The 57671-nt window shown below is 42.0% G+C and carries 64 protein-coding genes and 1 riboswitch; of the genes, 14 read left to right on the top strand and 50 right to left on the bottom strand.

The window, feature by feature from the left end:
- Positions 1–136: 136 nt before the first annotated feature.
- A complete protein-coding gene (locus AR334_RS14545) occupies positions 137–973 on the bottom strand; it encodes a biotin/lipoate A/B protein ligase family protein (protein ID WP_066312315.1) in 837 nt (278 codons plus the stop codon).
- Positions 974–1156: 183 nt separating this feature from the next.
- Between AR334_RS14545 and AR334_RS14540 the strand changes: the two genes are divergently transcribed.
- Positions 1157–1540 (top strand): rhodanese-like domain-containing protein, encoded by a 384-nt coding sequence (locus tag AR334_RS14540; RefSeq protein ID WP_066312309.1) that lies wholly within the window; start codon positions 1157–1159, stop codon positions 1538–1540.
- A gap of 49 nt (positions 1541–1589) precedes the next feature.
- On the opposite strand, the gene gcvPB is transcribed toward AR334_RS14540, so the two are convergent.
- Genes gcvPB through gcvT form a run of 3 tightly spaced genes read right to left on the bottom strand, consistent with a single transcriptional unit; the run spans position 1590 to position 5511 of the window.
- Positions 1590–3050: an aminomethyl-transferring glycine dehydrogenase subunit GcvPB gene (gcvPB, locus tag AR334_RS14535; RefSeq protein WP_066312303.1), complete on the bottom strand. Its 1461-nt coding sequence runs from the start codon at positions 3048–3050 to the stop codon at positions 1590–1592.
- Positions 3043–4389, bottom strand: a complete 1347-nt coding sequence (gene gcvPA, locus AR334_RS14530) for an aminomethyl-transferring glycine dehydrogenase subunit GcvPA (RefSeq protein ID WP_066312295.1) — start codon at positions 4387–4389, stop codon at positions 3043–3045. The genes gcvPB and gcvPA overlap by 8 nt, the downstream gene beginning before the upstream one ends.
- A gap of 18 nt (positions 4390–4407) precedes the next feature.
- On the bottom strand, positions 4408–5511 hold the full coding sequence (gcvT, locus tag AR334_RS14525) for a glycine cleavage system aminomethyltransferase GcvT (protein WP_066313857.1): 1104 nt from the start codon (positions 5509–5511) through the stop codon (positions 4408–4410).
- A 193-nt stretch (positions 5512–5704) separates the two neighbouring features.
- Positions 5705–5792: riboswitch (glycine riboswitch) on the bottom strand.
- A 189-nt stretch (positions 5793–5981) separates the two neighbouring features.
- Between gcvT and AR334_RS14520 the strand changes: the two genes are divergently transcribed.
- A complete protein-coding gene (locus AR334_RS14520; protein ID WP_066312291.1) occupies positions 5982–7670 on the top strand; it encodes a DEAD/DEAH box helicase in 1689 nt (562 codons plus the stop codon).
- A complete protein-coding gene (locus tag AR334_RS14515) occupies positions 7648–8442 on the top strand; it encodes a YqhG family protein (RefSeq protein ID WP_066312285.1) in 795 nt (264 codons plus the stop codon). Before AR334_RS14520 ends, AR334_RS14515 begins: the two co-directional genes overlap by 23 nt.
- Before the next feature lie 50 nt (positions 8443–8492).
- Here the strand turns inward: AR334_RS14515 and AR334_RS14510 are convergent, their stop codons facing one another.
- The 8 genes from AR334_RS14510 to comGA all read right to left on the bottom strand — a co-directional run bounded on the left by AR334_RS14510 (position 8493) and on the right by comGA (position 12737).
- On the bottom strand, positions 8493–8687 hold the full coding sequence (locus tag AR334_RS14510) for a YqzE family protein (RefSeq protein WP_066312276.1): 195 nt from the start codon (positions 8685–8687) through the stop codon (positions 8493–8495).
- A gap of 61 nt (positions 8688–8748) precedes the next feature.
- Positions 8749–9123, bottom strand: coding sequence for a competence type IV pilus minor pilin ComGG (comGG, locus tag AR334_RS14505; RefSeq protein WP_066312273.1), 375 nt, complete (start codon positions 9121–9123; stop codon positions 8749–8751).
- On the bottom strand, positions 9120–9596 hold the full coding sequence (gene comGF, locus AR334_RS14500; RefSeq protein ID WP_082692949.1) for a competence type IV pilus minor pilin ComGF: 477 nt from the start codon (positions 9594–9596) through the stop codon (positions 9120–9122). Before comGF ends, comGG begins: the two co-directional genes overlap by 4 nt.
- Positions 9544–9876: a hypothetical protein gene (locus AR334_RS14495; protein WP_066312270.1), complete on the bottom strand. Its 333-nt coding sequence runs from the start codon at positions 9874–9876 to the stop codon at positions 9544–9546. Before AR334_RS14495 ends, comGF begins: the two co-directional genes overlap by 53 nt.
- On the bottom strand, positions 9860–10300 hold the full coding sequence (gene comGD, locus AR334_RS14490) for a competence type IV pilus minor pilin ComGD (protein ID WP_066312268.1): 441 nt from the start codon (positions 10298–10300) through the stop codon (positions 9860–9862). The genes AR334_RS14495 and comGD overlap by 17 nt, the downstream gene beginning before the upstream one ends.
- Positions 10297–10644 carry a competence type IV pilus major pilin ComGC gene (gene comGC / locus AR334_RS14485; RefSeq protein WP_066312263.1) on the bottom strand — a complete coding sequence of 116 codons (348 nt, stop codon included), beginning with the start codon at positions 10642–10644 and terminating at the stop codon, positions 10297–10299. Before comGC ends, comGD begins: the two co-directional genes overlap by 4 nt.
- 19 nt (positions 10645–10663) lie before the next feature.
- Positions 10664–11695 carry a competence type IV pilus assembly protein ComGB gene (comGB, locus tag AR334_RS14480; RefSeq protein WP_066312260.1) on the bottom strand — a complete coding sequence of 344 codons (1032 nt, stop codon included), beginning with the start codon at positions 11693–11695 and terminating at the stop codon, positions 10664–10666.
- Positions 11682–12737, bottom strand: coding sequence for a competence type IV pilus ATPase ComGA (gene comGA / locus AR334_RS14475; protein WP_066312257.1), 1056 nt, complete (start codon positions 12735–12737; stop codon positions 11682–11684). The genes comGB and comGA overlap by 14 nt, the downstream gene beginning before the upstream one ends.
- A 295-nt stretch (positions 12738–13032) precedes the next feature.
- Here comGA and AR334_RS14470 point away from each other — a divergent pair, with 295 nt between their 5' ends.
- Complete coding sequence (locus tag AR334_RS14470) at positions 13033–13731, top strand: metalloregulator ArsR/SmtB family transcription factor (protein WP_066312252.1); 699 nt, start codon at positions 13033–13035, stop codon at positions 13729–13731.
- A gap of 83 nt (positions 13732–13814) precedes the next feature.
- Entirely contained in the window at positions 13815–14057 is a 243-nt protein-coding gene (locus tag AR334_RS14465; protein ID WP_066312245.1) for a DUF2626 domain-containing protein, read from the top strand.
- A 43-nt stretch (positions 14058–14100) separates the two neighbouring features.
- Here the strand turns inward: AR334_RS14465 and AR334_RS14460 are convergent, their stop codons facing one another.
- Both AR334_RS14460 and AR334_RS14455 read right to left on the bottom strand, forming a co-directional pair.
- The gene (locus AR334_RS14460) at positions 14101–15201 is read right to left on the bottom strand and encodes a class I SAM-dependent methyltransferase (protein ID WP_066312243.1); all 1101 of its coding nucleotides are present in this window, start codon (positions 15199–15201) and stop codon (positions 14101–14103) included.
- Between the two features lie 169 nt (positions 15202–15370).
- Complete coding sequence (locus AR334_RS14455; RefSeq protein WP_066312240.1) at positions 15371–16006, bottom strand: MBL fold metallo-hydrolase; 636 nt, start codon at positions 16004–16006, stop codon at positions 15371–15373.
- A 230-nt stretch (positions 16007–16236) separates the two neighbouring features.
- Here AR334_RS14455 and AR334_RS28940 point away from each other — a divergent pair, with 230 nt between their 5' ends.
- A complete protein-coding gene (locus tag AR334_RS28940) occupies positions 16237–16413 on the top strand; it encodes a DUF2759 domain-containing protein (protein ID WP_082692948.1) in 177 nt (58 codons plus the stop codon).
- Between the two features lie 56 nt (positions 16414–16469).
- On the opposite strand, the gene AR334_RS14450 is transcribed toward AR334_RS28940, so the two are convergent.
- The 21 genes from AR334_RS14450 to AR334_RS14355 all read right to left on the bottom strand — a co-directional run bounded on the left by AR334_RS14450 (position 16470) and on the right by AR334_RS14355 (position 35846).
- Positions 16470–17603, bottom strand: a complete 1134-nt coding sequence (locus tag AR334_RS14450; protein ID WP_066312237.1) for a hypothetical protein — start codon at positions 17601–17603, stop codon at positions 16470–16472.
- A 131-nt stretch (positions 17604–17734) separates the two neighbouring features.
- Positions 17735–18706, bottom strand: coding sequence for an ROK family glucokinase (locus AR334_RS14445; protein WP_066312225.1), 972 nt, complete (start codon positions 18704–18706; stop codon positions 17735–17737).
- Positions 18707–18715: 9 nt separating this feature from the next.
- Complete coding sequence (locus tag AR334_RS14440) at positions 18716–18928, bottom strand: YqgQ family protein (RefSeq protein ID WP_066312220.1); 213 nt, start codon at positions 18926–18928, stop codon at positions 18716–18718.
- A gap of 82 nt (positions 18929–19010) precedes the next feature.
- A complete protein-coding gene (locus AR334_RS14435; protein ID WP_066312217.1) occupies positions 19011–20570 on the bottom strand; it encodes a rhomboid family intramembrane serine protease in 1560 nt (519 codons plus the stop codon).
- Between the two features lie 133 nt (positions 20571–20703).
- Positions 20704–20898 carry a sodium:proton antiporter gene (locus tag AR334_RS14430; protein ID WP_066312212.1) on the bottom strand — a complete coding sequence of 65 codons (195 nt, stop codon included), beginning with the start codon at positions 20896–20898 and terminating at the stop codon, positions 20704–20706.
- A 101-nt stretch (positions 20899–20999) separates the two neighbouring features.
- Entirely contained in the window at positions 21000–21953 is a 954-nt protein-coding gene (locus AR334_RS14425; RefSeq protein WP_066312211.1) for an L-lactate dehydrogenase, read from the bottom strand.
- A 23-nt stretch (positions 21954–21976) separates the two neighbouring features.
- Positions 21977–22765 (bottom strand): DUF92 domain-containing protein, encoded by a 789-nt coding sequence (locus AR334_RS14420; RefSeq protein ID WP_066312210.1) that lies wholly within the window; start codon positions 22763–22765, stop codon positions 21977–21979.
- On the bottom strand, positions 22758–23327 hold the full coding sequence (locus AR334_RS14415; RefSeq protein ID WP_066312209.1) for a 5-formyltetrahydrofolate cyclo-ligase: 570 nt from the start codon (positions 23325–23327) through the stop codon (positions 22758–22760). Before AR334_RS14415 ends, AR334_RS14420 begins: the two co-directional genes overlap by 8 nt.
- Before the next feature lie 56 nt (positions 23328–23383).
- Positions 23384–23533, bottom strand: a complete 150-nt coding sequence (gene rpmG, locus AR334_RS28935) for a 50S ribosomal protein L33 (RefSeq protein ID WP_082692947.1) — start codon at positions 23531–23533, stop codon at positions 23384–23386.
- Between the two features lie 54 nt (positions 23534–23587).
- Positions 23588–24211 (bottom strand): hypothetical protein, encoded by a 624-nt coding sequence (locus AR334_RS14410; RefSeq protein ID WP_066312206.1) that lies wholly within the window; start codon positions 24209–24211, stop codon positions 23588–23590.
- A gap of 29 nt (positions 24212–24240) precedes the next feature.
- Positions 24241–25476 carry a glycosyltransferase family 4 protein gene (locus AR334_RS14405; protein ID WP_066312197.1) on the bottom strand — a complete coding sequence of 412 codons (1236 nt, stop codon included), beginning with the start codon at positions 25474–25476 and terminating at the stop codon, positions 24241–24243.
- On the bottom strand, positions 25469–25972 hold the full coding sequence (locus tag AR334_RS14400) for a DUF4912 domain-containing protein (RefSeq protein WP_066312188.1): 504 nt from the start codon (positions 25970–25972) through the stop codon (positions 25469–25471). The genes AR334_RS14405 and AR334_RS14400 overlap by 8 nt, the downstream gene beginning before the upstream one ends.
- A gap of 286 nt (positions 25973–26258) precedes the next feature.
- Positions 26259–26918, bottom strand: a complete 660-nt coding sequence (phoU, locus tag AR334_RS14395) for a phosphate signaling complex protein PhoU (protein WP_066312179.1) — start codon at positions 26916–26918, stop codon at positions 26259–26261.
- A 13-nt stretch (positions 26919–26931) separates the two neighbouring features.
- A complete protein-coding gene (gene pstB, locus AR334_RS14390) occupies positions 26932–27708 on the bottom strand; it encodes a phosphate ABC transporter ATP-binding protein PstB (protein WP_066312164.1) in 777 nt (258 codons plus the stop codon).
- 9 nt (positions 27709–27717) lie between these two features.
- Positions 27718–28542, bottom strand: coding sequence for a phosphate ABC transporter ATP-binding protein PstB (gene pstB, locus AR334_RS14385; protein WP_066312156.1), 825 nt, complete (start codon positions 28540–28542; stop codon positions 27718–27720).
- Between the two features lie 14 nt (positions 28543–28556).
- The gene (gene pstA / locus AR334_RS14380) at positions 28557–29444 is read right to left on the bottom strand and encodes a phosphate ABC transporter permease PstA (protein ID WP_066312154.1); all 888 of its coding nucleotides are present in this window, start codon (positions 29442–29444) and stop codon (positions 28557–28559) included.
- Positions 29441–30364: a phosphate ABC transporter permease subunit PstC gene (pstC, locus tag AR334_RS14375; RefSeq protein WP_066312144.1), complete on the bottom strand. Its 924-nt coding sequence runs from the start codon at positions 30362–30364 to the stop codon at positions 29441–29443. The genes pstA and pstC overlap by 4 nt, the downstream gene beginning before the upstream one ends.
- Before the next feature lie 84 nt (positions 30365–30448).
- The gene (locus tag AR334_RS14370) at positions 30449–31354 is read right to left on the bottom strand and encodes a phosphate ABC transporter substrate-binding protein (protein WP_066312142.1); all 906 of its coding nucleotides are present in this window, start codon (positions 31352–31354) and stop codon (positions 30449–30451) included.
- A gap of 177 nt (positions 31355–31531) precedes the next feature.
- Positions 31532–33661, bottom strand: coding sequence for a penicillin-binding protein 2 (locus AR334_RS14365; protein ID WP_066313851.1), 2130 nt, complete (start codon positions 33659–33661; stop codon positions 31532–31534).
- Positions 33662–33795: 134 nt separating this feature from the next.
- Positions 33796–35013, bottom strand: coding sequence for an MFS transporter (locus tag AR334_RS14360; protein WP_066312140.1), 1218 nt, complete (start codon positions 35011–35013; stop codon positions 33796–33798).
- 224 nt (positions 35014–35237) lie between these two features.
- Positions 35238–35846, bottom strand: a complete 609-nt coding sequence (locus tag AR334_RS14355) for a superoxide dismutase (RefSeq protein ID WP_066312139.1) — start codon at positions 35844–35846, stop codon at positions 35238–35240.
- A gap of 338 nt (positions 35847–36184) precedes the next feature.
- Here AR334_RS14355 and AR334_RS14350 point away from each other — a divergent pair, with 338 nt between their 5' ends.
- The 4 genes from AR334_RS14350 to ispG all read left to right on the top strand — a co-directional run bounded on the left by AR334_RS14350 (position 36185) and on the right by ispG (position 39448).
- A complete protein-coding gene (locus tag AR334_RS14350; protein WP_066312134.1) occupies positions 36185–36880 on the top strand; it encodes a Crp/Fnr family transcriptional regulator in 696 nt (231 codons plus the stop codon).
- Positions 36881–37020: 140 nt separating this feature from the next.
- Positions 37021–37794, top strand: coding sequence for a DUF1189 domain-containing protein (locus tag AR334_RS14345; RefSeq protein ID WP_066312131.1), 774 nt, complete (start codon positions 37021–37023; stop codon positions 37792–37794).
- Positions 37795–37890: 96 nt separating this feature from the next.
- Positions 37891–38226: a LysM domain-containing protein gene (locus tag AR334_RS14340; protein WP_066312128.1), complete on the top strand. Its 336-nt coding sequence runs from the start codon at positions 37891–37893 to the stop codon at positions 38224–38226.
- Between the two features lie 121 nt (positions 38227–38347).
- The gene (ispG, locus tag AR334_RS14335) at positions 38348–39448 is read left to right on the top strand and encodes a flavodoxin-dependent (E)-4-hydroxy-3-methylbut-2-enyl-diphosphate synthase (protein WP_172799238.1); all 1101 of its coding nucleotides are present in this window, start codon (positions 38348–38350) and stop codon (positions 39446–39448) included.
- 41 nt (positions 39449–39489) lie between these two features.
- On the opposite strand, the gene AR334_RS30380 is transcribed toward ispG, so the two are convergent.
- On the bottom strand, positions 39490–39819 hold the full coding sequence (locus AR334_RS30380; protein ID WP_253701308.1) for a DUF4190 domain-containing protein: 330 nt from the start codon (positions 39817–39819) through the stop codon (positions 39490–39492).
- Between the two features lie 411 nt (positions 39820–40230).
- Here AR334_RS30380 and AR334_RS14325 point away from each other — a divergent pair, with 411 nt between their 5' ends.
- Positions 40231–40836, top strand: coding sequence for a hypothetical protein (locus AR334_RS14325; protein WP_066312120.1), 606 nt, complete (start codon positions 40231–40233; stop codon positions 40834–40836).
- A 26-nt stretch (positions 40837–40862) separates the two neighbouring features.
- Here the strand turns inward: AR334_RS14325 and AR334_RS14320 are convergent, their stop codons facing one another.
- From AR334_RS14320 to AR334_RS14310, 3 genes are read right to left on the bottom strand one after another with little or no spacing between them, the layout of a single operon-like run.
- Positions 40863–41276, bottom strand: a complete 414-nt coding sequence (locus AR334_RS14320) for a Fur family transcriptional regulator (RefSeq protein WP_066312118.1) — start codon at positions 41274–41276, stop codon at positions 40863–40865.
- Complete coding sequence (locus AR334_RS14315) at positions 41266–42132, bottom strand: metal ABC transporter permease (RefSeq protein ID WP_066312115.1); 867 nt, start codon at positions 42130–42132, stop codon at positions 41266–41268. The genes AR334_RS14320 and AR334_RS14315 overlap by 11 nt, the downstream gene beginning before the upstream one ends.
- Complete coding sequence (locus AR334_RS14310; RefSeq protein WP_066313847.1) at positions 42129–42902, bottom strand: metal ABC transporter ATP-binding protein; 774 nt, start codon at positions 42900–42902, stop codon at positions 42129–42131. The genes AR334_RS14315 and AR334_RS14310 overlap by 4 nt, the downstream gene beginning before the upstream one ends.
- Positions 42903–43057: 155 nt before the next feature.
- Between AR334_RS14310 and AR334_RS14305 the strand changes: the two genes are divergently transcribed.
- On the top strand, positions 43058–43315 hold the full coding sequence (locus tag AR334_RS14305; RefSeq protein WP_066312112.1) for a DUF2624 domain-containing protein: 258 nt from the start codon (positions 43058–43060) through the stop codon (positions 43313–43315).
- A 37-nt stretch (positions 43316–43352) separates the two neighbouring features.
- Here AR334_RS14305 and AR334_RS14300 read toward each other — a convergent pair whose 3' ends face one another.
- The gene (locus AR334_RS14300; protein ID WP_066312109.1) at positions 43353–44246 is read right to left on the bottom strand and encodes a deoxyribonuclease IV; all 894 of its coding nucleotides are present in this window, start codon (positions 44244–44246) and stop codon (positions 43353–43355) included.
- Between the two features lie 16 nt (positions 44247–44262).
- Positions 44263–45576: a DEAD/DEAH box helicase gene (locus AR334_RS14295; protein WP_066312100.1), complete on the bottom strand. Its 1314-nt coding sequence runs from the start codon at positions 45574–45576 to the stop codon at positions 44263–44265.
- A 313-nt stretch (positions 45577–45889) separates the two neighbouring features.
- Between AR334_RS14295 and vrrA the strand changes: the two genes are divergently transcribed.
- On the top strand, positions 45890–46627 hold the full coding sequence (vrrA, locus tag AR334_RS14290; RefSeq protein WP_066312097.1) for a VrrA/YqfQ family protein: 738 nt from the start codon (positions 45890–45892) through the stop codon (positions 46625–46627).
- Between the two features lie 155 nt (positions 46628–46782).
- Complete coding sequence (locus tag AR334_RS14285; protein WP_066312090.1) at positions 46783–47727, top strand: 4-hydroxy-3-methylbut-2-enyl diphosphate reductase; 945 nt, start codon at positions 46783–46785, stop codon at positions 47725–47727.
- 25 nt (positions 47728–47752) lie between these two features.
- Here the strand turns inward: AR334_RS14285 and AR334_RS14280 are convergent, their stop codons facing one another.
- The 9 genes from AR334_RS14280 to AR334_RS14240 form a co-directional block, all read right to left on the bottom strand.
- Positions 47753–48868: a Nif3-like dinuclear metal center hexameric protein gene (locus AR334_RS14280; protein ID WP_066312088.1), complete on the bottom strand. Its 1116-nt coding sequence runs from the start codon at positions 48866–48868 to the stop codon at positions 47753–47755.
- Positions 48855–49574: a tRNA (adenine(22)-N(1))-methyltransferase TrmK gene (locus AR334_RS14275; protein WP_066312086.1), complete on the bottom strand. Its 720-nt coding sequence runs from the start codon at positions 49572–49574 to the stop codon at positions 48855–48857. The genes AR334_RS14280 and AR334_RS14275 overlap by 14 nt, the downstream gene beginning before the upstream one ends.
- Before the next feature lie 91 nt (positions 49575–49665).
- Positions 49666–50028, bottom strand: coding sequence for a cytochrome c550 (gene cccA / locus AR334_RS14270; RefSeq protein ID WP_066312080.1), 363 nt, complete (start codon positions 50026–50028; stop codon positions 49666–49668).
- A gap of 197 nt (positions 50029–50225) precedes the next feature.
- Positions 50226–51365 (bottom strand): acyl-CoA dehydrogenase family protein, encoded by a 1140-nt coding sequence (locus AR334_RS14265; RefSeq protein ID WP_066312077.1) that lies wholly within the window; start codon positions 51363–51365, stop codon positions 50226–50228.
- Between the two features lie 371 nt (positions 51366–51736).
- On the bottom strand, positions 51737–52870 hold the full coding sequence (gene rpoD, locus AR334_RS14260) for an RNA polymerase sigma factor RpoD (RefSeq protein ID WP_066312072.1): 1134 nt from the start codon (positions 52868–52870) through the stop codon (positions 51737–51739).
- A gap of 30 nt (positions 52871–52900) precedes the next feature.
- Positions 52901–54721: a DNA primase gene (dnaG, locus tag AR334_RS14255; protein WP_066312070.1), complete on the bottom strand. Its 1821-nt coding sequence runs from the start codon at positions 54719–54721 to the stop codon at positions 52901–52903.
- An 81-nt stretch (positions 54722–54802) separates the two neighbouring features.
- Entirely contained in the window at positions 54803–55165 is a 363-nt protein-coding gene (locus tag AR334_RS14250; protein ID WP_253701297.1) for a DUF188 domain-containing protein, read from the bottom strand.
- A gap of 362 nt (positions 55166–55527) precedes the next feature.
- Positions 55528–56337, bottom strand: a complete 810-nt coding sequence (locus AR334_RS14245) for a pyruvate, water dikinase regulatory protein (protein WP_066312068.1) — start codon at positions 56335–56337, stop codon at positions 55528–55530.
- A gap of 34 nt (positions 56338–56371) precedes the next feature.
- The gene (locus AR334_RS14240; protein ID WP_172799219.1) at positions 56372–57001 is read right to left on the bottom strand and encodes a helix-turn-helix transcriptional regulator; all 630 of its coding nucleotides are present in this window, start codon (positions 56999–57001) and stop codon (positions 56372–56374) included.
- Positions 57002–57671 lie beyond the last annotated feature (670 nt).

Raw genomic sequence — 57671 nt, 5'->3', positions numbered from 1 at the left:
CATAAAAAAAACTAGATTTTAAAGAAAATAAAAGCAATACGCCAATTTCCTATAAAAAACGAGAAATTTTAACAAATTTTGCGGTTTGCATTCAAAAAATCCCCAAAATTAAGAAGCGGCCTAACCGCTTCTTAATTTACCGTTTAAAGTTCCATTCATCATTTTCATATCGCTGTTTTGCAAGGTTCTCAACGTAAGCAAGCTCGTCCTCAGATAGTTGATATGGCTCTAGGTTAATATTTAGCCCCTCGGCAAAGCCTTTATAGAATGCCTCTTTTGCTTCCTCAAGGGTAATTTTCCTCGGACTGATGGCATTAATCGCCACCGCTTTATCCTTAAACGCCTTCTTCATCCGTTCCTTGACCCGTTCGTTTGAGTACTTAAATAAACTAAATAGCTTATCTTCGTCTAAGTCCAAAAGAATCGACCCATGCTGCAGAATGACTCCCTTCTGCCGCGTTTGCGCACTGCCTGCCACCTTCCGGCCTTCGACGACCAGCTCATACCAGCTTGGGGCATCAAAACAGACGGCTGAGCGCGGATTTTTCAACGCATCACGCTCTTCAGCTGTCTTAGGCACTGCAAAGTAAGCTTCAAGCCCCAAATGGTGAAATCCTTTTAATATTCCTTCTGAAATCACCCGATAGGCCTCAGTAACGGATTTCGGCATTTCGGGATGTTCTTCCGACACGATTACACTATAAGTTAGCTCATGTTCATGGAGGACACCTCTGCCGCCAGTCGGCCGCCTCACAAACCCCAGTCCGTGGGCCTTTACTGCATCCATATTTATTTCTTTTTCTACCTTTTGAAAATAGCCGACCGATAACGTTGGCGGATTCCAGCCATAGAATCGGATTACGGGCGGAATTTTCCCTTCGCTATGCCAATCAAGCAATGCTTCATCAAGCGCCATGTTAAATGATGGTGAGCTGTTGCCCGAATCAATAAAACGCCATGTTTCCTTTTCCATCCCAAAAACCTCTTTAAATAAAATTTATACCTTGTTAAGTCTATCAAAACAGAAGGGTATTTCAAAATAAGATGATTTTGGCATAATTTTTTAAGAAGATTTTTACGCGTTCAGCTTTATCTTTAGGTAAATGACTTATATAATAAATACTAGTGCAACGAAGTTTGAAAGGAGAAAAAGAAGTTGGATTCACTTTATGTATTGTTAATCATTATTGGAGCGGTGCTAATCTACTCCCTTGGTACCTACTTTTATCAAAAGAAAATTGTAAAAACAGTTACAGAAGAGGAGTTCCGTGCCGGCTACCGCAAGGCACAGCTTATAGATGTTCGTGAACCAAACGAGTTTGAGGCTGGGCATATTTTAGGCGCCCGCAACATCCCGATGTCCCAAATCAGAATGCGAATGAAGGAAATTCGCCCCGATTTGCCGGTTTATTTGTATTGCCAAAGCGGAATGCGCTCAGCACGAGCAGCACAGTTCCTGTATCGCAAAGGTTATAAGAATTTAACCCAGCTTCAAGGCGGGTTTAAAAAGTGGACAGGCAAAGTTAAAACAAAAAAATAATTAATTGTAACAGGCTCCGGAAATCTTTTCCGGAGCCTGTTTTTATTTATTATGCTTTTTGATAGCGCAAAATCGGTTTGCGGGCAGCGGTTGTTTCATCCAGACGGCCGACAACAGTTGTGTGTGGAGCCTCTTGAACGATTTCCGGATTTTCTTCCGCTTCCTTGGCAATTTGGATCATGATATCGATGAAACTATCAAGTGTTTCTTTCGATTCCGTTTCAGTCGGTTCAATCATGATACACTCTTCCACGTTTAACGGGAAGTAAATGGTTGGCGGATGGTAGCCGAAATCAAGCAGGCGCTTGGCGATATCGAGCGTGCGCACGCCTAACTTCTTTTGGCGTCTTCCGCTTAATACAAACTCATGCTTACAGTGACGGTCAAATGGCAAATCATAATACTCAGCCAGCCTTCTCATCATGTAGTTGGCATTTAATACTGCATATTCGGTTACAGCCTTCAAGCCGTCAGGGCCCATGGAGCGAATATACGTATACGCACGGACGTTGATGCCGAAGTTTCCGTAATACGGCTTCACGCGGCCAATCGACTGCGGGCGGTCATAATCAAACACATATTCATCGCCGCGTTTCGTAATTATCGGTCTTGGTAAGAACGGGATCAGGTCAGCCTTCACTCCGACAGGGCCAGAACCAGGGCCGCCACCGCCATGCGGGCCGGTAAACGTTTTATGAAGATTCAAGTGCACGACATCAAAGCCCATATCCCCAGGTCTAGCCTTAGAAAGGACTGCGTTTAGGTTTGCACCGTCATAATAAACCTTTCCGCCAGCCTCGTGGACAATTTCGGCAATCTCGACAATATGCTCTTCAAACAAACCGAGTGTATTTGGATTGGTCAGCATCAAGGCTGCCGTATCGTCCCCAACCACTCTTCTTAAATCCTCTAGGTCAACAAGTCCATTTTCATTTGATTTTACAGTAATGGTTTCAAGACCCGCGACTGTTGCGGAGGCAGGGTTTGTCCCGTGAGCAGAATCAGGGACAATAACCTTTGTCCGCTTTAAGTCGCCGTTTGCTTCATGATAGGCACGGATCATCATTAATCCAGTCCATTCCCCATGGGCGCCTGCCGCCGGCTGAAGTGTAACCTCATCCATACCGGTTATCTCAATCAGATGCTGCTGCAAATCGTATAACAGCTCGAGCGCACCTTGTACGGAGCTTTCGTCCTGGAGCGGGTGGATATGGGCAAATCCGTTATACCGGGCAACATTTTCATTGATTTTTGGATTGTATTTCATCGTACAAGAGCCTAAAGGATAAAATCCTGAATCTACTCCGTGATTTCTTCTTGAGAGAGCCGTATAGTGGCGCATGATATCCAACTCGGAAACCTCTGGGAGCAATGGCTCTTCTTCACGTAAATACCCCTCAGGAAGAAGCCCGTTTACATCCAGCTCCGGAATATCCATTTCCGGAAGGCTGTATCCGACGCGACCTGGTGTACTAACTTCGAAAATCAGCTTCTGGTCTTGATTATGCATGCAGATCCCCCAATTCTATCACTAAAGTATCAATCTCTTCCTTCGTTCTTTGCTCGGTAACAGCCAATAGCATATGGTTCGCAAGTTCAGGGTAGTCACGGCCCAAATCATAGCCGCCGATCATTCCTTTTTGCAACAGCTGTTGATTAATCTCTTTAACCGGTTTATTTAATTTCACAACAAATTCATTAAAGGAATAGCCGTCATACGCCACCTCAAAGCCTGCAGCTTTTAAGGCTGATTTGGCATAATGTGCTTTTTGCAGGTTGGCAGTTGCGATTTCCCGAACACCTTTTTTGCCAAGGGCTGTCATCGCAACAGAAGCAGCAAGTGCATTCAACGCCTGATTTGAGCAAATATTGGACGTAGCCTTATCACGGCGAATATGTTGTTCACGAGCCTGCAGGGTTAACACGAAACCACGGCGTCCTTGGTCATCGGTTGTCTGGCCGACAAGACGTCCCGGGACCTTGCGCATTAGCTTAGTTGTTACTGCAAAATAGCCGCAGTGCGGACCGCCAAACGCAGTCGGAATCCCAAACGGCTGAGCATCACCTACAACAATATCAGCACCAAATTTACCAGGTGGGGTTAAAATGCCGAGTGAAAGCGGATTGCTCGATACGACAAACAATGATTTATGTTCATGAATAATTTCTTCCAGTTCCTTTAAGGGCTCAATTCTGCCGAAGAAGTTTGGATATTGTACTACGACAGCAGCGATATCATCATTAATCAATCCTTTTAACGCCGCCACATCTGTAATACCATCTTTTACAGGAACCTCAATCACTTCAAGGTATTGACCCTTTGCATAGGTTTTTAGCACTTCGCGTGATTCAGGGTGAACCGCACCCGAAACCAGGATCGTTTTGCGTTTTGTATGCCCGGCACTTAGCATCGCTGCCTCGGCTAGGGCTGTTCCGCCATCATACATCGAAGAATTGGCAACATCCATTCCTGTCAATTCACAAATCATTGTTTGGAATTCAAAAATGGCCTGCAGCTCGCCTTGGGAAATTTCAGGCTGATAAGGCGTATAGGCTGTATAGAACTCGGACCTTGAAATCACGTGATCGACAATTACCGGCATATAGTGGTCATAAACTCCGGCACCCAAAAATGACACATTGGTTCTTAAATCAGCGTTTTTTCCAGCCATTTGAAAAAGTTCTTTCATGAGGGCTGTTTCCGATTTGGCCGGTTTTATGTTGTAATCACCCTTAAAACGAACCTTTTCAGGAATGTCGTTGAAAAGCTCATCAACGGAGGAAACACCAATTGCCTCAAGCATTGCGTTCTTGTCTTGTTCAGTCATTGGTAAATAGCGATGTTTCATGTACCTTACTCCCTTCAGCTATTTCTTTTCTCTTTTATAAAAAGGCGTTGGAACCACTTTCGCTTTTAAACGTTTGCCGCGAACTTCAACTTCGACTTCGGAATCTACGGCTGTGTATTCTGAAGAAATCAGGGCAAGACCAATATTTTTCTTTAGGGTAGGCGATTGTGTACCTGTTGTCACCTCGCCAATTTTCTCCTCACCTTTGAATACCGGATATCCATGACGTGGAATGCCGCGGTCTAGCATTTCAATTCCGACAATTTTACGGGCAAGACCGGTTTCCTTTTGCTTGACTAATGCTTCTTTTCCGATAAAATCTGCCTCTTTATTTAATTTCACCGCAAAGCCAATTCCGGCTTCGAGCGGAGAAATCTCTGGTGACAGTTCTTGTCCGTAAAGGGCTAATGTCGCTTCGAAACGAAGTGTGTCCCTGGCACCTAAGCCGCATGGAATAACGCCGTCTTCCTTCCCTGCATCAAGAATGACTTTCCACAGGTCGCCGACATCATCGGCAGCGCAGTAAACCTCGAAGCCGTCTTCTCCGGTATAGCCTGTTCTTGATACCAATGCTTTTTTTCCATCTATACTGACTTCCTGCTGGAATTTGAAGAAGCCGATTTGGCTTAAGTCAGTTTCTGTCAGCGTTTGTAAAACCTTCTCGGCAAGAGGCCCTTGAATGGCGATTTGCGCCGTTTTTTCCGACAGATTTTCGATGATGACATCCCCTTCGAGATGCTTTTCAAGCCAGTTATAATCTTTTTCAATATTGGAGGCATTGACCACTAGCAGGTAATGATTGTCCTCGATTTTGTAAACAAGCAGGTCATCAATCGTACCGCCGTTTTCATAGCACATCGCCGTATACTGGGCAGCGCCGTTTTTGACCTTTGAAATGTCATTGGTCATCATTTTTTGCAGATAATTCAGGCTGTCGGCACCTTTTACCTCAATTTCCCCCATGTGGGAGACATCAAACAATCCTGCCTTCGTGCGGACTGCTTCATGCTCATCCTTGATGCCGGAAAATTGCACTGGAAGCTCCCAGCCGCCAAAATCAATTGTTTTTCCCCCATATTCCTTATAGACGTTAAACAGTGGAGTGCGTTTTAATTCCGTCATTTTCAATCCCCCTTCTTCAGCTACATGTTCATTAGTTCTTAAAAAGATAAAACTCATAAAATCAATTGGTACAATAAAAAAGGACAGAAAACCCCCTTTATCAAAAAAGAAGGTCTCTGTCCTTGCACCTGAAAGTTTACCAAAAATGGCTGTCCCCTTTGGTGGCCGGATTCAACGGCACTCTCCAGAGCTGCGTCCAACAAGAGTTCTTTTGCCTGAGAGATTCACATCTTCTGCTTGCTCCTTCGGCGCTACATAGTAGTCTCTCCCCTTGTTATCATTCGCACATAATAAAATTTTCCATTATGGTCATACTAATTATACTTAAAAAATAGATACTCTTATTTAAAATATTTTAAACTTTCAAAGCTATTATCATCCTACCATTAAACTAACATTCTGGGCAATAACAAAATACCAAAATGAAAACGCATTCGCATAAGCTATTGCAGAATAAGGAGTTGAAACATATGAATGTTGAAATAGAATTCGATTCTTCGTGGCAGGATGATTTTTTGCAAAAAATTGACCACGACGGCCCGTGGGGAAATTGGGAGCTCTTCAAGCTGGCGATCGATATCGAAAAGCATCTGATCATTCCTGAATTTGAGGGACTCCAGGCACCGAAACATCTGCCAAACCTAACACCGCTTCCGCATCAACTAGAAACCGCCAAGCAGGTGATTGAAAATATGAATGGGAAAGCGATATTGGCTGATGAAGTCGGACTGGGAAAAACAATTGAGGCAGGGTTAATTTTAAAAGAATATATGATTCGCGGATTGGTCAAAAAGGTATTAATTCTTGTTCCTGCTTCACTGGTAACCCAATGGGCTCAAGAGCTAAATAATAAATTTTATATTCCGGCGATCACCCAGCGGAAAAGCTATGTATGGGATCAGTGTGACGTTGTCGTTTCATCGATAGATACAGCGAAGCGGAACCCACACCGCGACATTATCTACCAGCAGAATTACGATTTGATCATTATCGATGAAGCCCATAAATTGAAAAACAATAAAACGAAAAACTATGAATTTGTCCAAAACTTAAAAAAGAAATTTTGTTTATTGCTGACAGCGACACCCATTCAAAATCGAATTGAAGAGATTTTCAATCTTGTGTCCCTGTTAAAGCCAGGTCATTTAGGCAGTGAAACAGTGTTTTATGAAAAATATAAACGCGATTCGCGCTCGTTAAATGACGATGAGCACCTAAAGGAACTTGTAAACAAAGTGATGATCCGCAACCGCAGGGCCGATACGGGAATTGAATGGACGAAACGCTACGTTGAAACCATCCCGATTGAATTTAGCCCATCTGAGCGGGAGTTATACGACTCAGTTACAGAATTAAAAAATGAAGGCGACTGGATTCAGACCAGCAGTTTCTCGGTGATGACCCTGCAGCGGGAAGCCTGTTCAAGTCGCGAGGCCGTTTTCTATACGTTAAAAAACATGCTCCTGAAAAAGGAAAATCCAACTCAGGACTATCAACAGCAAATCGAATCTTTAATAAAAAAGGTAGAAGCGGTCCAGAAAAATTCAAAAGCGGAAAAGGCGCTTGAATTGATTCAAAAAATTAATGATAAGGTGATTATTTTTACTGAATATCGAGCAACCCAATTGTACCTGCAATGGTACCTGAAACAACACGGCATTTCATCTGTTCCGTTCCGCGGCGGGTTTAAGCGCGGGAAAAAGGACTGGATGCGTGAATTGTTCCAAAAGCATGCCCAGGTATTGATTGCGACAGAAGCTGGCGGTGAAGGGATCAACCTCCAATTCTGTAACCATATTATTAACTTTGATTTGCCATGGAACCCGATGCGTCTGGAGCAGCGAATCGGCCGGATTCACCGTCTCGGCCAGGAAAAAGATGTAATGATCTATAATTTCGCCATTAAAAATACCGTGGAGGAGCATATCTTAAAGCTTTTATATGAAAAAATTGATTTATTCGAGAGGGTAATCGGCGAACTAGACGATATCTTGACCAAACTGGAATTCGGAAATATCGAAGATCACTTAATCGATATTTTCAGCGGTTCCAGCTCGGAAGGGGAAATGCGGATCAAGATGGAGAATTTATCATCGATGATCGAGTTTGCCGAATCCATGAAGAAAGGAGAAACCCATGCAGCAGCAGGAAATTCGTAACTTTCTGGTAAACTATTTTCAGGCAAATGATTGCCCCATTGTTGAAAATCATCCGGCCTACCTAACAGTTCAGTTAACGATTGAAATGGATAAGGAATTGATGAACCGCCCGTTTTACTGGCACTATCTGGAAAAAACCGGCGGCATTCCCAACCCTATGCAGTTGACTCTGATTACCGATAAGGAACGCGCACCTGAAAAGTTAAGGGGGGAAACGATTCATTTTGGGTCGCCAAGACTCCATCAAATTTTTGAATCAACCAAGAATCTATCACGCTACATCAGGCTTTATGAAAACCATCCCAATGCCAACCGGCAGACGCCACTCCTGCCTTGGCTGTGCATGAACGTAAAAATATCATACCAATGTGACCGCAAGCGCGATATTTTTAAATCAATCGGCCTCCAGTTAATTAATGGCCAAATGGTCGAGGATTTCCATGATCGGCTAATGAGAGTCCCGTTGACACCTAAAATTCCCGACTATTCCTTTACATTGTCACCTTTAATAAAACCAAAAAGCGGGATGCTCAGGATTGAAAGTTATTTAAAGTCGGCAATCGAAATGGACGACCATTCATGGGCAGATGAAGCCAGGGAGCGCTGGGAAAAGGATTTAAAACTGCTAAATCATTTTTATGAGGATGTCAACGAAGAAACAAAGGAAAGCTACGAAACTGAGCAGCAAGCGTTAAAGGAGCAATATGAGCCAAAAATCAATATTTCCTTTATTAATGGCGGCTTATTTTATCTAACCGATAGAGCAGTTTAATCAGATAAAAACCCCCAAAATCATAGCTTTCTGATTTTGGGGGTTTTATATTATGCACCATTTTTTCTGCGGATTCTTTTTAATTCCGAATAAACAATATAGGGCAGAATGCCAAACCAGCGATACCAGAAAGAAGCTTTTGCCTCTTTTCTCTCCTGGCGCAGCCGTTTACGCTCATCTCTTGGCTGATCGGCATATTTAACAATTGTCTGGGTCATGTATTTAACATAGTCATTTGTTTTCATGCTGCACACCCGCCTCCTGAATTACATTACAAGTATGCCCAATTTCACAAAAAACAAACGACTAAAAAACAGTCCATTTCATCAACTTCTTCGTTCTTGTATCAAAAAGGCCCCTGCCGGTTACCTTTTCACCCGTGTTCAAGCTTAACGTAAACGTCACCCTTTGGCTGTAACCGGATGGTGCTTCTGTTTGAAAATCCATCCATCCCTTTTTATAGGTGTAGGTCCCCTTGACAGGGAGGCTCCCATTTGTTTGGAACGTTCCTTCAAGTTTTTTTACAGAAGCCAAAAAGTAATACTCTTCCTGCATGACTATTGTGGTTTCATGTGCAAGCTTCCTTTCCGATAGCAACCTTTCCGTTTGGATCGAAAAAAATAACAGAAATAATAAAAGCAAACACAATGTTAAGGGATAGGTGAAACCATGTTCACTCATGGTCCATCCCCCCAATCAACCAATGAGTATGCAGTGACAGAATAATTCTTTCCCTTTAGGTCGGTTACCGTAACCAGGATTCTGTTGGGCATTTTCGTAAACGAGTAATTGGAGACGTTCTGAAGGAGTATTTCATGCCCTAGTGAGTTAACCCGCCTTCTTAAATACGAACCGTATTTTTCATAATATACGGTTTCGCCGTCCTTGGTCAAAATCAAACGGCCGGAAACGACCTCCGCCTTGGAGGACAGGCGGATTTCTTTTTTCATTTGCATACAAAATACTTCCCACTCCATCGATTGCAACGCTTTTTGGGAAGCTTGATTTTGAAGGATGGTTTGAAAAATGGGTCCCATAAAGAAAACAATTATTGACAACATTGAAAGGGCCAACAGGACTTCAATCAATGTAAAGCCCGTTTCATTCGACTTGACCGCATACTTCTGTTTTTGCTTGCAGCGGAGTGTCCCCAACCTTCACGCACACCTCCATCAAACTGGAATATTCCCGCCAATAAATTTGATACTCGACGCCATTTTTCGTGATTCCATAATTGACTGGATTATTAATATTGAGCAATTTTGCCTGCAATTCATCAAACATGATCTGACGTGCCGCTTTTTCAATTTCAATACGGACCGACTGCTCCCTCAGGTCTATCATTAGCGGAGTCAAATACAGAAAAATAAGAAACAAAGCTGTTAGCGACAGCATTAAGTCCAGCAAAAAGTACCCCTTATTTTTCTGTAACATAAAAACGCCCTTTTCCAATCAGGATTGTCATCACGTATGTTTTATCCCGGGAAATAATCAGAAAGGTTCCAAATTTGTTGACCGTTCCGTCATGAAGATATTTAAAATATAAAGTAATGGTCCCTTCAATCAATTCAATATCAGTCGAATAAGTTCTGTCGAGCAAATGCTCCTGCCCAGACCGTAACAGCAGAGAGTATGAATGATTTGCAGGAGAAAAGACTACCGAAACCTCCTGCTGATGGGCAATCGCATAGGCTTGGGCATAATATAAATCTGCCTTTAATTGCGTCAGAAACGCCTCATTATTAAGCACTGATTGCTGCGGCTTTAAGGAAATCACCGTGACAGAAGACAGAATCATGAATATGGAGAGCACTACTAGGGATTCAATTAAAGTAAATCCCTTTTGAGCGTTACTCATTTCGAAGTTTCGTTGGCCGCGGTTTGTTTTGGAACGGAAGTAACATTACCCTTTTCATCAATTTCAACCGTATCGCCGTTTGGACAACCCTTCGCATTCTCGCCCAAATAATCTTTAGTTTTTAAATCGTCCATAGTTGGTATTTTATTGTTCTCCATTTGATAAGCTTGCACCTGCGCTTGAACCATTTTCACATAAGCATTGCACCCCTTGTTGTTAATATTGGAATTATGCTTGGCCACATTCGGTATCGTTATGATTAATAAAACCGAAATAACTAACATAACAATCATCATTTCTATGAGAGTAAAACCGGCTTCTTTATTGATTTTCTTATTATTCATCTTCTTAACCTCCGCTTTTCTAAATGCCATTTAACAGATGGAACATTGGTAATAAAATCGCCAAATACATGGAAACAACTAAAATACCTATAAACAAATACAGGATAGGCTGGATGGCCTTTAATCTGTTTTCGACCAAGTCCTCCATGGTCGACACACAATGCCTACTGAAAAACAATAATTCCTGTTCCAATTTCCCATTTTCTTGACCGTGTTTAACAATCATTGGAAATTCCTTTTCAAAAAAAGCATAGGCGGCCAGGATTGTTTCCAATTTTTCACCGGAAATGAGCTTTAATTTAATCTCCTGCCCAAGTTGGCTGAAAAATGGTTGACGTTCATTTTTTTCAAAAAGCTTTAATGCTTCGGAAACGGATATTCCCCCGGATAATAGGAAACTGAGTTGAATGGAAAAATAGTGGGTAAACAGCAATTTGAGGATTCTGCCGATAATAGGGAGTCGAATGAGCAATGTCCGCTGCTTGATAGCGGAGAAGTTTTTAAAGAAGAAAAGATAGTAAATTGCTGTTATTACTAGCAGAACTAGCATAATCTCAAGGAAAACAGGAACATAACGATCAAAGGCATAAATCACCTTTGTAAAAAAATTCGCCTCCAGACCAAGTGTTGAAAATAAAGTGGTAAACCTCGGCAACAGTGTGTTCTCGACAAATACAAACAATAGACCGGTAATGAATATAAGCAGCATCGGATACTGAAGCAATTTGATTAGCTTTCGCACATCTTTTTCCTTTAATAATGCAAGGCTGCTGCCCTCGAGCAATGCCTCTGCAAAGCTGCCGTGCTGTTCGGCAAAATAGACATAACCGATTAAATCTTTGTTAAATCCCAAACCTTCTAGTGCGTCATGAAACGGCGACCCTTTCTTTAATTCAGTTAAACATCCATACAACTCCTCCTTTCGATTTGCAGGCAAATGTAATGCTATGGATTCAATTGCAGCCGCAATTGGGTATCCCCTGGCCAAAAGTTCGCCAATTCTTCGCAAGAAACTGGCTTGTTCACTGACAGTCCATTTACGTCGTTTCATCAGCATACACCAGCCGGTCATACTCTGATTCCAGAATATAGCCGAGCGCAATTCCCTTATTGATTACCTGTCCCAACGTCCGATAATTCGTTTCGACCTTCTCACCCTTTGCTGCCTTCATGGCCATGTTTAGATTTCTCCCTGATAATAGCTCAAACACACTCGCCCGTTTCCAGTGGCCGTAGGAATAACATAGCGGCGGGCATTCTTCCTTGCAAAACGGACAGGTCAATTCCACCAGTCTTTGCGCCGTAACGGCAATCAGTGTCTGTTCAACCTCCAGCCAATTTACGCCAAACTCATGAAGCCGGAACACCGCGCCTTTTGCATCACGTGTGTGCATGGTGCTTAGCACCAAGTGCCCTGTGAGCGCTGCGCGTACCGCAATTCTCGCTGTTTCTGCGTCCCGGATTTCCCCCACCATGATGATATCAGGGTCATGCCGCAAAATCGCCTTTAAACCGGCAGCATAAGATACACCGGCTTTCTCATTCACTTGAACCTGAAGCACGGAATCGTAATTTTTTTCAATCGGGTCTTCTAAGGTAATGACATTTCGGTGGAATAAGTGTGCGGTTTCATTGATGAGAGAATACAAAGTGGTCGTTTTACCTGATCCAGTCGGCCCGGTAAATATTATTAAACCGTGTGCATGCTTGAGAAGCGCTAAAAGTTTGCGTGTCATGGAAGGAAATAGTGAGAGCTGGTGAAACGGTATTTGTTCCTGCTGAGGCAAAAGCCGGATGACGAGGCTTTCGTGATTGTTCGATGGGAGCGTCGAGAGCCTTAGGCCCATCCATTGTCCATTGACTTCACAAAAAATGGCACCACTTTGCGGGCGTCGTCGTTCACCGATATCCATATTGGCTGTAAATTTAAAGTGTGAAATAAGTCTGTCGCATTCGTCTTTTGGAAGAGATAATCGTGGAATCAGTTTGTTTGTTAATCGGATTTGAACGAGCGTGTCATTTTTTCGCGGGATAATGTGGATGTCAGTTGCCTGGTTTCTGGCCGCATCGGAAATAATCCGGTTTGCTAACATCTCTATAGAACTAACAATCGGAACCACCACCTTTTTTATTTGTCTTTGCTAACGATTCGACACCATTCAACTTTTTCCTTCTTTATTTTAAAAAAAATATCATTTTTTACAAAAAAAATAAGTTTTTGAAAGAAAATGGCGAATAATGGTTCATTTTTCTAATATTGTTACAAACTAGCGTCGGTAATTGTGAACATTTTCTAAACATATAGTGTAAACGTTAGAAACCTCATTCCAACTTTAATATTGCTGTATTATAATGGGAATAAATTATGGGGGTCCGAGGTGAACAGAGATGGAACAAACACTAAAGATAACAAATGTTTTGTCAGATCCAACCAGATACTACATCTATCAATACATCACAAAACGTCACAAAGAAGTAACGGTACAAGAGGTGGCGGAGAATTTCGATATTCATCCTAACGTTGCCAGATTGCATTTATCCAAGCTTGAAGATGTCAACATGCTCATTTCTGAAACAAAGAAAACAGGTAAAGGCGGACGGCCAAGCAGATTATATCGTCTATCTGACGATGTCATTCAACTTCATTTCCCATTCCGCGATTATATGCTCTTATCAAAAGTGGCAATGCAAACGATGATTTCCTTGGGTGAAGTAGGTAGGGAAGCACTGTATTTAACAGGCAAGCGGTTTGGCTCCGAAGTGATTGAGCAAGAAATTGCTAAGAGATCAATAGGGGAAGAATTGAATTTCAATGAAAAGGTAAGTATTTTAAAAAATGCTGCCACACTTGCAGGTTTTTATCCAGAATTTGAAGCAAATGGCGACCAGACCAAAATCTTTTTCCAAATCTTCAACTGTCCATTTAAGGAAGTGGCGGAGGATCATATGGAGACAGTATGCAACATGCACCATGAATTCCTTAAAGGAATGTTTGAAGCATTATTCGATTCTGTTGAATTAATTGAAAAAGATAACATCATTTCTGGTTGTGAAACTTGCTCCTACCAGGCACTTGTTACAAACTAAATCGAAACCATTATTTACATTCAACCTCCTTTTCCTATATAATATTGTAATGATGGTATTAGAGGGGTAAAGGAGGGATACATATGGATCGCATGTTTAGAGTATGTGGTTTCTGGACGGGTATTTTTACTGTTATGTTCTATCTTGGCGATATGGATAAAACAGCAATGCTTTTCTTGGCCCAAACTGGATTCTTCGTCCTGCTTAGCTATCTAAAATTATCTGAACGTATGTATTTATGGGTATTCGGGGCATATTTAACTATATTCTTCGCAGGCTTTACATACTGGACTACGTTCATGATGCCGCTTGGCGGAGGACACTGACGAAATAAAAACGCCGAAATAATTCGGCGTTTTTATTTTTGCACTAATATTTTCCCTCTGTGAATAAATCAGTTGTTGATAATGTCAGCCCTTTTTGTTGGATGACAATATGAAAATACGAACTCAATCCGCCAGGCATAATCAGGCTACGAATCGCCCTATTTCGTTTGCTTACCTCAGAAAATGGATTAGGATCATAATGATTCTCCAATTCCTGCAGAATCCCCGCCTTTATCAGAAACTCATCCTGCCTGAACATTGTGACCAACTCCAGATTGGCATCCCTGCCTTTTTGAATAAGGTAGTCCAAATGAATATGCGTGGTTATATCCATCTCTCCCGGATTAACTAACACATTGTCAAACATCTTATGTTGATAATAACCCCTTAGGCTGCCATTTCTCCTTCTAGGGTCCATCCATTCTTCATTCGTATAGCCATAATCGGCGGTCACGATCAGCCCGCTGGTAACATGGCCAGCTATTCCTTCAATCATTTTCTTCATGGCGATTGGTACCTCAATTCGCTGTTTATCCCGCAGTTCAAGATTACTCTCCTGTAAAAAATGGAGTATTTCACTATTAGCGACCGGTACCTTCTGCTCAATCAATTGGTCATTTTTCATCCCAATCATCACTTCAAACAACTGGCCATGCTCCTTCTCTACGACATGGACCGGCAAGGCATCAAACAGTTCATTCGAGAAAACCATACCCGCTATGCTTCCAAGCTCTTCAAGGCTGTCCACCTGAACGACTGATGGATAGGACAGTAACAATTCTCTTTGCAGCTTCCGATGGTAGGGACTTGTCTCAACAATAATATAATCTAAAGGGTTATTTATGGAATCGTTCCATTCTTGTAAAAACGCATGCGCAAACCGACCATTTCCGGCTCCGATTTCATAAAATTTAGCGGGCATTTTCAATTTTTGACAGATGGAAGAAAACCACTTTGCCATCAGTCTTCCATAAACATCTGAAATATTGCTAGTCGTAATAAAATCCCCCTGACGGCCAATTTTTGGCGATTCTTTCATATAATAGCCAAAATCGGGATGATAAAGGGCAGCGCTGATGAAATCGGCATAAGTGATCAGGTGATCCGGCGAATTCGAAATGAGACTTTTTAAATAATTAATCATATGAACTCCTTTTCAGGTTAACACTATTGACACAGTGGAAACTTTACTATATTGTTAAGTTAGTAGCTTAAACTTTTATCCCTCCCATTAATGAATAAAACATCCCCCAGAAAGGCCCTTCTCGTAAATCGAGAAGGGCCTTTCTATTTTAGAGTTACACTTCTCAGTATTAAAACCCATTCAAAAACGGATTGCTGTCCATTTCATCCCCGATCGTCGTTACCGGGCCGTGTCCAGATAAAACGTACGTATCCTCCGGCAGCGTCAAAAGCTTATCATGGATGCTTTTTAACAGCTGCGACTGATTGCCTCCGGGAAGGTCTGTCCTGCCGATACTGCCTTGAAATAAGGCGTCACCCGAGATGACAAACCCTTCACTCTCAAAATAAAACGAAACACTTCCAGGTGAATGACCCGGAGTATGAAAAACAGTGAATGCAAAATTGCCTACTTTCAGCGGACCTTCTGCAGTAAGAAGGTGATTGGCAGGGTTAATTCTTATCGGTTCGATGACCGGAAAGAACTCTGAGCCATTTAGCATTGGGTCACCGAGCCATTTTTCTTCCTGCTTGTGGAGATAAACAGGAACCTTGTATGCATCGCGTACCTCATCAACAGCACCGATATGGTCAAAATGAGCATGTGTCAATAACACGGCCAACGGCTTTATGCCTCTTGAGTTTAGAAGGTTAATTAGCTTTTTAGCCTCCCCGCCAGGGTCCACTATTAAGCAGTTTTTTTCTTTGTCTTCAACAATATAACAGTTTGTTTGGATGCTTCCCAAAGGGATCTGCTGCCATTTCATTATATTAATACCTCCAACATTATCGTATGCAATACCACTATTTTACACTAAAATATATGTCATTAGAAAGATTTCTCGAGCTTGGCAAAGGGAAATGCAATAGTCTTTTTTTTGCCCTCGACAAACGCTTGAAAAAAATATAAAATAGGAAACGAATGTATATAATATTGTTACATAACTATCTATTGCAGGTTAGTGCCTGCTTATCACGGAAAAAGGGGGAGCTTTTCATGGGATTGGTTATCATTTTTGCTTTAGTTGCCATTCTGGCAGCATATGGCGCTTTTTCGGCGTTCAAGAATAAAAACCTTTTAGGCGCATTTTGGGGATTAGCCTCATTGGTCGTATTTGGATTATTCGCACTCGCAACCGTTATCAATTCAGGTTACCCAACCGGAACTCACTAAAAAGACTGTCCTAGGCAGTCTTTTTTATTTTGCATAAAAAAATGACCCATTTAGAGTCATTCTTTAATTAAATCAAGTATTTTCCTTTTAGACACATCAATGATTTTTTCAAAGCGATTGCCATAAAGCAAAGCATCTCCTGATGGCGAAAATTGAATCGGTTCATTTTCCAAACCGGACATGATCACCTTGCTGCCATGTTTTTTAAGGTCATAAATTTCAAGGTCAAAGTCGTCCATATAGGTATCAGCCTCTCCGCTTATCTTTGGCTTTAATGCCGCAAATTGGTTTCCCGAGGCATAATAATCATAAAACGGGATCAGCCAGTCGGAGAACCTCGATAGCAGCGGACTCGTAAACGAGAAAACTTCCTTCATTTCCCCATCAAAAAAAGCATAGGTTGCCTGGGGATTTTCTATTGCATTTGCTGAGATGGTCAATAGTTTGTCTTGATAGGGTGAAAATTGAATTATCGCCGGAAATAACGTTTTTCCTTCATCTTGCCCAATTTCCATTTCAATAAGAGGTGCATACAAGCTGGGATTGTTGTCATCCCAATTCAAGAACCCATATTTATGGTTCCCTGTCCATTGGACAAATGGCTGTGGTAGAGACAATTTACTGATGGCGGCTTTTTGGGTGTCGAGCAGCAGAACTTCAAAACTCCAATCCTCATTAAACTTCGAAATGAGAACCTCCGAATCATTATAGGGATTCCATTCAAACAATAACTCATAGGAAGCAATCGATTGGCTTGCCAGTACCGATCCCGTTGTATCAATGATTGTAACGATACCCTCATAGGAAGACGGGGAGGAATGAACTAAGATGTATTCTTTTGATGGACTTATTTGTGCATTTACGATTGGTGCATTACTTTTATAGATCAATTCACTTTTTCCGGTGAATAGTTGATATCGATATAAACTCGAGGTTTGCTCCAGATTTGTGATATAAAGAATATCGTTGTCTGCCAGCCATCCTGCAGATTTATAAAATTCGCCTTCCGCAACAGCGATGGGCAGCTTCCATTCTTTTTCTGAAACATTGGATTTCGGCGGCCGGTTTTTCTCTGTTTTTACTGGAGCTTTCGGCTTTTCCTGTACCGGCTCAGTACAAGCGCTTAAAAGAAGGGGTAAAACAATGATAATCATCAGCCAAAAAAGATTATTTGCAGATTTTACATTCAATCGTACCTTCTCCCCCCTCCCGCTTTTGTTCCCTATCATTTAGTACGTACAAATGATGAGAATGTTTCAATATTTACAATATTATAACAAAAATTGAAAAAAAGCCGTATAAAAACGGCTTCCAGAAAAATTTAACTTATTTTATTTTTAATCAGCCAAGCGGCCCCCAGCACCCCTGCATCATTACCCAGCGTAGCAAGAGCCAGTTTAGTAGAATTTTTTACGGCAGAGAAGGCAAATTTATCAAAGTTTTCTTGGACCGCATCCAGCAGTATGCTTCCCGCCCTTGATACACCGCCGCCGAGAACGATTTTTTCCGGGTTAAGCGTATTACCGGCATTGGCTAATACAAGGCCAAGATGGAAGGCTACTTCCTGCAATACCTTGTTTGCGAGGGTATCACCGTTTCTAGCAGTATCAAAGACATCCTTTGCCGTTATTTTATGATCTCGTGCATACAAATCGGCCAATTGACCTTCTGCATCGCCCTTGGCAAGCTCTTCAAGTGCTAAACGGACGATCCCCGTAGCAGACGCTACTGTTTCAAGGCAGCCCGTTTTCCCGCAATTACATGGTGCTCCGCCAATAGGAATCGCGGTAGCATGGCCAATCTCCCCGGCAGCGCCGTTTACTCCTTGAACAATGTTTCCGTTAGCGACGACCCCGCCGCCGACCCCTGTTCCCAAAGTGACAAAAACCAGGTCATTGGCACCGTTTCCGGCCCCTTGCCACATTTCGCCCAATGCCGCACAGTTTGCATCATTTTCGACAGCTGCTTGAAGCTTTGTTGCATCCTCAAGACTTGACTGTAAAGGAAAGTTATCCTTCCAGCCGAGGTTAACCGCATTTAGGATGACGCCCGTTTCATAGTCTACGGGACCGGGAGCACCCATCCCAACCCCGACAAGGACTTCTTTCGATTGACCAAGCTCATTTAGTTTTTCATCAATTGATTTGCCGATATTAACCGTAATATTTTCCCCTGCATTAGAGTTGTCCGTTGGTATCTCCCATTTATGCAGGATTTCCCCATCCATTGAAATAAACGCAATTTTCGTTGTAGTCCCGCCTAAATCGACTGCAGCAATCCATTGATTCGCCATTCTTCTCACCTATCTCATATGGTCTGTTTTTTCTTTTTCAAGTTGAATTTCATGTCTTAGCAATAATAGTGCTGTTTGGTATTCCCTTGGTTCAATCAGCTGTGCTTGAAACAGTTCCTTTACCTCCGCCTCCATCAGTTCCAAATCGGCTACACGGTCACCGATATAAATAATCGTTCCAAACCTTTTTAAAAATTGTTGAATGTCGTAAATTGTTTTCATTTCTGGTGCCCCTTTTCCCTAAAAGTATACCCCATGCCATATTTGTCCTCAAGAGAATATTATTAGACATTTTTATCAATGGTCATTCCTCAACCTGGGACCCCAGATATTGATTAATTTCCTGGACCAAATTGGAATACTTGGATTCCCCTGGCATTAATTCTACTGCCCGTTCCGCATTCTCCTTCGCCTTTTGCAAATCATTTTCTTCCAAATAAATTAATGCCAGATTATAGTAGGCTTCATGAAAATCAGGATTAAGCTCAATCGCTTTAAGCAGATGGGGTTTTGCATCCGAAAGCAAACCCTTTTTGATCTCTACATAGGATAATAGGAAGTAGGTACGTTCGGATATTTCCGAGCCCTGCTGCTCATAATGCTTCAACGTATCATAAGCGGCATCATAATTATTTTGCTGGATATAATCCTGAGCCAGCACTATAGTTGAACTCTCATCTAGCGTCTTATCAGAATTGCTGAACCCGTAGGTCAACGACCCCCAGACAAGTACTGCCGATGCTGCCAGGAAAAGTACTTGAATGAACGGTTTGGCTTTCTTCGGAAAATGGACAAGACCTGCTGCGAGAAACCCTCCAGCTAGTCCGCCTAAATGGCCGGCATTATCAATTCCTGACACGGAGAACCCAAACACCAGATTTAATGCCAAGACCGCAAAAAGATTCATTCCCATTGTCCTCATAAACAATTTAGGATAGGTAACCCCAAAATAAAGCAATGCGCCAAAACAGCCGAAAATAGCTCCGCTCGCTCCTGCAGATAAAGTGGAGCTAAATAGGAAGCTTGCGACCACGCCAGCAAACCCTGCAAATAAATAAATAATCAGGAAGCGGAAGCGGCCATAAATTCGCTCTACCTCTACACCAAGATAATACAAAGATAGTGTATTCATGGCTAGGTGCAAAAATCCGATATGAATAAAGACCGGCGTGAAAAAACGCCACCATTCCCCTTGATATATTAATTGATTTACCTTTGCGCCATATTTAATCAGGTTGGATGTGTTCGTACTGCCGCCATTAACCTCCATCCAGAAAAAAACAGCACATTGGATCAAGATAAAAACATAGGTAAAAAAGGGTTTGCCGCCGCGAAGAATTTCTCTTTCTGCCTTAGCTTTTTTTACCGAATGTTCTATCGACGATTTTTTAACAAGTTCGACTTCCTGGTCCGAATATTGCTCATTAATTTGAAATTGAAGATCAACGAGCAGCTGTTGGGAAATGGCTCGTAGACCACTCTCCGCTTTATCATTTGTCAAAAGAAGTGTTTTAACAACGGTCTTATTTCCTTCAGGATGGACAAATGGTTGAGTTATTCGGGATTCATAGTCGTCCACGGGTGGAAATTCGCTGACATAAATGTTTGTCAGATGCAGCTCGCTTTTGCCCAATTGTTTGCGAATTCTTTCGCCATTTACGGCCGAAAATTCTATATCTCGCTGCATCGTATTGCTCCAATCAAAATTTTCAAGCATTAGCCTGACAATCGGAGCGTGCTTATTTTCCAGTTTCTCAAGCCACAATTCCTTTTGGTTATCAAATAACTGTATTAGCCTGTAACCATGCTCAGATATTAGTGAATAGGCTATCTGCCAGAAGATAAAATTTTCTCTATTATTCATTTCTCCCCTGCTTTCCAAAAAGATGTCTTGTTTTTATTATTATAAACGATAATTTAAAATGAACATGAATGAAAACCTGCGAAGAGGTCAAGATTTAACCATTTTGACAAAATAAAAAAACCATCTGTGGTTTTCACCTAGCAGATGGTCCGCCAAATACAGTTTGCATTAATTTTTGTTTTACACCAGGCATGCTCATAACTGAGCTGACAGCAATTCGCCGAAGCCAGCCCGATGAAAACAAGAGATTCATCAATCGATACCGATAGCGAAAAACAAAATAGCCAATAGAGCCAATCATGAAAATAGATGTTAACATGCGTGACATCTTCATCCCTCCTGACCCTATTTTGTGATAGTTGATCAGGTTTTATCCCAGCACAAACGCCAAAAAAAGTTGAATTCAAGTGAATCCAACTCTTTTCATGGTTAATATTTCTTTAGAACAGTTTCCATTGTGTTCTTCAGTACTTGAACAGAACCGGCAAATTTTTCTTTCTCCTGATCATTTAAATCCAGTTCGACAATTTGCTTGATCCCATTGCGGTTCACAATGGCCGGTACCCCAATATAAATATCATCATGGCCATATTCACCATTTAGATAGGCTGACACGGTCAACACAGAGTTTTCATTTTCAAGCAAAGCCTTGGTCAACCTTACAAGCCCCATTGCAATTCCATAATAAGTGGCGCCTTTTCGCTCAATGATATGATAGGCGGCATCACGGACATTCAAGAAAATTTGGTTCAGGTCACCCCGGCTGTATCCCTCGCGATTTTTTGTCCATTCCGTAATTGGCGTACCGGCTATATTGGCATTGCTCCATACCGGAAGTTCGGTATCTCCATGCTCGCCAATTATGTAGGCATGGACATTTCGCGTATCGACATTGAAGTAATCTCCAAGTAAAAATCGAAACCGCGCCGTATCCAAAATAGTGCCTGAACCGATAACCCTCTCTTTCGGAAACCCGGAAAACTTCCAAACAGCATATGTGAGGATGTCAACTGGATTGGTCGCCACCAAAAATATGCCATCAAAACCGCTGGCCAATATCTGCTCCACTATTCCCTTGAAGATTTTTGTATTTTTTTCGACTAGGTCAAGCCTTGTTTCAGCTGGCTTTTGATTCGCGCCGGCTGTAATGACAACAATATCCGCTTTTCCACATTCGGAATAGTCACCATACCAAATTTTCGTATAGGAAGGAGCAAATGGAAGCCCATGATTAAGATCCATTGCATCCCCTTCTGCCTTATGTGCGTTTAAATCGATTAAGACAAGCTCTTCTGCAATTCCTTGGTTTAACAGAGCAAAAGCATAGCTTGAACCAACAAAGCCTGTTCCAATAACAGCAACCCGATTTACCCGATTTAACAAGTCAATTCCTCCCTACCCTTAAGTTATAATAAGATTAAATAAAGTGCTATCGCGAGCATTGCCGCCAAGAGACCTGACAAGAAATTTACCATGTCGTTGTCCATTAACAAAATGCCTTTAATTTGGCTTGTTGGTTGACCACAGTGGAACCTTTTCTCCGTTTCGATGCCGCATTGGCGGCAAGCATAAACCTGTTGATAAAAGGCGCCAAATAAGGTATCAATAACATTCCCGAGATAACCAAAAATAAATACCAGGGCCAAAACAAGAGGGGCCGGTTTAAATAACAAGAAACCAACTACAGCAATGGTTAGTGCCCCCAAAAGTGCCGCAGTACTCCCAAGCATGCTGATCGCACCGGAGGTTCCCTTATCTACCCGCTTGAAAGTTCGAATATAAATAGGAGCCCTCTTGCTCAAGCTGCCTATTTCAGAGGCCCATGTGTCCGAATTGGCACTGGCAAGTGACACCATAAATCCAAGCAGCAAGATGTTGTCCTGATTGAAGATATATAGAATACTGAACACTGCCGCCATTCCGCCATTAGCAAACACTTGACGCCAGTCCCGCGTTGCTCCTTTGGCCAATTTCTCCTCCAAAGTCCTTTTCGCCGCACTTTTATAGTTTGACCAGAAACTTGAAGTCGCAAAGAAAATCCCTAAAAGAAATAGCCCTTTTGCACCAAAGCCTGAATAGACGGCAACGCCGACTAAAAAAGCCGCTGCGGCGCCCGAGGTTGTCAGCGATTTCACCCGATATCCGGTTATCCCTGTCATGATGATGACAGCAACAATGAGAACTGCCTCAATCATATGAGTGAATAATCTCGTTAGTAGTAATTATTTTTGAAACCGGGATATCAAATTTTTCTATCGGAAACCTTGGAATCATTTGTTCAGGAAAAGCAAGTGAGATTGTTTTACCAGTGAAATCCAGCAAAAAGCGATCATAGTAGCCGCCGCCAAAGCCCAACCGATACCCTTCCCGAGTGAAGGCCAAGCCTGGTACGATAAGAAGGTCAATCTCCTTAGGATCCATTTCCGTTGTCTCTTCTATAATTGGCTCCAGCAATCCAAAATAAACGGATTCCAGCTGAGAAAAATCAGTCAGCGTCCTAAAAGACAGCACTTTCTCTTTTGGGTCGCATTTTGGCACGACTACCCGCTTACCTGATTCCCACGCCTTCCTTATAATTGGGTATGTATCTACTTCAGGCACCCTGGAAATGGTGATCCCGATGGTGGCAGACTTTTTCCACTCGTCTTGTTGATAAAGAGTTTGGGCAATTTTATTTGAATAATCTTCATATATCTGTTCTGAAAGATTGGAAAGTATAGCTTTCATTCTCTTGCGAATTGAAGTTTTATCCTCCATCTCAAAGCCCTCCCATTTTTTACTGCAACAAAAAAAGCAACAGGAAGCCCTGCTGCTTATTTTGTTTCGCGGTGTACAGTTGTACGCTTTTCTCTTGGGCAATATTTCTTAAGCTCAAGACGATCTGGGTTGTTGCGTTTATTTTTGTTTGAAATATAGTTACGGTCTCCACACTCAGTGCAAGCTAACGTAATATTCACACGCATGTTTATTTCCCTCCAAACAATTAAGCTGTTCGTTCATACGACTTTTCTATAATATCATTTTTCGTTCGGAAATGCTAGTGGGTTTTTTAAAAGTGCCTTTTCTATTGAAATTAATTCTTTTTTACCGGTTCCTGCTATTGCCCATACTTTCATTTTTATCGTTTCTTTCGGTGGAATTGTTATGTTGACAGCAAAAATACTGGCTGCAGGCCCTTTGACCATGGGTTGATATTTTAATGTCCCTTTTTGGAGGGAACTCCAAATCTGATCTGTGTAAGCGTTCCACAATGGAATTGTTGTATATTCCTTTAATCCTGTACCTTTATATGCAGCATTAACCAGAAATGTCTGTTTGCCGGCAATATGCAAAATCATATTATCTGACGGCGAAATAAATGTTAAGCCATCTTGGTCAAAACTGGAAAAATGGTGCATGGCCAATAGTTTAATTTCTTTCTGGTAATCACTATGATTGCCTGCAAAAATACTAGAAAAGCGGATTTTGGAGTGTACTTGTTCACGCTTCACATTTAAGGTCAAAGCTTCATCGTAAATCACTTTTTCGCTGCCGTTTTGAAGCCAGAAATATCTTCCATTAACCCATATGCCTGGAATAAATTGAAGCTGGTCAATCGTGCTTTGCTTCATTCTCTCATTGTAACTTTCGATTACATTCATGATCATTACACCTTTTTAGGAAAATTTATTTATAGCAAATCCTTAACCTGTGAATTAATAACTGTATCTTCCATTATTCTGGCCGTTTCTGAAGCAATTCGTTTCCACCCGTACAAGCTTTTTACAATCTCCCTGCCTTTAAGGCCAATTTCTTTCGCTATTATCGGATTCTCTTTAAGAAACTGAATTTGCTGAAGCATACTTTCCGGATCGCCCGGATTCATCAGGAGCCCGGTTTGCAGATGCTTAACAATCCCTTTCATGCCTCCGGTGTTGGAAACAATGGTTGGTTTCCCTAATATCATTGATTCAAGGGCAGCAATGCCGAACGGTTCGTACAGGCTTGGGATAACAATCAATTGACTATCGGCGACATAGGCGTTTCTTTGTTCATCTGTAATGTAGCCAATAAACATTATGTGATTTGTTAATTGTCTGTCGTTTATTTGGCTTCGATACGTGTCCAGCATCGGGCCTTTTCCAGCAATAACAAAAAAGTAATCCAAATTATTTTCCTTGGCAATCGAGGCAGCCTCAATCATTGTTTGAAAGCCCTTTTCTTTGACAATCCTGCCTATGGAAAAAATGTACTCCTTTTTATTACGCTCCGGAAATAACATTGCGCGATCCTCTGTGGTCGCTGGTGCCTCAACGCCGTTGGGAATAATCGCAATTGCGTCGGAAACCCCTTTAAAAACGGAAGTAAGATGTTCTTTCATATATTCGCTGCAAACAATTATTTGGTTGGATGCAGTAATTAGCTGCTGTTCCTTTTCATGGATAAACTTCTGAGTTTCCGTATGAATACCGTTATTTCTTCCAAGTTCAGTAGCATGAATCGTGGTTAACAACGGGATGGACCATAGCTCCTTTAGAGCGATAGCAGCAGCCCCCACCAGCCAATCATGGGCGTGTATCAAATGGAAGCGGATTTCTTGTGCCAGCCTTTCCGCATTGAAAGCCATCGCCAGATTAAGACCGCCAATCCAGGACAAGAAATTCCGGTCCATTTCATTGATTGGTTTGACCCGATGCACCCTGACCCCATCCATCAGCTCAAAGGCAGGAAGCATGTCGTTTCCGGCGGTTATAACATGAACTTCATAGCCCATTTTTGCCATATGTACGGATAAGCTGAATACATGCCTTGAAAGTCCGCCAACGACATTCGGGGGATACTCCCAGCAAAGCATCAAAATTTTTAAGCCAGGCCCTTGTTCCGAATTTGGGGTTAAACATTCCACCGGGACAAATGTTTTAGGCATTTTTCTCCTCCATGTTTTCAGGTACTTCATAATAACTATAAGTGCTTACATAGTTCCTCCATTTTGGCGGACTTTCTTCATGCCGTTTCAATTGCAAGTAGTCTCCGTAAAAACTAGTTCCATCCGGTATCGCCATTGCAGGTGTTTGGATGCAGTTTGATCTGAATATAGGGAAAAATCCTGTTTCTGGCAAATATACGCCCAGTTCTGCTAGATAGCTTCGGTTTGCCGTTAATCCTTTCACCACCCAATGGCTATTGGGATAAGGAATAGATATCTCGTAATAATGATGGGCATTTTTCCCGTTAAAAAGGATATCTGTCACATCGAACACTCTGATCACAGAAACCAATTCCTCAATGGGTTGATTAAAATATAATTGAATGATCATTTTTGGCAATTGGGATGGATCCCAGAAGAGAAACATTTTTTGAGGGGCAACAAGCTTTGCGATAAGCTCACCCTTTATAGGAGTAAATAAATCTTGCTTAATCATAGCTTCCTCCAATCTGCAACGTATCAATATATGCTAAAAGAAAATAAACTATTCTTTTGACTCTTAGTTAATCGTAACATCAGAAAGTGAGGCAGACAATAAACGCAATTTGTCGTATTTTGCCTATCCTAAGTAGGGGCTGTTCAACCGGCTGCAAATTTTTAAAAGAGTGGAAAATGAGGGTGTATTTTTTAAGTATTTTAATCTAAAAAAAGATTTTTCGACATTAATTTAATCGTACACCAAAAAGGATGAAGCCAAACTGCCTCACCCTTTTTGAATATAATTAATGATTTAAATTCAGCCTTTTTCCAGTTTCAAGAAAAACAACATTTTCGGCAATATTGGTGGAGTGATCGGCAATCCGTTCAATAAACCGGCAGACAAAAGACAATTGGATGATTTGGTTCGTCGACTCTGGATTGTTCGGAATATATCCCATGAGTTCATGAATTAATTTTCCAAACATATCGTCCACGGCGTCATCCTTTTCGGCGCATTGCCTTGCGATAGAAATATCTTCTGTATAAAAGGCAGTAAGGGCGTCTGCAACCATTTCCAAGGCCATTTCCATCATGCGAGGAATATCAGCCAATTCTTTAATATATTTATCTTTCCCTATTTGGAGAACAGATTTGGCTATATTTACAGCCATATCGCCCATCCGCTCAACCTCGGATGATACCTTTAAGGCAACATTAAGTCTCCGTAAATCCCTTGCAACCGGCGATTCGGTAGCGATTAGCATCAAAGCTTTTTCATGTATCTCATGCTCAAGCTCATCAATCTCATTGTCGCCTGAAATCACTCGTTTTGCCAGGTCAATATCCTGATTAAGCAGGGCGAGCATGGAGTCTTTAATTCTCTTCTCTGCTTTGCCGGCCATATCCAGCTGCATCTTTTTTAATTGATTTAAATTTTGATCGAAATTTGACCGTGTGTTCATCCTTATTCACCCCTTATCCAAATCTCCCAGTAATATAGTCTTCGGTGCGAGTATCTTTAGGCATCGAAAAAATGTTTGGCGTTAGATCCACTTCGATTAACTCGCCCATAAGAAAGAAGGCCGTTTTATCCGATACCCGGGCCGCTTGCTGCATGTTATGGGTCACAATGACAATGGTGTACTTTTCTTTTAATTCAAGGATTAATTCCTCGATTTTTAATGTTGAAATCGGGTCGAGTGCGGAGGTCGGTTCATCCATTAGCAGTACCTCCGGTTTGGTAGCAAGAGCCCTAGCAATGCACAGGCGCTGCTGCTGTCCGCCTGAAAGTCCCAATGCTGGTGCGTGCAGACGGTCCTTCACTTCATCCCATAATGCGACATCGATTAACGCTTTCGTGACAATTTCGTCCAGATGCGTTTTTTTCTTTACACCATGAATTCTCGGCCCATAGGCAACATTATCGTAGATAGACTGAGGGAACGGATTTCCCTTTTGGAAAACCATGCCAACACGTTTCCGTAATTCTACTAGGTCTGTTTTTGGGTTTAAAATATTGTCACCGTCAAAATTCACTTCTCCGGTTATTTTGACATTCGGTATCATTTTATTCATTAGATTTAAAGTCTTTAAAAACGTGGACTTTCCGCATCCTGAAGGCCCAATCATTGCCGTTACTTCTTTTTTCTGGATTGGGAAATCAATATTTTTTAAGGCATGGTGATCACCATACCATAGGTTCAGATCTTTCACATCAAAGATGTCTCTCGTTAGTGTTTGTATCGCCACAATGCTTCCCCCTTATCCGAAGCGTCCGGAAATGTATTCCTCTGTTTTTTTGACTGATGGATTCGTAAAGAGTTTTTTAGTATTGTCATATTCTATTAAGTCACCGTTTAAAAAGAAGGCTGTTTTATCTGAAATCCGCGCTGCTTGCTGCATATTATGGGTGACAATAATAATCGAATAATCCTTTTTCAATCCGATAATCAATTCCTCAACTTTGGCATTTGAGATCGGGTCCAGTGCCGAAGATGGTTCATCAAGAAGAATGACAGTCGGCTTCATAGCAATTGATCGGGCAATGCAAAGGCGCTGCTGCTGCCCCCCTGATAGCGATAAGGCAGATTTGTGCAACCTGTCCTTCACTTCATCCCACAAAGCCGCTTTTTGTAAACTTTCTTCGACGATTTCATCAAGCTCAGATTTTTTTCGAATCCCTGCAAATTTTAAGCCATGGGCAATATTTTCATAAATTGATTTTGGAAACGGGTTTGGCTTTTGAAACACCATGCCAATTTCCTTCCTTAAAGCAACTACATTGATATCTTGTGATAAAATATTTAAATCTTCATAGATGATTTCACCGGCAGCGCGTGCTCCGGGAATCAAATCATTCATACGGTTGATACTGCGTAAGAACGTTGACTTTCCACATCCGGAGGGACCGATTAAGGCAGTTACGGAATTTTTCTCAATGTCCAGAGAAATTCCATTTACTGCACGCTTATCCCCATAAAAAATTTCTAAATTCCTTACCGTAATAATATTTTCAGACTTAACTTCAATTGGCGTTGGTTGAACAGTTAAATCCACTTGTGTTCTCTCCTTAACGGCTGTCAACATATGACCCCCACCTTTTATTTAGTCGCTGTTACCCGCTTATGAATCAAGCTCCCAATCCAGCGGGCCAATAAATTGAAAATCAATACTGAAAGGACGAGAACGGCAGATGAGCCGCTGGCAACTTCATTTACATCAGGAATTAACCCCTGCGTATTTACAGACCATATATGAACCGCCAATGTTTCTGCAGGACGGAAAATATTCAATGGTGATTGTTCTGAAAAAGGATTCAAGTTCATGTAATCGAGTCTTGGAGTTGATAAGCCAGCAGTAAACAATAGTGCGGCTGCCTCACCAAAAACCCGGCCCGCAGCAAGAATGGCTCCGGTTAAAATGGACGGAAATGCCGCTGGTAAAATAATCGTTTTGATTGTATGCCAATGGGTAACTCCCAATGCCAGGCTTGCTTCCTTTAGATCACGAGGAACAGCACGGATGGCGTCCTCCGTAGTACGAACCATAGTTGGTAAATTAAATATCGTTAATGCCAAGGCCCCTCCTATTATCGTGTAGCCCCAGCCCGTTGTGTTTACAAAAATCAATAATCCAAACATACCGATAACAATTGAAGGCAGAGATGACAAAACTTCAATGCAGGTCCGGATTAAGTCAGTTACCTTACCGGGTTTGGCATATTCGGCCATATAAATCCCGCCGCCGACTCCAATAGGTACCGTAATCAACATCGTGAGAAACAAAATGTAAAAGGAATTAAATAACTGGTCGCGAATTCCTCCGCCAGCCCTTACATTACTTGAAGGAGAAGTTAAGAAATCAAATGATATATATTTAAATCCATTTACAAAAATATAGAAAAATAATCCGACAAGAATCGTGACGATAACAATCGCGATCGCAACAAATATACCTGTCGCAACTCGATCGGCCGCTTTACTGTTCATCGTAGTTTCCTCCTTGATGATAGATAACGAATAAGGAGAATGAATGCGAACGACATGATTAATAAAATTAGACCCATTGACCATAGCGTATTATTTTCTACGCTGCCATATGTGGTATGGCCCATATTTAGGGTAATAATGGTCGTTAGTGTCGCAGATGCATCCAAAATACTTGATGGTAAGTTCCTTACATTTCCGATAACCATTTGTACGGCCAAAGCTTCACCAAAAGCCCTCGCCATCCCGAGAATGATGGCCGTCAGCAGTGAAGGCATCGCTGCTGGCACCAATACTTTTCTAATTGTCTGCCATCTTGTTGCCCCTAATGCATAAGACCCTTCGCGCAGATGGTTCGGGAGCGAACTCATTGCATCTGTCGCGATCGTTGTGATTGTCGGTAAGATCATGATAGAAAGGACAATTGTCCCAGCTAGCAAACTAAATCCTAAACCGCCGACATTCTCTCTGATAAACGGAACCAATACCGATAGTCCGATAAAACCGTATACGACAGATGGAATTCCTACCAGAAGTTCAACAACCGGCTGCAGGATTTTCTTTCCCCAGGAAGGAGCAATTTCTGTCATAAAAATGGCCCCGCCTATTCCCAATGGTGCCGCAACAAGTGCCGAAAGAAAGGTAACCGCAAAGGAACCAAAAATAAATGGCAGGACGCCATACATCGGGCTCGCTTTATCTGTTGGATTCCATTTGGTGCTTGTTAAAAACTCGATTAAACTGATTCCATTTTTTGTGAAGGATTGCATTCCTTTTGTTCCAAGGAAAATTGTGATCGAAATTGTGGCAGAAATCATGATAATTGCACATAAAATGACAAGCATTTTTCCGCGAAGTTCGCCATTCAGCCCGCTTTTGTTTGACTTTAGCAATCTGTCTTTGGCAGGAAGAACCTTATCCATAATAAACCAAACTCCTCTTGATTATGTCGTAATAGGGTAAACGCAAACAGCATTTACCCTCTTTACTAAACGAAATATGTGTCCTTATTTAATATCTTTTTGGTTGCCTTCCGCATCGCGTTCTACTTTCATTTTTGTAACAGGTAGATATCCTTGTTCTTTCAATAAAGTGGTTTGGATTTCATCTGACATTAAATATTCCAGGAACGCTTTGGCTAAGCCTTCCGCTTCGCCTTTAGTATAAGAATGCTGGTAAGCCCAAACAGGGAAATCTCCGGATTGCACATTTTCTTCAGTCGGTTCAACACCATCAATCGCTAGCGGTGTAACTTTATCATCGGTAAAGTATGAGAATGCTAGATAACCAATTGCGCCATCTGTTTCACTGATAATCTTTTTAACTGTATTTGAGGAATCCTCTGTAATACCTTCTGCAGGTGTAGCGCCATCCAGCGCGAATTTATTAAATATTGCTCGGGTTCCGGAAGAGTCAGGACGGTTTACAAGAACAATCTTTTGATCTTTACCGCCGAGTTCTTTCCAGTTCGTGATTTTTCCGGTAAATACTTTAATCAAATCTTCTTTTGTAATATCTTTTATTCCCACTTTAGGGTTAATTGCAGCAGTCATGCCAACTACCGCAACCTTGTGGTCAACAAGTTCGCCGGCTGGAATACCTTCTTTTTCTTCAGCAAAAACATCGGAGTTACCGATTCCAACAGAGCCTTCAGCAACCTGTGATAAGCCTGTCCCAGAACCGCCCGCATTTACTTGGATGTCAACCTTTGGATTTTCAGCCATGAATTCTTCAGCTGCGGCAGCAATTAACGGCTGCATGGCCGAAGAACCAGAAATAACCAATGATCCCGATAGTTCTCCATTATTTCCTGTTTCATTTTCTTTGTCTGTAGAGTTAGAGCCGCACGCTGCTGCAAATATCATTAGAATAGCTGTTAATATCGCTAGACCAAACTTTTTGAAATTTTTCATCGTGTAAATTCCTCCTACGACTGTTCGTTTTGCTTTACAATTACAAGAATAAAGAATCTCTGTAAACTGTGTTTTAACGAAATGTAAAGCTTATGTAAATCAATGTATGAGTTTTGTAAATTGTTAAACTATTAAACTATTAAACTATAAAAAAACCTGTCTCGAATCGAGACAGGTTTACTGATTATTACCCGCTGCCGGCACTTCCGCAGCAATCTCTGCATTTTCTGCAGCAGGTTCTTGACGTGAATTTTTCAAATTAAAATATGCATCCATTACTCTGGTACCGATTAAATGATTAATGCTTGGCCCGCTGTGCCCTTGATAGGCCCATGGAACAACAACTGCCATGGCAACTTCCGGGTTATCTTCAGGCGCGTAAGTAACGAGGCTTAGGCTCGTAACAGGCGTCATGCGTTTTGATTTATCTGATCCGTCATAAAAGGCCTGTGCCGTACCCGTTTTTCCAGCCGGATTATACGTTTTGTTCTTCCAATGGCCGACACCGGTTCCGTCGCCAACTTGCATAACCATGCGGAAACCTTCTTGAACCCGGTTGATCCATTCTTCTTTCATATCGATCCGATTTAACACTTTTGGCTCCAGTTCTTTTATGATAGGACCCAATTCATTATTTTCCATTAGCGGCTCACGAATTTCTTTCACGATATGGGGCTGAACCCGATATCCGCCATTGGCAATCGTTGAAACGTACTGGGCAAGCTGGAGCGGGGTATACGTGTCATACTGGCCGATCGCAAGGTCAAGTAGCAAACCAGGTGTTTTGTCTGCACCAGGGAATCCGGTCATTTCATTTGGCAAATCAATTCCCGTTCGAACACCCAGACCAAATTGGCTGAAGTATCTTCTCATCGTATTAAATGCCGTATAATCAAGCGGCAGCGGTTTATTTGGAACATAATGTCCCCCCGCCATAGCAATCGCTGTTTTAAACATATAGACGTTGGATGATACTTGGAGTGCTCTTTGATCATTAATAGAGCCGAATGTCTTCCATGAAGATTTCGGCTTTGTACTTGCGATACGCAATGGTTCATCTAAAAGGACTGTTCCCGGTTTGATCGCCCCGGTCTGATATCCCGTCAATATTGTGGCGCCTTTGACTGATGATCCAACCGCATACGAAGATGTAAAGGTTCCTTGAGCATAATCCCGCATTTCAGGTTTTCCAGTCTCTTTATCTTTGACTATTTGTCTACCGCCGAGCGAAAGGACTTCCCCAGTTTTTGGATTCATTACAACCACGAAAGCGCGGTCCAAAAGTGCCGTATTTGGATATTTTTGCTTGGCAGCCCACATTTCTTCTTCAATGATTTGTTCAACCTGTTTTTGCAGGTCCATATCAATTGTTAATACGAGGTCCTTGCCCCGTTTTCCTTCTGATATAACCTCAGTAGATAATACTTTTCCGGATTTATCGGTAATATTTTTCACCTTGGCTTTTTCCCCATGGAGAACATCTTCATATTTTTGTTCAAGATAGCTCTTGCCAACTCGATCATTACGGCTGTAATCCTTGACAAGATACTTTTCCAATTGATCTTTAGGAAGCCCTGATTCGGAAGAAGACACATCACCAAGGATGGATCTTAACGTATTTCCTGTCACATATAACCGGTCCCAATCGGTAGTAGTATCCACTCCGGGAAGGTTCTCGAGATTTTCACTCACTGCAGCAAATTCATCTGGTGTTACATCTTTATTTTTGACGATTTGCGGCGTTAACGCATACCCGCTGTTAAATTTCCGATAAATGGCCAGCGTTTCAAGGTCTTCGCCTTGAATGCTGTTCAATTCCTCATCGGTAACCCTTTCGAGCTGCAATTTGTAAATATCTTTGTCTTCCAATTTCTTCTCTTCATATTGAGCCCATTCTTTTTTTGTAATTTTTTCTTTTGCCTGCTTCGGATGTTTGATAATCCAGTAATCCTTCTTATCCCGAACCGGAATCTTTTCTGTATCCATATTAATAATTTTCGCCAATTTTTCCGCTGTTTCTAGCATTTCTTCCTGGCTTGTCTTCTGTGACTTTGTATAAGTAATCGCATTTAACGGAGTGTTGTCGACAATAATGTTCCCGTTCCGGTCAAACATCTTTCCACGCGGTACGGGATTGCTGACAGTAACGGCCTCGGTCCGTTCAATCTCCCGCTTAAAATCCTCGCCAAAAACAATTTGCAGTTCTCCTAGACGCAAAACAAGGATTGAAAACAGCATGAAAACGATAAAAAACAATACGTTTAACCGAAACGGAACCAGAGATTTTTTCTTTTTCTTCTTATTCAATGGCAAAGTGCACCTCCTCTTCCTATAACCTTATCTATTTTAAAGGAAAGTGCTGTTTTTTTCTATGAGGAACACTTACCATTTTCGACAAAATTCAACTGCACAAAAAATGCGATGAGAAAAATCTCACCGCATTAAGTGGCAGGTAACTGAACTCTTTTAATAAACAAATAGATTAACGAGTGACCTGCTCCCAAAAATAACAATAAAATCGGGATGCTTTTTTCCGCGTTAAACAGAGTAACTGTACCCAGGAACGCCAAGATAGAAACAATTCGGCCGATATTCAGGAATATTTCCCGGACTACAATATACTCAATTCTCATCTCCGCAGCTTTCCACCCTCCTCCGATCACATCATAGGTTGTTGACATATAAGGTACCAGCAGCAGCGGATAGGCGATAGCAATCATGGCGGCATAAATTAACAATTTGGCATAACTGACTTCCCACACGATTACCAACACGGCGGCATAAAGAATTAGTCCGCCAATAAGAATAGCTTTTTTGCGGTAACTTTTTTTAATTAGCCTTGAGGCGAGATAATAGGCGATGAAGGATATTCCTGAATTAATGAGTCCGAATGTCCCAAGAGCCATTTCACTTCCAGTAGAAAGATAAACAAACACTGAAATGACAAATAAAAACGTCCCTTCTCTCAGGCCCTGAAAAAAATGGGCGTTGGTAACGAGACGCCAATTTTCATTTTGTTTTCTTTCTTCAAAAATACGTTTAAAACAGTACTTGCCGTTTGCTGGTCTTGGTTTCAATGAGAAACTCAGGATCACCGCCAGGGCGAACAAGGAAAGCGACAAACCAAATACAATGGTATACCCGGTAAACTTTTCAAATCTCGTAATAATGATGCCCGCCGCAATGGGACCGATCATTCCTCCCAAAGAGGACAAAATTCCCAAGAATCCGTTAAAAAAGTCCCTCGTTTCCGGCTCGGTTATTTCAAAGGTCAGCACATTATAGGCAAGCCAATAAAATCCGTAGCCCACACCCAGCAGGCTCCCCAGGACCAATAAAAAAGTGGCTGCTTTTGAGCCGGTGATTAACACGGCCAAATAAAACAAAGCTAAAAAAATGACACCAATTCTCAGCACAATGACACGGTCAATTTTTTTTGCCCAGCGTCCGGCCAAAATGAAGGTTAATGGCTGCAGGACGACGATTGACAGATTATAAAGCGCCAAGTCAGAGTACTTCCCTGTTTGCTTCCACAAGTAAATGTTTACAAACGTATTGGACAGAGCCACACTTAAGGAATAAAGCCCGCCAATGATCAAAAGCAGTGACAAATCCTTGGTTAACTCGACATCACCCAGAAATTTAAACTTTTTTGGCATTAAAAAACTCCCCTTTTTCTTAACAGGTAGTCTTTATCAAGCGGGCTGTTCTTATACAAAAAAAAGCGGAAGCGCCTTGGTCAGCCCCGACAAGCTTAAGACGTAACCCGCAGGATGGGCCTGCCCTCCGGAGGGGGACGGCTTAAGACCTCGAGGGGCTAGGCGCTGGAGCTGGATTACAAAAAAAAGACAGCTTAATCAGCTGCCTTTGATTTAATCTTAAATTATTTTGCTGCGCTGTAACGCTTAGCAACTTCATCCCAGTTCACAACGTTCCAGAATGCGCCAATATAATCAGGACGCTTGTTTTGATATTTTAAATAGTAAGCATGCTCCCAAACGTCAAGTCCGAGGATAGGAGTTTTGCCTTCCATTAACGGTGAATCCTGGTTTGGAGTGCTGCTTAACTCCAATTCGCCATTGTTCACAGACAGCCATGCCCAGCCTGAACCGAAGCGGGTTGTAGCCGCTTTTGCAAACTCTTCTTTGAACGCTTCAAAGCTGCCAAATTTAGAGTTGATCGCATCTGCCAATTCACCGCTTGGAGCGCCCCCGCCATTTGGAGAAAGGATTGTCCAAAATAAAGAGTGATTAGCATGACCGCCGCCATTGTTGCGGACAGCTGTACGAGCAGATTCAGGAACAGCATCCAAATTGGAAATGACTTCTTCAACTGATTTGGATAGCAATTCTTCATTTCCTGCTAAAGCATTGTTTAAATTAGTAACATAGGTGTTATGGTGTCTAGTGTGGTGGATATTCATCGTTTCTTTATCAATGTGTGGTTCTAGTGCATCTTCTGCATAAGGCAGTTTTGGTAATTCAAATGCCATGAGAAATTCCTCCTATGTAAAGATTATTTGCTTCAGCCATTCCAAACGGACTTTTGGAATATTCTAAAGCTTTTAATTAAGATTACCAAATAAGTGTTATCGTTTCAAATAAAATGCTCGATTCCACCATATATAAAATACCCAGATTTCCAACAAATATTCCAAGGGTCGTATTTTAGATATTTCGAAAAATTGTCATGAATCCCCTATCTCGCATTCTGTCAACGATTTTTGTCATAGCTCCGCCGCTTTGATTCCATATTATGTAAAACCAATATTGACACACTGTTTTTAATTCTTTTTAATCAAATTAGAAGGGATAAAAAGGAGTGGCAGGCATGCTGAAAACAGGGAATTCAATTTACAGCTTATTGTATCATTTTTTCTATAAAACTGAGCCCGTACAGAAGGTAAAGGCAGGTTCTGTTCTGTTTCTAGAAAAGGACCCTGCCCATTATGTTTACATTCTTCTAAGTGGAAGTATTGCCCTTGGCCGCGTGCATGTGCGTGGCAAGGATTTCATTTTGAAAGTATTAAATAATCGTGAATTAATCGTCGAGTATCCGCTGTTTAAGGCAAACCCGCGATACCAGTTTTATGCCAAAACATTAGATGACTGTGAGCTGCTGTATATTAAACGGGAAGAATTTGAAAACTTTGTCATGACCGACCCAGAAGCGATGACTGCACTTGCAGCTTGGCTGTCAACCAGCTATTTAAAGGCCCAAATGAAATGTCAGGACTTAATCATGAACGGAAAAAAAGGCGGTCTGTATTCCATCCTGATCCGACTATGCAATTCCTACGGGATTGTGACCTCTGATGGCATCCTTATTGATTTGCCATTGACACATCAGGAATTGGCCAACTTAACCTATGGCACCCGGGAAGTGATTCAGCGGGCACTGAAGGAATTGCGGGAAAAGGATATAATCGCCTACGATAATCAGAAATTTACCATCAAAGATATTCATTATCTTAAACGTGAAGTAGACTGCCAAAACTGCGCTTACGAGATTTGTGGAGTTAACTAGAAGAGCGAAAGCGCCTCGAGGGGCTAGGCGCTGGAGCTGGACAATAGCCTAGACCGCCGATATTATGGCGGTCTTTCTTGTATATCTTCCCTGCAAAGGCTACAATAGAATAGTGAATTTATGTTGTTAAGGTGGTCATTATGAATATTTTTAAGCAATTTGCAAAAAGCATTTATTCCCCCAAAGACATTGCCTTGTTTCGGTTTCAGGGGATTGGCAAAACCATTCTTTATGTCTTCTTCCTGACGCTTATTTCTGTCCTACCTTCGATCATTTTTTTTAGTACGGCCTTGTCAACCGGATTAGAATCGGCCAAAACCATTATCGAGGAAGAGACACCGGAGTTTTCGATTAAAAATGGAGAGCTAACTGCTGACACCAAGGTGCCAGTTACCATCAATAAAGAAGGCTTTACATTTATTCTTGATCCAACCGGGGCTGTTTCCAATGTTGAAGTTGCGGATGAAGGAGATGCATTTGCCCTTTTGAAGGATGAATTTGTTCTATCTGCTGGCGGTCAGACTGAGACATATCCCTATTCGATGATGCAAGGGCTTGACTTGACCAAGGACAACCTGCTTGATTTCCTACATAATATAAGCAGTGCCCGAGGAATCATTCTCTCTGTCATTTCAATCGTTATTTATTTGTTTTCAAGTGCCGCTAGTTTTATTGAGGTATCGATTGTTGCTTTAATTGGACTTGCATTAAAGAACATTCTTGGCAGAAAACTAAACTATGGCCAACTTTGGAGAATGGCGGCCTACAGTGAAACACTTCCGACCCTGTTCTTTACAATCATGACTGCACTTAAGACAACAGTTCCTAATAGTTCCCTAATTAACTGGATTGTTGTCCTTATCGTGTTATTGCTGGCGATTAACGAAATCCCTAAACCGAAAAAAAGCAGTTAAAAGACACCCGTTTTAGGGTGTTTTTTTATTTGTCAGTTCTATTCCCAATTGGACAAGCATACGAATTAGTATCTTTCCATTTGGAGGCCATTTAGGATGAAAACATTATTTGGGATACTTTTATCCATTTTGATTATATATGTCATTTATTTTGATTTAACAGTTGGCACACTCCCAGCACCTGCTAATGGACAAGTTGAGGCCAATGCTACCAAAACCAAAATTCAGAAACCTGATGTGGCTTTACCCTCGTTTTCGGAAAAGGTAAAACCAGGGGAAACTGTCATTTCCATCGTTGAACATAGGTTGGGTAAACCACTCCCAGTATCCATTTCCGAGCTGATTGAGGATTTCCAAGCCTTAAATCCGGGGAAAAGTCCGGAAAAAATCCAAATCGGGTCTACATATCATTTTCCCGATTACTCACACTAAGGGAGATGGATTGAATTCCTTATCCTTGTCAAAAATAGCGGCTGGCGATACAATTATAATGAATTGTTTTTCTAATTTACTATTCGAATCCAGCTGAAGGAGCGAATTATACGTGAGTGAAATCATACATCGCACGAAAACCCGGCCAATAAAGGTAGGAAATTTAACCATTGGCGGCAACAATGAAATCATTATCCAAAGCATGACCACAACCAAGACTCATGATGTTGAGGCAACGGTTGCAGAAATAAAGCGCCTTGAAGATGCAGGCTGCCAGATTGTCCGAGTCGCCTGCCCGGACGAAAGAGCGGCAAACGCGATTCCAGAAATTAAGAAGCGCATTAATATTCCACTTGTGGTAGACATTCACTTTGACTATAAACTTGCCCTCAAAGCCATTGAAGGCGGAGCGGACAAAATTAGGATCAACCCAGGGAATATCGGCAGAAAAGAAAAGGTTGAAGCCGTAGTAAAGGCTGCTAAGGAGAAAGGGATCCCTATTCGTATCGGAGTTAATGCGGGGTCGCTTGAAAAAAGAATCCTTGATAAATACGGTTATCCAACCGCTGATGGCATGGTCGAGAGCGCCCTTCATCATATCAAAATTCTTGAAGACTTGGATTTCCACGACATTATCGTATCGATGAAAGCATCTGATGTAAATTTGGCAATTGAAGCTTACGAAAAAGCGGCAAAGGCGTTTGATTATCCGTTACATCTTGGGATTACCGAGTCAGGAACCCTTTTCTCAGGTACGGTAAAAAGTGCTGCAGGATTAGGAGCGATTCTCAGCAAGGGAATCGGAAATACATTGAGGATATCCTTGAGCGCCGATCCTGTTGAGGAAGTAAAAGTGGCCAGAGAGCTGTTGAAGGTGTTCGGACTCTCTTCAAATGCCGCTACATTAATTTCCTGTCCAACTTGCGGCCGAATTGAAATTGATCTGATCAGCATTGCCAATGAGGTCGAAGAGTATATTCAAAATATTAAAGCGCCAATCAAAGTTTCCGTACTTGGCTGTGCGGTTAACGGCCCTGGAGAGGCCCGCGAGGCGGATATTGGCATTGCCGGTGCCCGCGGCGAAGGCTTGCTATTCAGGAAAGGCCAAATTGTCCGCAAGGTTCCGGAAGCGGAAATGGTCGAAGAACTGAAGAAAGAAATTGACAAGGTTGCTGAGGAATACTTTCAGAAAAAAGCAGCTGAAGAAAAAGTGAATAACTAAAGAAACCCGGCCATCGACCGGGTTTCTTTTTTTGCTCCTATTTAAAAGAACGGAAGAATGAAGATACCGATGATAATCGATACCGCTCCAATTCCAATTGCCCAAGCGCCCATGCCTTGTGCCCCTCTGCGCCTTGCGACGAACCCCAGCACAATGCCTGCTGCACCAAACAGAATTGGCATTACAAACAAGGATAAGATAGAAAGAGCGAGTGCCAAAGTGCCGAGACCCGCTCCGCCCATTGCCTGTGCTTGTCCATTATTATTCTGATTAGTCTGCTGCTTGTTTCTTGCTAGTGGTACAAGTGCCGCAATCTCTGCAGCTGTCTCTTCCCGATGATTAGAACGGATTGGAACCGAAGCCCCTCGCATTGTATTCGGATCGTCCTTCTTGAGCGAAACCACCATTGGAAGGTTGGATCCGAATTCCGAAGCAGTTTCTTCCTTATATTTCGAGGATTGAGTTGTTACAGGTGTAGCGATTTCGGAAGCTGTCTCTTCCCGAAAATCGGAAGGATAATTGGGAATTTTCTCACCGATAATCGGGCTTCGAAGAGCCTCCTGCACTTTCGTGTCTCGTTCATCTGCCATCAAAATCCCTCACTTTCAATGATAGGAGCATTATTAGTGTTAACGAAGGAAGGCTTTTTACTATGTCAATGTTTGTCTAAACTAGGTTGTCATTTCAATTTCATATAAATTTTTCTTTAAATTTTTGTCTTTGTTGTCTACACTTCTTTGGTAAAATAATTTATAAAGATTGTATTTGAAGGTGAACAATAAATGAAAAAAAGATTTGGAATTGACATCGACGGAACGGTCACCTGTCCAACCTCCATGCTGCCGTTTATAAATAAAGCTTTTAATTTGAAATTGGCCTATGAGGACGTTACCGAATATGATTTAACCCCGTTTGTAAATGTGCCTGCGGGGGAGTTTGACAAATGGTTTGCCGATAGTGAGCCAGTAATTTACGAACAGTCACCGCCCGCGGAAGGGGTTAAATCGGTCTTATCCAAATGGGAAAATCAACATGAATTGGTATTTATCAGCGCTCGCGGCGCACATTTGCTCGATGTGACAAAGAAATGGTTCTTGGCTCATGGGCTTACCTACCATCAAATCGAACTAATCGGTTCACATGATAAAGTGGAAACTGCCAGGAAAAATAACATTGACATTTTTTTTGAGGATAAACACGATAATGCGGTTATGATTTGTGAGGAATGTAATATACCAGTCATACTATTTAATACACCCTATAACCAACTGCCGGTACCGTCAGGAGTCATCCGCGTGGATAATTGGTATGAAGCCGATAATTGGGTCGACAACTGGCTTAATCTTCGAGATGAAGTCAGGGAAAGGGCAGTTATAAAAAATAAATGAAAACTCGCGAATCGCGAGTTTTCTTGCTATTGGATACAATCCGGGCAGCGTCCATAAATTTCAAATTTATGCCCGGAAATATCATACCCCTTTAAATTTTCACTTAGGTCGTTCATTGGACAAGTTTCAATCTCCTTGGACTTGCCGCAGGCCAGACAAATAAAATGATGGTGATGCTCATGGTGCGAACAAGCGAACCGAAAATGCTTTTCACCGGATAATTCGGTCATTTCCAAAATCCCCATATTAACGAATAGCGAAAGATTCCGGTAAATCGTATCAAAGCTGAGCCCCGGGTAACCATCCTTTAACTGGTCCAGCACATCCTTTGCCGTTAAATATTTATCGCTTTCGGCAAATAATTGGAGCATGTCCTCCCGTTTCCCAGTCTGCTTAAAACCGTTCTCCTTTAAATATTGCAACGCCTCATTAACGTTCACCCTTCTGCACCTCCTGAAATCCTTTTCCTGCCCTTATTTTTCTATAAAAAATGGCAAGAACCAAAATGAACACCGATAGCATTACAATCGTGCCACCGGGAGCCAAATCTAAATAATAGGCCGCAAACAGTCCTCCAAGCACAGAGATCTCCCCAAATAGAACAGATAAAAAGATTGTCTGCTTAAAGCCTTTGGCAACCCGAATGCTTGCCGCAACAGGCAAGGTCATCAATGAGGAGACAAGCATAATCCCTACAATTCTCATCGATGCCGCAATGACTAGGGCAACCATTACAATAAAAATGAAATGTAGACTTTTTGCGGCTATGCCCGATGCTTTGGCAAACTCTTCATCGAAGGACAATAAAAATAATTCTTTATACAACAGAATGATCGTTAGAATCACCAAAACACTGATTACCAAAATCACCCATAAATCAGTCCGGCTAACCGCCGACACACTTCCAAATAAATAACCGAATAAGTCCGTATTAAATCCATTGGCCAGGGAAATAAAAATGACACCCAAACCGATCCCGCTTGAGAGGATGATCGGAATCGCCAGTTCCTGATAATGCTTGTAGACGTCTCTTAATTTCTCAATAAACAGTGAACCGCCAACGGAAAACACCATTCCCATATATAACGGGTTTAAGCCCGCCAATGAAGCGAAACTTTTTTCAAGCAATAAGCTTGCGGCAATACCAGCAAGGGTAACATGGCTTAGAGCATCCGCGATCAGTGAGAGTCGCCTGACGACGATAAATACTCCCAAGAGCGGTGCGAGGATGCCAATCAGAATTCCTGTCAAAAAGGCGTTTTGTAAAAATTCATATTGAAAAATTCCTGAAATCACTTTAAAACGCCCCCGTGTTCATGGTTGTGATGCAACAGATGAATTTCATGGCCATAGACTTTAGACACATCTTCTCTTTGCAACTGTTGAAATTCCTCAACATCGCCATGGAAATGCAGCTGTTTATTTAAGCAGGCCACATGGGTCACCCGGTCAGAAATCGTGCCGATATCATGGGTAACCAAAAGGAGCGTAATTCCATGTTTTTTATTTAAGCTGCTCAGCATTTGGTAAAACGCGTTCACATTGCCGGCGTCCACCCCAACAGTGGGTTCATCGAGAATAAGCAGCTCCGGTTCACTAATCAGCGCCCGGGCAATAAAAACCCGTTGCTGCTGCCCCCCTGACAATTCACCGATATTTCTATCCTTGAAAGGCCTCATTCCTACTGCATCAAGTGCTGTCAGCACCTTTTCGGCATGTTCCTTTTTAAAAAAAGTAAACATTCCGAGCTTTTTGGTCAATCCGCTGGCAACAACTTCAAAAACTGTAGCAGGAAAGCCGGTATTAAAGGAATTTGCCTTTTGAGAAACGTATCCGATTTTCTGCCAATCCTTGAATTTATGGATTTCTTGGCCGAATAGGTAAATTTGTCCCGTTTGCATCCTTAGCAGCCCTAAAATTAACTTGAGCAATGTTGATTTTCCGGAACCATTTGGACCGACGATCGCCAAAAAAGCACCCTTAGGCACCGATAAACTTACATTTTCAAGAACGAGCTCTTTTTCATATTGATAAAATAATTGATTAATTTCGATAGTGGATTTCATTGCTTTTGCCATCACCTTTAATTTTAAGAATCATTACGATTTAACTCCAAGTAGTATACAATAGCCATTTTTGATTGTAAAGCACAATACCCATATTAAACCGTGTCACACTCCTTTTAACTGTTACATAAATTATCACGGAGGAGTGATCAAGGGTGAGGATTTTTGAAAGCATCATTAATCATAAAATAAACACGATTACTGCGGAAGAATTAGTTAAATATGCCAATCAATTTAATATTTCCGTTACTCGCGCCCAGGCAAAAAAGATTGCCGAATACTTAAGAGGGAAAAATATCAATATCTTCGATGATGGCCAGCGTACCCGATTAATCAGGGAAATTGCCAAAGCAGCAGGGCCGCAAACAGCACGGGAAGTAAATAAATTATTTACGGAACTGGCAAAAAAATAATAAAGCTGTGCACCTTGGCACAGCTTTTTGTCATCTATTAGGATTGCATAATTTTTATTAACAGATCTTCATCGAAGTTTTGGCCGCGCAGCATGGCTATCTCATGCTTATACGGGGCTTTTTTATTGTTTTTGTCTTCCCCGACAAACGGAGTTTCCAAGATTTTCGGAATGTCCGTCAACTGTGGATGATGAACAATATAGTTTAATGCTTTAAAACCAATTTGCCCAAAACCGATATTTTCATGACGGTCTTTTCTCGCGCCACTTGGATTTTTACTGTCATTAATATGGAGGACCTTCAATCGGTCCACACCGACAATCTTGTCAAACTCATTTAATACGCCATCAAAATCTTCGACAATATTATAGCCGGCATCATGAGTATGGCAGGTGTCAAAGCAGACGGACAGTTTGTCGTTATGATGGACACCATCGATAATCATCGCCAGCTCTTCAAACGATCTCCCGCATTCGGAACCCTTCCCAGCCATCGTTTCCAGGGCGATCTGGACGTTTTCTTTGCCTGTTAATACTTCATTCAAACCCTCGATAATTTTCATAATACCAGCCTCTGTCCCGGCACCGACGTGAGCGCCAGGATGAAGGACAATTTGTTGTGCCCCTATAGCTTCTGTTCGCTCAATTTCCGAGGATAAGAACCTGACCCCAAGATCAAATGTGTCGGGGGTGGTTGTATTGCCAATATTGATGATATAGGGGGCATGAACAACGATTTCGGTAATGCCGTTAGCCTCCATATGTTTTCTTCCAGCTTCAATATTAAGGTCTTCTATTTTTTTCCTTCTAGTATTCTGGGGCGCACCAGTATAAATCATAAAGGTATTACCGCCATAGGATACAGCTTCCTCACTGGCGGCAAGCAGCATGCCTTTTCCGCTCATCGATACGTGAGAACCAATTTTCAACATATTTCCCTCTCCATCCTTATTTCTTTTTATTTAATTTCCTCTGCCGCTTTTTGATTTTGTCCATTTCCGCCTGCATTTTCTTTTTATAGCCCGGTTTTACCTGTTTTGGTTTTTTTACGACTGACTTTGCCAATTTATCGGCCTCGTCTTTTTGTTTAACCCGGGTTTTGCGGCGATTGCGGTTTTCTAATTCGATAAACTGGCCATTTTTTAAATCGACATTCATAAATTCGATGCCCATTTTTTCAAGGCGATTCAAGGCATCCTCATCCGACAAAGTGTAGATGGTCAAGGCAATTCCGTTATTGCCTGCACGTGCTGTCCGTCCAACTCGATGAATATAAAAATCCAAATCAGTGGGAAGTTCGTAGTTAATCACATGGCTAACGCCTTCAATATCGATTCCTCTTGAGGCCAGATCGGTTGCGACAATATATTGGAACTCCAAATCCTGAATTTGCTTCATCATTTTTTTTCGTTCTCTTGGATTTAAATCCCCATGTACACGGCCAACCTTCAGGCCTTTCTGATTGAGAAACTCAGCCACTTCTTCCGCCATTTTCTTTGTATTGGTAAATACAATCGCCAAATACGGGTTGTACGCAAGTAACGCATCATGAACGAGTTCTTTTTTATCGCGGTGCCGTGAAGGCAATAGATAATGGACAAGATTTTCGGCCGCTTTTCTATTCGGTTCAATTTGAATCAGCTTTGGATTTTCCATATATTTTTTTAAGAATGGCTTTAACTTTTCCGGTATGGTGGCTGAAAATACTAACATCTGAAGGTCTTCGGGCATTCTTGAAGCAACGCGGTCGACATCCTCTATAAATCCCATGTCTAACATCATATCGGCTTCATCGACAACAAGCATTTTTGCCGTATGAATGAATAGTGCCTGTTCATTAACTAAATCATAAATCCTGCTGGGCGTGCCAACAACGATATGTGGCTGTACCTTTAATTTATCTATCGTCCGCTGCTTGTCCGTTCCGCCGATATACATTTTCGTAATGATCTGCTTTTCTGAAGGGCAATGCTCGGTGACCTTCAGGATTTGCTGGTAAATTTGTGATGCTAGTTCCCTTGTCGGTGCGGTAATCACAGCCTGAACCTGCTGGCGCTCGGGGTCTATCTTTTCTATTATCGGAAGCGCATAGGCCAAGGTTTTACCTGTCCCGGTTTGGGATTGGCCGATTGCACTCTCCCCTTTTAAGACTACCGGAATCATCCTTTCCTGGATTTCCGTCGGTTCAAAGAAACCTTTATGATTTAGCGCGTCCATAATAAACGGCTGAAACTTAAAATGATCAAATTTATTTTCTTTCATCATATGTACTCCTTAACAATTTATAAAAAGCGATCTGCTCATTAACTCCATTCAATTCGCTATGTCCCATGTAATTATAGTAAAGTTCCGGCCAAACCGCCAGTTATTATCATCTTTTACCACTCTGATGTTTTTAAAACCAAAAATTCAAGGTTTATCTGTGCCGATTACCTAAACCAAAATGGGTTGATAGCATATTGTAAACCAAGGGGGTAAAGTGTAACTAGCGTACTTTACAAGGCGAATGCATCTTAGGTGTAATGCGGGTACAAACGCCTGTTAACGTGTAATCGAAGAGAGGAGGCTGACAGGTATGCAGCCAAGACCTATGTTGCCGATTCAAGGGGGGATGAGACCGCCCGGACCTGGTCTCTTTGGCGGTGGTGGTTCAATGATGAGACCAGGAGCCGGTTTGTTTGGGGGTGGACGGTCAATGGGCGGTTTAGGCGGCCCAGGCCTATTTGGCGGCGGAAGATCTATGATGGGACAGACGGGAGGCCCACTTGGCGGAATGATGGGCGGTCAGCAAATGGGCCGTGGCGGCGGGTTGTTGTCGAGACTATTGGGAAGAGGAAATCCAATGGGCGGAATGATGGGTGGGCCGGGCGGAATGATGGGCGCGGCCGGAAGAGCAGCAGGAGGCGGCGGCGGGCTGCTCCAATCGCTGTCAAATCCAGGCGGACTGATGAATATGCTCAACAATACCCAGCAGCTAATCAGAACGGCCCAATCCATTGCCCCGATGGTTCAGCAGTACGGCCCATTGGTTAGGAGTCTTCCGGGATTATGGAAGCTTTATCGCGGGTTGAAAAACTCAGACGATACGGAGACATCAGAAAAATCAACGGCAAAGACTACGACCAAGAGCCGTGATGAATCCTCGGATACTGAAGCAACAACAAAAAGTAGGTCCACGAAGAAAAGGACTGGCAAAAAGAGAACTGGCATGACGACTAAACAAAAGAGAACTGGCACGACGACTAAACAAAAGACCACTGCCGAAAAACCGCGGCAGCAACGAGGGGCATCGGTCCCAAAATTATATATCTAAATGATGGAATGCTGCGGGCACTACTCCAGCATTCTTTTCATTTTTACATAACCACAGAACACCAGGAAAAATGTATCTTTGTATTATTTCTATTAGTTTTATATAATAAACACGTAGACTATTAAATTTAAGCCTTTTTCAGGAGGATAAAATAAATGCAAATTATCAAGATTTCCCCGCGCGGCTATTGTTATGGTGTTGTCGATGCCATGGTGATTGCCAGAAATGCCGCTTTGGATAAAACGTTGCCCCGTCCGATTTATATTCTCGGAATGATTGTCCATAACAAACATGTTACCGATGCGTTTGAAGAGGAAGGAATTATTACCCTTGACGGAAATAACCGCATGGATATCCTTGAAAAAGTCGATAAAGGAACAGTCATCTTTACGGCACATGGAATTTCTCCGGAAGTTAGGGAGCTTGCCAAAAAGAAGGGCCTCGTCGCGATTGATGCTACGTGCCCCGACGTAACAAGAACACATGACCTAATCCAAGAAAAAGCACAGCTGGGCTATCAGACCATCTATATTGGCAAAAAAGGGCACCCAGAACCGGAAGGCGCGCTAGGCGTTGCGCCAGGTATGGTGCATTTAGTCGAAACACCCGCTGATGTGGAAGCCTTAGAGCTGGATTATGATAAATTGATTGTCACCAACCAAACAACGATGAGCCAATGGGACGTTGCCGACACAATGAAAAAGGTTCAGGAGAAGTATCCGCATGTTGAGGTCCACAATGAGATTTGCCATGCGACCCAAATTCGTCAGGAAGCTGTCGCCGAGCAGGCGCAGCAGGCAGATGTAACCATTGTAGTCGGTGACCCAAAAAGCAATAACTCCAATCGTCTGGCACAGGTTTCGCAGGAAATTGCTGGAACAAAGGCTTATCGGATAGCCGATATCACCGAACTGGACATTGAGTGGATCAAGGATGCCAAAACAGTGGCTGTTACCGCTGGTGCCTCGACTCCTACACCAATCACAAAAGAAGTGATCAGCTTCCTTGAACAATTTGATCCGAATAACGAAGCCACTTGGGAGCGCAGAAAAAACGTCCCGTTAAATAAAATTTTGCCGAAAGTTAAAAGAGAAAGCTAAAAAACCGGTCTGCCGACCGGTTTTTTTATACATACTTAAATGGATTTGTATCAACTTCTGATGGAAATATCTCCACATGGTAGCCTTCGTCCTGGCACATTTGCTGCAATGTTTTTGTTAGTCCTTTTTTCATAACTTTTTCGACGTTATGGCCCGGATCGATCATATTGAGGCCCTGCATCATTGCATCGTGTGCGGTGTGATAATAAATATCTCCAGTTATATATACATCAGCGCCCTTAAATTTGGCATGGGAGAAGTATTTATTGCCATCGCCGCCCAGCACGGCAACCTTGGACACCTTATCATGTAAATCTCCTACAACCCGTAATCGTTCGACATCGAGAGCAGATTTTACTTTTTCCGCAAACTCACCTAATGTCATTTGAGGAATTTTTCCAATCCGGCCAAGTCCGAGAGCCTCTCCCTTGTTATCAAGCGGATATAGATCATAGGCGACCTCTTCATAAGGATGGGCCTTTATCATGGCCGTTACGGCCTTTTTAACCAAAGGCTCTGGAACAATTGTTTCAATGCGCACTTCTTCAACCGCTTCTAGCTCACCGGCTTTTCCAATATACGGGTTGGTATCTGCACCTGGCATAAAGCGGCCGGTCCCCGCCCCGGTGAAGGAACAATGGCTGTAATTGCCGATGAAACCGGCACCTGCATTACCAAGCGCCTCCCTGACTTGATCAGCATGGCTTACCGGCACAAAGATGACCAGTTTTTTAAGCTTAGTATCAAAAGTCGGCACCAAGACCTCGGTCCCTTCCAACCCCAATGCCTCGGCTAGCCAATCATTGACTCCGCCTTTAGCCACATCAAGGTTCGTATGGGCCGCATATACCGCAATATCATTTTTAATTACCTTTTCAATCATCCGTCCCGGAATGGTATCCGTCATGATATTTTTCAACGGGCGAAAAATAGGTGGATGATGGGCAATAATTAGCTGGACATCTTTTTCGATTGCTTCGTCAATGACATTTTCAAGAACATCGAGGGCAATCATCACCCTTTCCACCTTTTTATTTAAGCGGCCAATCTGCAGGCCAATCTTATCCCCTTCCATGGCCAAGTTTTTCGGTGAAAATTTCTCAAACAACCCAATAATCTCATGACCATTAGGAATTTTCATGTGCTAACGCCTCCTCAACCAGTCTTATTTTTATTAACAGCTCCTGTTTTTTTTCATTCGTTTCAGGGGTCTGTGCTGCCCCTTCAAGCTGCTGGATGATTTTTTGCCAATTTTTGATTTCTGAGAGCCATTTTTTCTCAAAAGCAGCAGACTTCGTTTGGTGCAAGAAAGGTCCCATTAACAGACCCCTTGGCAAATTTTCTGTATAAGGCTTGTATGGGTCCCCTTTTTCGGCAGCCAGAATCTCGTAAATTTTCCCATCCTCTTCCAGGATTTCTTCAGCGATAAGTTCCCAGCCATTCTCAATGAACCATCTACGAATGGCTTCCACGCCAATATTTGGCTGCAGGACAAGCCTGTTTACTGATCCGAGCTTTTCCTTTCCCGCTTCTAAAATACTGGCAATTAAAGTACCGCCCATCCCAGCAATTGTAATGCAATCGACTTCTCCGGCTCCAATCACTTCAAGCCCATCTCCCATCCTGACGGAAATCTGGTGGGTTAATCCTTCTGACAATACATTTTTCTCCGCCGAATGGAACGGGCCTGCTGCAACTTCACCTGCAATTGCAAACGGAATTCCGCTATTTTTGACCAAATAACATGGCAGATAGGCATGATCCGAGCCAATATCGGCAACCCTTGCACGATTTGGAACATACTTGGCGACCGTTTCCAGGCGCTTCGATAATTTATCTGTATTCAAATATTTACACCACTCTTCAAAATATGTCTGTCTTAATAATATAAAAGGTCCTTTGCAGATGCAAAGAACCTGTGAAGTGCATTTGAAAAAATTACTTTAATTTAGAAATAAAATCAGCCATAGCATCAACCTGGGCTGGTTGTAAAGATTGCGGCGGCATGCTGCCTTTACCTTTGGTAATGATTTCTGAAACCTGTTCTTTAGATAATCCGGTGCCCTTTAATTTTGGACCGACAACCCCTTGATATTGATCGCCGTGACAGGCAATACAAGATTGCTTATAAATGTCCTCCGGCTTCGTCGCGGCAACTTCAGTTTTCTCGTTCCCGCCGCCTTCCCCATTTTCCTTTGCAAGATCTCTCGCATCACCAAGGCCTTTGAACGACAATATGAACATCAGTGCAATTCCAAAAACCATGATGAGAATGTAAGGAATAACTGGATTTCGTTTCACGATATAACCTCCCTTATGTACGTATAACAGTTAAATAAATAAATCGTCTGCAAACAACTACTATTTTACTTTAAAATGTCCGGAAGGGAAAGACCTAAACTTATTTTATCACTATAATCTTTAATAAAAATAAAGTAAAACAAAAGAGGCTGACGATTTTTGTCCAGCCTCTTGTTAACTTTCCCTATTTTATTAAATTAACAACCAATCAATCTTGAAATGACCATTCTTTGAACCTCCGAGGTGCCCTCGCCGATTTCAAGGAGTTTGGCATCACGCATCATCCGCTCTACATGGTATTCCTTCATGTACCCGTAGCCGCCATGAATTTGTACAGCCTGGCTGGTTACTTCCATGCAAATTTCCGATGCATACAGCTTGCACATTGCCGCCTCCTTGGAAAACGTTCTTTCTTGGTCCTTTAACCAAGCGGCTTTATAAACCATATTCCGGGCAAGTTCAATTTTAAGGGCCATATCGGCCAGTTTAAATTGAATCGCCTGGAAGGACGACAACGATTTGCCAAACTGTTTCCGTTCCTTGGCATAAGCTAGCGCCTTTTCATAAGCTCCCTGGGCAATTCCGACAGCCATTGCCCCGATTCCGATCCGCCCACCATCAAGGGTAATCAAAAATTGCTTAAAGCCCTCTCCGCGCCTGCCCAGCAGGTTCTCCACCGGAACCCTTACATCCTCTATCACAAGTTCGGTAGTGTTGGATGAATTCAATCCCATTTTTTCATAGTTATCAATCACGGTAAATCCTGGACTATCCGTCGGCACAATGATGGCGCTGATTTCCTTTTTCCCATCCTTTTCACCGGTAATGGCTGTAAGGGCCAAGTGCTTGGCAAAACTAGCATTGGTAATAAAACATTTATTGCCGTTAATGACATATTCCCCATTCGCTTCCTTGGCGGTTGTCCGGGTGCCGCCCGCGTCAGAACCAGCATTTGGTTCAGTGAGTCCAAAGGCTCCCAATGATTCACCGGTACAAATCGGAGTTAAGTATTTTTGCTTTTGTTCTTCCGTTCCGAATAAGTAAAGCGGAGCGCCACCCAAAGATATATGTGCCGAATATGTAATTCCCGTGGAACCGCATACTCTGCTCAACTCTTCAACAACAATCGCAAAACTGATCGTATCAGCCCCACCTCCCCCGTATTGTTCCGGAAAGGGCAGCCCCATCATGCCCATGTCTGCTAACTTTTTAAATATTTCAGCTGGAAATTGTTTGGTCCGGTCACGCTCAATTGCACTTGGAGCCACCTCTTCTTCGGCAAACTGGCGAATTGTCCGCTTGATCATCTCCTGTTCCGAAGTTAAATCAAAGTTCATTTCCATTCCCCCACATGCTATTTTTGTATGCGCTTTCTTTATCATTATACGTGGGTCACCTAATATTTCTCAACATTTAAAAACTTTCAAAAATATTTTATTATCTAAATATAATGGATATATTCATTAATATTCTTTGAACCCCCTCTACTCAATGACAATATAGTGAATATTACGTGCATTTCCTTTTCTAAAAAAATAAAGCCAGGGTCTTTTGCTAATTATTTTTTCAGGGCGCATTTGCAAAATGAGAGACAATTCAGTAAAATAAATTACAACTACAGAAAATGCTTTCATTTCCTGAGATGTAGGCATCAGGCAAAAAAAAATAGTTTACCTCTGTTAGGAAGTAAACCATTTTTTAACATATTTTATTCCAAGAAATCTTTTAGACGTTTGCTGCGGCTAGGGTGACGCAGCTTCCGCAATGCTTTTGCTTCAATTTGACGGATACGTTCGCGCGTGACACCAAAGACCTTTCCAACCTCTTCAAGGGTCCGGGTCCGGCCGTCATCAAGGCCAAAGCGAAGTCTGAGGACATTTTCTTCTCTGTCTGTTAATGTATCAAGGACATCTTCAAGCTGCTCCTTTAAAAGTTCATAGGCAGCATGCTCTGAAGGAGAGGTGGCATCCTGGTCTTCGATAAAATCACCAAGATGGGAATCATCCTCTTCGCCAATTGGTGTTTCCAAAGAAACTGGCTCTTGAGCGATTTTTAAAATTTCTCTAACCTTATCCGGTGTTAAATCCATATCTTCGGCAATCTCCTCCGGAGTTGGTTCGCGACCAAGGTCCTGGAGTAATTGGCGCTGAACACGAATCAGCTTGTTGATCGTTTCAACCATATGGACCGGAATCCGAATCGTTCTGGCCTGGTCAGCTATGGCACGGGTAATCGCCTGGCGGATCCACCATGTCGCATACGTACTGAATTTAAAGCCTTTACGATAATCAAACTTTTCAACAGCTTTGATTAGGCCCATATTGCCTTCTTGAATAAGGTCCAAGAACAGCATGCCCCGGCCGACATAGCGTTTGGCAATGCTAACAACGAGACGAAGATTCGCTTCAGCCAGTCTGCGTTTTGCTTCTTCATCACCTTGTTCAATCCGGTGAGCCAGGTTAATTTCATCATCCGCGGACAGTAAATCAACGCGGCCAATTTCTTTCAAATACATCCGCACGGGGTCATTAATCTTTACCCCTGGTGGAACACTTAGATCATTTAAATCGAATTCGTCGTCATCCCCTTTTGCTAATTCCTTAACGCTAGGATCTTCCTCGTCATCACTATCACCGACTAATTCAATTCCCTGGTCACCCAGAAATTCATAAAATTCATCCATTTGATGCGAGTCCATTTCAAAATTAGCCATCTTTTCGGCAATATCGTCATAGGCAAGGACACCGACTTTCTTTCCCATTTCCGTTAATTGATCTTTTACCTGTTCCAAGGTCAGTTCATTCTCAACCTCATTTGCGCGGGCTGACTTTTCAGCTGCCATATGGGGGCCCTCCTTCCAAAATCAAAGACACTACACTGAATTTATAGATTTTCGTAATAATTCAATTTCTGCTAATAAAGTAACAGCTTTGGTAATATCACTTTGCCGTTCTGCTTCCTTTAATTCCACTTCTTTTTCTTTTATTTTTAACAACTTTTTATGATTCAACACCTGTTTGATATAATCAGTTAATTCCTGATCAGATAATTCATCATTAAGTGACATCATTTCGATGTTGGCAACGATTCTTCTAAGATTCTCATCTTGAATGTAGGATAAAAATGCGCTTGAATCAGGATGCTCATGTTCTTCGTAAAATGCCAATAAATAGGTTATTATTGCCTGATGGTCATCGATATTAAACGTGTCTCCCGCCAATTTTTCTTCTACTTTATAGGCAACTTCCCTATTTTTTAGCATATGAGCAATTAACCGTCTTTCAGCGGTATAGTAGGCAGGTTTTAATTCATTGGCTTGTTTTTGAATAAGCATTGGCCTATGGTTTGTATCAGCTTTGCCCGCCGCCTGCTTTTTCTCCGCAAAATAAATCTGTCTTTCCTGCTGTTTTAACGAATCCAATGATAAGGAAAATTCGGACGCTAGCTGTCGTAAATAATGGTCCTTTTCAACTGCTTTTGACAGCTTGCTAATTTCTTTAATTATTGTTTCGATATAGGAAAGCCTATCTCCTTCATTTTTCAGATTTTTTCCTCTGCGGAAATAACGAAATTTAAACGCCATCCAAGTTAAACTTGCACCAATGACTTCACTTCGGAATTTCTCTGAGCCATTTGCCTTAATATACTCATCCGGGTCCATGCCATCAGGCATAACAGCCACTTTAATTTGAAAACCGGCTTCATTAAGAAGGTTACCTGCCCTGAAAGCTGCTTCAATCCCTGCCTTATCGGAATCGTAGCAGATAGTCATGGTTTGGATACTTTGTCGCAATAGAGCGATATGGTCATCTGTCAAGGCTGTCCCCATCGTGGCTATGCCATTATCGACCCCAGCCCGATCAGCTGCAATGCAATCGGCAAACCCTTCAAATAAAACAGCTTGCTGCAATTTTTTTATAGCAGGTTTTGCCAAGTGGTAATTATATAAAATTTTACTTTTATTAAAGATTGCCGTTTCAGGGCTATTTAAATATTTGGGCTCATCGGCCCCTAGTGTTCTCCCGGAAAAAGCAATCGTATTGCCATTCTTATCAAATATCGGAAACATGATTCGGTCGCGAAACCGGTCGAAATAAGTGCCATCCCGTTCACGTTTTATAATGAGACCGGCCTTTTCCATCCATTCTGGGGGGAAGTTGCGTTTTGCAAGAAATTTCACGACAAAATCCCACGAATTTAAAGAATATCCGATTTGAAATTTTTCAATCGACTCGTGGGTAAAGCCCCTTGCCAACAAATATTCCAAAGCATGCTGGCCTTCCTTTGTGTTTACCAATAAGTGATGATAAAATTTACGTGATAGTTCATGTGCTTCGTGAATCGATTGCAGCTCTTTGGATATCTTCGTCTCTTTATGGACTGACGACAGATTGATATCCAACTCCACATTGGCTTTGGCTGCCAGTTTTATCGCGGCTTCCTGAAAGGAGATGGCTTCAAGCTCCATTAAAAATGAAAAAACATTTCCTCCTGCTCCGCATCCGAAGCAATGAAAAATTTGTTTATCAGGTGATACTGAAAAAGAGGGGGTGCTTTCCCCATGGAAAGGACACAAACCGAAGTAATTTCGCCCCTGCTTTTTCAATTGGACATAATCGCTGATGACCTCGACTATATCGACAGCCTGACGAATTTGGCTTATTTTTTCTTCGGCAATCCGTTCCGCCTTCATGGAATAACATCTCCATTTTTTAGTACTACTTCTTATTCGGCAGAAAATCTTAAATTCCTGCAAATTTCGACAAAATTCTTCTTAATTCCTTCGTGAACCGTAACCAATCTTCCATTTGGAAAGGTTTTGGTCTTTTCCGTACATGCCCCTTTTTCTTGCTTTGGCTTTTAAGAACCTGATATCCAGGGCAGTTTGGATATCTTTTTCTTCAAATAAAAACCCCTTTGGAGAAATCGTTTGGATCTCCTTAGGAAGTAAAGTGGATGCGAGGCCAATATCCTGCGTAATAACAATATCCCCTCGCTTGGCATGATTCATAATGAATAGGTCCGCGGCTTCCTTTCCGGAATCAACATATTTCCAGCTAGCGTATGTATCCTTCTCGTTTGAATGGTGATTATTAGGAAGCCACAAAAACAACTGGAACGGCAACTGTTGAAGCAATTTCGACAATCTCCGCATTTACTGGACATGAATCTGCATCGACATATATTGTCGGAATGCCGATTATATCTGTACTAATTCTACATCACTCCACATATTCCTTCTTTTCCGCTTAATTTTATTAATAAATCTCAGGAGGCTAACCTAAAGCGAAAAAGGATTTATGTCGAATATTTTTTTAGGTCTCCCCTTGACATCTCACAATAAATAGTTTATTCGTTCACTAGCAACTCTAAACCTAAAAAGTATTATTTTTATCACAATTTTTTATTATAGTACATTCATTGTCTTTTTGCCATAATAATTTCTTCGTTTTTATAGTTTTTTATATAGGAAAAAACACATAATCTGATGATTATGTGTTAGGCTCTCCCTTTTTGAATATAATTTAAGATCACATTCGCTGTTTCTTCTACAGCTTTATTCGTCACATCAATGACAGGACAATGTATTTTATTGACTACCTTCTCAAAAAAGAGCAGCTCCTCTTTAATCCGATCAATGTTCGCATAACTTGCTTGGTCATTTAGTCCCAGGGAAATCAAGCGTTCCCTTCTGATGTTATTTAACTTTTCCGGACTAATTTTTAATCCGAAGCATTTTTCCTTTGGCACTTTAAAAAGTTCCTCCGGCGGTTCCACTTCCGGGACAAGCGGTACATTGGCCACTTTCAAACGTTTATGGGCAAGGTATTGAGATAAAGGCGTTTTTGACGTTCTGGACACGCCAATCAAAATAATATCCGCTTTTAAAATCCCTCGTGGGTCGCGGCCGTCATCATATTTGACAGCAAATTCGATTGCTTCGACTTTTTTAAAATATTCCTCATCAAGTTTTCTGACCAGTCCAGGCTCAAACAAAGGTGTTTTGCCGCTAAATTGCTGGATTTGGTCCATAATCGGGCCAATTAAGTCGACTGAAGAAATCCCCTCCTGCTCCGCCCTTTCTTTCATATATGTACGAATTTCCGGCTTTACCAGCGTATAAGCCACCATGGCTTTATCCAGAGAAACCAGCGATAAAACTTCATCAATATCCTCTTTATCTTCTACATAAGGGAACCGTTTTAACGTCATACCGGCACCATTGAATTGGCTGATTGCAGCTTTTGTTACCAATTCAGCAGTCTCACCTACAGAATCGGATACAACATAAATGATTGGTGAATTCATTCTCCCTCACCATCTCCTTCTTTTCCATCATTTTCTATTCTTCGCCTAACGCTACGAATGCTTTTGTTATATTTGTTTTGGTAATTCTTCCAATGACCTCGTAACCTTTATCTGTTTTTCTGACGACCGGGATGGCATCAATTTGCTTTTCAATCAGCTTCCTGGCGATATCAATTAATAAATCATCCCGTTCACACATCGTAATATTCGGCATTCGAGTCATGATAATATGGACTGGAATCGTAATCAGTTCCTGTTTACCGATGCTTGCACGAAGGAGGTCCTTTCTTGATACAACACCGACTAGTAAAGAATTTGTGTCTACAACAAATAATGTTCCCACATCCTCAAGGAACATGGTGCAAATGGCATCGTAAACCGAAACATTTTCATTTACCACTACAGGGATGGACTGGTAATCCTTCACGTAGATTTTTTGGAGATTTTCGGTTAGCAGCTGCGTACCGGATTTTCCTGTATAAAAATAACCGACACGCGGTCGGGCATCAAGAAAGCCTGCCATCGTCAATATCGCCAAATCGGGACGCAAGGTTGCCCGCGTCAAATTCAACTGTTCGGCAATTTGTTCCCCGGTAATCGGCCCTTGTTCCTTGACAATATGTAAAATCTGCTCTTGGCGTTTGTTCAGTTCTATCGTACTCACCACCTTTTTTCAAGAGAAAGGTATTTTAATAAATATTATAACTTAGTCGGTGATTTATTTAAAATGAATTGATAAAAGGTGCGGAACGGGGCCGCACTTCAGGGTACAGAAAAATCTTCGTTAGCCCTTCAATTTATTCCTAGTCTTTAATAATTAAATTAAATTCATAAAATCTATGCACCTTGTCTGTTGATTTGTGCTCCTGGCACTTCGCTTTCCGCGGGCGTGCCGGGGAGCCTCCTCGGCGCTGAAGCGCCTGCGGGGTCTCCCCTGTCCCGTCCTCCCGCAGGAGTCTTCGTGCCTTCCGCGCAAATCAACAGAGCTTATTTAAATAAGACTTCGCACACAACTTTTTTTATGAGAAGAAAAGCTTTCTCAACCCCCGATTACGACCAAAATTTCGATAAAGCCCTTGGTCTAGGTCAATAAGAGTAGTTCATAACGACCGGTTCCTTAAAAATTAACGAAATCGGTCACGTAGAAGTGTTCTCCGCGACCAAAATGCTTGTGCAAAGGAGAAAATTGGTCACGTAGAGGGATTCTACGTGACCTAAATGGCGGGGAAAAAGAGAAATCGGTCACGTAGAAGGATTAAGTCTATATAATTGTGTAAAAAGAAAGGTCATCAATCATGATCCGTGTTAAAATGTTTTTTTCGACCAAGAAAATC

The organism is Bacillus sp. FJAT-29814 (assembly GCF_001510715.1).
GTDB lineage: Bacteria > Bacillota > Bacilli > Bacillales > Cytobacillaceae > Neobacillus.
This window is presented reverse-complemented; position numbering and strand designations above follow the sequence as displayed.

Coding starts and splice junctions, on each gene's coding strand:
- AR334_RS14355 (WP_066312139.1), bottom strand. CDS start 35,846: ATGGCATTTGAATTACCAAAACTGCCTTATGCAGAAGATGCACTAGAA.
- AR334_RS14245 (WP_066312068.1), bottom strand. CDS start 56,337: ATGAATTCACCAATCATTTATGTTGTATCCGATTCTGTAGGTGAGACT.
- AR334_RS14420 (WP_066312210.1), bottom strand. CDS start 22,765: ATGATTGAGGCAGTTCTCATTGTTGCTGTCATCATCATGACAGGGATA.
- AR334_RS14440 (WP_066312220.1), bottom strand. CDS start 18,928: ATGAAAACAATTTACGACATTCAACAATTTTTAAAAAGGTTTGGAACG.
- AR334_RS14430 (WP_066312212.1), bottom strand. CDS start 20,898: ATGTCACGCATGTTAACATCTATTTTCATGATTGGCTCTATTGGCTAT.
- dnaG (WP_066312070.1), bottom strand. CDS start 54,721: ATGAAGGCGGAACGGATTGCCGAAGAAAAAATAAGCCAAATTCGTCAG.
- phoU (WP_066312179.1), bottom strand. CDS start 26,918: ATGAACACACGGTCAAATTTCGATCAAAATTTAAATCAATTAAAAAAG.
- comGG (WP_066312273.1), bottom strand. CDS start 9,123: ATGAGTGAACATGGTTTCACCTATCCCTTAACATTGTGTTTGCTTTTA.
- AR334_RS14370 (WP_066312142.1), bottom strand. CDS start 31,354: ATGAAAAATTTCAAAAAGTTTGGTCTAGCGATATTAACAGCTATTCTA.
- gcvPB (WP_066312303.1), bottom strand. CDS start 3,050: ATGCATAATCAAGACCAGAAGCTGATTTTCGAAGTTAGTACACCAGGT.
- AR334_RS14435 (WP_066312217.1), bottom strand. CDS start 20,570: ATGAATAATAGAGAAAATTTTATCTTCTGGCAGATAGCCTATTCACTA.
- AR334_RS14310 (WP_066313847.1), bottom strand. CDS start 42,902: ATGAAATCCACTATCGAAATTAATCAATTATTTTATCAATATGAAAAA.
- comGC (WP_066312263.1), bottom strand. CDS start 10,644: ATGAATAATAAGAAAATCAATAAAGAAGCCGGTTTTACTCTCATAGAA.
- AR334_RS14400 (WP_066312188.1), bottom strand. CDS start 25,972: ATGATTAAGCAAGATTTATTTACTCCTATAAAGGGTGAGCTTATCGCA.
- AR334_RS14455 (WP_066312240.1), bottom strand. CDS start 16,006: ATGAAATGGCAGCAGATCCCTTTGGGAAGCATCCAAACAAACTGTTAT.
- AR334_RS14300 (WP_066312109.1), bottom strand. CDS start 44,246: ATGTTGAAAATTGGTTCTCACGTATCGATGAGCGGAAAAGGCATGCTG.
- AR334_RS14470 (WP_066312252.1), top strand. CDS start 13,033: ATGGAACAAACACTAAAGATAACAAATGTTTTGTCAGATCCAACCAGA.
- AR334_RS14340 (WP_066312128.1), top strand. CDS start 37,891: ATGAAAACATTATTTGGGATACTTTTATCCATTTTGATTATATATGTC.
- comGA (WP_066312257.1), bottom strand. CDS start 12,737: ATGTTAGCAAACCGGATTATTTCCGATGCGGCCAGAAACCAGGCAACT.
- AR334_RS14515 (WP_066312285.1), top strand. CDS start 7,648: ATGCAGCAGCAGGAAATTCGTAACTTTCTGGTAAACTATTTTCAGGCA.
- AR334_RS14465 (WP_066312245.1), top strand. CDS start 13,815: ATGGATCGCATGTTTAGAGTATGTGGTTTCTGGACGGGTATTTTTACT.
- AR334_RS30380 (WP_253701308.1), bottom strand. CDS start 39,819: ATGCGAGGGGCTTCGGTTCCAATCCGTTCTAATCATCGGGAAGAGACA.
- AR334_RS14360 (WP_066312140.1), bottom strand. CDS start 35,013: ATGCCAAAAAAGTTTAAATTTCTGGGTGATGTCGAGTTAACCAAGGAT.
- pstA (WP_066312154.1), bottom strand. CDS start 29,444: ATGAACAGTAAAGCGGCCGATCGAGTTGCGACAGGTATATTTGTTGCG.
- AR334_RS14345 (WP_066312131.1), top strand. CDS start 37,021: ATGAATATTTTTAAGCAATTTGCAAAAAGCATTTATTCCCCCAAAGAC.
- AR334_RS14405 (WP_066312197.1), bottom strand. CDS start 25,476: ATGCCTAAAACATTTGTCCCGGTGGAATGTTTAACCCCAAATTCGGAA.
- AR334_RS14415 (WP_066312209.1), bottom strand. CDS start 23,327: ATGGAGGATAAAACTTCAATTCGCAAGAGAATGAAAGCTATACTTTCC.
- pstC (WP_066312144.1), bottom strand. CDS start 30,364: ATGGATAAGGTTCTTCCTGCCAAAGACAGATTGCTAAAGTCAAACAAA.
- AR334_RS14295 (WP_066312100.1), bottom strand. CDS start 45,576: ATGAAAGAAAATAAATTTGATCATTTTAAGTTTCAGCCGTTTATTATG.
- AR334_RS14280 (WP_066312088.1), bottom strand. CDS start 48,868: ATGAAAATTCCTAATGGTCATGAGATTATTGGGTTGTTTGAGAAATTT.
- comGD (WP_066312268.1), bottom strand. CDS start 10,300: ATGAGTAACGCTCAAAAGGGATTTACTTTAATTGAATCCCTAGTAGTG.
- comGB (WP_066312260.1), bottom strand. CDS start 11,695: ATGAAACGACGTAAATGGACTGTCAGTGAACAAGCCAGTTTCTTGCGA.
- gcvT (WP_066313857.1), bottom strand. CDS start 5,511: ATGACGGAATTAAAACGCACTCCACTGTTTAACGTCTATAAGGAATAT.
- AR334_RS14545 (WP_066312315.1), bottom strand. CDS start 973: ATGGAAAAGGAAACATGGCGTTTTATTGATTCGGGCAACAGCTCACCA.
- AR334_RS28940 (WP_082692948.1), top strand. CDS start 16,237: ATGGGATTGGTTATCATTTTTGCTTTAGTTGCCATTCTGGCAGCATAT.
- rpoD (WP_066312072.1), bottom strand. CDS start 52,870: ATGGCAGCTGAAAAGTCAGCCCGCGCAAATGAGGTTGAGAATGAACTG.
- gcvPA (WP_066312295.1), bottom strand. CDS start 4,389: ATGAAACATCGCTATTTACCAATGACTGAACAAGACAAGAACGCAATG.
- rpmG (WP_082692947.1), bottom strand. CDS start 23,533: ATGCGTGTGAATATTACGTTAGCTTGCACTGAGTGTGGAGACCGTAAC.
- vrrA (WP_066312097.1), top strand. CDS start 45,890: ATGCAGCCAAGACCTATGTTGCCGATTCAAGGGGGGATGAGACCGCCC.
- pstB (WP_066312156.1), bottom strand. CDS start 28,542: ATGTTGACAGCCGTTAAGGAGAGAACACAAGTGGATTTAACTGTTCAA.
- AR334_RS14285 (WP_066312090.1), top strand. CDS start 46,783: ATGCAAATTATCAAGATTTCCCCGCGCGGCTATTGTTATGGTGTTGTC.
- AR334_RS14520 (WP_066312291.1), top strand. CDS start 5,982: ATGAATGTTGAAATAGAATTCGATTCTTCGTGGCAGGATGATTTTTTG.
- AR334_RS14350 (WP_066312134.1), top strand. CDS start 36,185: ATGCTGAAAACAGGGAATTCAATTTACAGCTTATTGTATCATTTTTTC.
- AR334_RS14510 (WP_066312276.1), bottom strand. CDS start 8,687: ATGAAAACAAATGACTATGTTAAATACATGACCCAGACAATTGTTAAA.
- AR334_RS14325 (WP_066312120.1), top strand. CDS start 40,231: ATGAAAAAAAGATTTGGAATTGACATCGACGGAACGGTCACCTGTCCA.
- AR334_RS14460 (WP_066312243.1), bottom strand. CDS start 15,201: ATGATTAATTATTTAAAAAGTCTCATTTCGAATTCGCCGGATCACCTG.
- AR334_RS14495 (WP_066312270.1), bottom strand. CDS start 9,876: ATGTTACAGAAAAATAAGGGGTACTTTTTGCTGGACTTAATGCTGTCG.
- AR334_RS14410 (WP_066312206.1), bottom strand. CDS start 24,211: ATGAATGTAATCGAAAGTTACAATGAGAGAATGAAGCAAAGCACGATT.
- AR334_RS14265 (WP_066312077.1), bottom strand. CDS start 51,365: ATGAACTTTGATTTAACTTCGGAACAGGAGATGATCAAGCGGACAATT.
- AR334_RS14445 (WP_066312225.1), bottom strand. CDS start 18,706: ATGGCGAATCAATGGATTGCTGCAGTCGATTTAGGCGGGACTACAACG.